Origin of the sequence: Rahnella sp. RcJ3 (genome assembly GCF_009498575.1) — a bacterium.
GTDB lineage: Bacteria > Pseudomonadota > Gammaproteobacteria > Enterobacterales > Enterobacteriaceae > Rahnella > Rahnella aceris.
Genome location: NZ_QSNX01000001.1, coordinates 115,092 through 172,762, shown reverse-complemented (window position 1 = coordinate 172,762; position 57,671 = coordinate 115,092). Strand labels below are relative to the sequence as shown.

52 protein-coding genes, 1 other RNA gene and 1 other annotated feature (2 of these 54 cut by a window edge) are annotated in these 57,671 nt (G+C 52.3%); of the genes, 27 read left to right on the top strand and 26 right to left on the bottom strand.

The window, feature by feature from the left end; genetic code table 11:
• Both ybbP and ybbA read right to left on the bottom strand, forming a co-directional pair.
• Positions 1-2,128: the 5' portion of a putative ABC transporter permease subunit YbbP gene (ybbP, locus tag DXU84_RS00790; protein WP_015690298.1), read on the bottom strand. 305 nt of this gene lie to the left of the window's left edge; only the first 2,128 of its 2,433 coding nucleotides appear in the window; its start codon is at positions 2,126-2,128; its stop codon lies off the left edge, out of view.
• Positions 2,125-2,811 (bottom strand): putative ABC transporter ATP-binding protein YbbA, encoded by a 687-nt coding sequence (gene ybbA, locus DXU84_RS00785; protein WP_015690299.1) that lies wholly within the window; start codon positions 2,809-2,811, stop codon positions 2,125-2,127. Before ybbA ends, ybbP begins: the two co-directional genes overlap by 4 nt.
• Here ybbA and tesA point away from each other — a divergent pair.
• The 5 genes from tesA (at position 2,782) to DXU84_RS00760 (ending at position 6,867) form a co-directional block, all read left to right on the top strand.
• On the top strand, positions 2,782-3,411 hold the full coding sequence (gene tesA / locus DXU84_RS00780; RefSeq protein WP_015690300.1) for a multifunctional acyl-CoA thioesterase I/protease I/lysophospholipase L1: 630 nt from the start codon (positions 2,782-2,784) through the stop codon (positions 3,409-3,411). The genes ybbA and tesA overlap by 30 nt on opposite strands.
• 122 nt (positions 3,412-3,533) lie before the next feature.
• Entirely contained in the window at positions 3,534-4,310 is a 777-nt protein-coding gene (locus DXU84_RS00775) for an SDR family oxidoreductase (protein ID WP_153374585.1), read from the top strand.
• A gap of 87 nt (positions 4,311-4,397) precedes the next feature.
• Entirely contained in the window at positions 4,398-5,255 is an 858-nt protein-coding gene (locus DXU84_RS00770; RefSeq protein ID WP_131638164.1) for a co-chaperone YbbN, read from the top strand.
• A gap of 236 nt (positions 5,256-5,491) precedes the next feature.
• Positions 5,492-6,412 carry an SPFH domain-containing protein gene (locus DXU84_RS00765; protein WP_037036893.1) on the top strand — a complete coding sequence of 307 codons (921 nt, stop codon included), beginning with the start codon at positions 5,492-5,494 and terminating at the stop codon, positions 6,410-6,412.
• Positions 6,412-6,867: an NfeD family protein gene (locus DXU84_RS00760; protein ID WP_013576587.1), complete on the top strand. Its 456-nt coding sequence runs from the start codon at positions 6,412-6,414 to the stop codon at positions 6,865-6,867. Before DXU84_RS00765 ends, DXU84_RS00760 begins: the two co-directional genes overlap by 1 nt.
• Here the strand turns inward: DXU84_RS00760 and cueR are convergent.
• Positions 6,864-7,268, bottom strand: a complete 405-nt coding sequence (gene cueR / locus DXU84_RS00755; protein ID WP_013576588.1) for a Cu(I)-responsive transcriptional regulator — start codon at positions 7,266-7,268, stop codon at positions 6,864-6,866. The two genes, DXU84_RS00760 and cueR, sit on opposite strands and share 4 nt — an antisense overlap.
• 91 nt (positions 7,269-7,359) lie before the next feature.
• Here cueR and copA point away from each other — a divergent pair, with 91 nt between their 5' ends.
• From copA to ybaL, 5 genes are all read left to right on the top strand, one after another.
• Positions 7,360-9,903: a copper-exporting P-type ATPase CopA gene (gene copA, locus DXU84_RS00750; protein WP_013576589.1), complete on the top strand. Its 2,544-nt coding sequence runs from the start codon at positions 7,360-7,362 to the stop codon at positions 9,901-9,903.
• 49 nt (positions 9,904-9,952) lie between these two features.
• Entirely contained in the window at positions 9,953-10,759 is an 807-nt protein-coding gene (locus DXU84_RS00745; RefSeq protein WP_013576590.1) for a TraB/GumN family protein, read from the top strand.
• 276 nt (positions 10,760-11,035) lie between these two features.
• Positions 11,036-11,515, top strand: a complete 480-nt coding sequence (ybaK, locus tag DXU84_RS00740) for a Cys-tRNA(Pro)/Cys-tRNA(Cys) deacylase YbaK (RefSeq protein WP_013576591.1) — start codon at positions 11,036-11,038, stop codon at positions 11,513-11,515.
• A 45-nt stretch (positions 11,516-11,560) separates the two neighbouring features.
• Positions 11,561-12,772 carry an MFS transporter gene (locus DXU84_RS00735; RefSeq protein WP_013576592.1) on the top strand — a complete coding sequence of 404 codons (1,212 nt, stop codon included), beginning with the start codon at positions 11,561-11,563 and terminating at the stop codon, positions 12,770-12,772.
• 237 nt (positions 12,773-13,009) lie between these two features.
• On the top strand, positions 13,010-14,701 hold the full coding sequence (ybaL, locus tag DXU84_RS00730; protein ID WP_013576593.1) for a YbaL family putative K(+) efflux transporter: 1,692 nt from the start codon (positions 13,010-13,012) through the stop codon (positions 14,699-14,701).
• 130 nt (positions 14,702-14,831) lie between these two features.
• On the opposite strand, the gene DXU84_RS00725 is transcribed toward ybaL, so the two are convergent.
• The 7 genes from DXU84_RS00725 to dnaX form a co-directional block, all read right to left on the bottom strand.
• Positions 14,832-16,151 carry an inosine/guanosine kinase gene (locus tag DXU84_RS00725; protein WP_037036883.1) on the bottom strand — a complete coding sequence of 440 codons (1,320 nt, stop codon included), beginning with the start codon at positions 16,149-16,151 and terminating at the stop codon, positions 14,832-14,834.
• A gap of 38 nt (positions 16,152-16,189) precedes the next feature.
• Positions 16,190-17,152 (bottom strand): ferrochelatase, encoded by a 963-nt coding sequence (gene hemH / locus DXU84_RS00720; protein ID WP_013576595.1) that lies wholly within the window; start codon positions 17,150-17,152, stop codon positions 16,190-16,192.
• A gap of 271 nt (positions 17,153-17,423) precedes the next feature.
• The gene (adk, locus tag DXU84_RS00715) at positions 17,424-18,068 is read right to left on the bottom strand and encodes an adenylate kinase (protein WP_013576596.1); all 645 of its coding nucleotides are present in this window, start codon (positions 18,066-18,068) and stop codon (positions 17,424-17,426) included.
• Positions 18,069-18,355: 287 nt separating this feature from the next.
• A complete protein-coding gene (htpG, locus tag DXU84_RS00710) occupies positions 18,356-20,221 on the bottom strand; it encodes a molecular chaperone HtpG (protein ID WP_165497402.1) in 1,866 nt (621 codons plus the stop codon).
• 167 nt (positions 20,222-20,388) lie between these two features.
• Positions 20,389-20,994: a recombination mediator RecR gene (gene recR / locus DXU84_RS00705; protein WP_112197396.1), complete on the bottom strand. Its 606-nt coding sequence runs from the start codon at positions 20,992-20,994 to the stop codon at positions 20,389-20,391.
• Positions 20,994-21,323 carry a YbaB/EbfC family nucleoid-associated protein gene (locus tag DXU84_RS00700; RefSeq protein ID WP_013576599.1) on the bottom strand — a complete coding sequence of 110 codons (330 nt, stop codon included), beginning with the start codon at positions 21,321-21,323 and terminating at the stop codon, positions 20,994-20,996. Before DXU84_RS00700 ends, recR begins: the two co-directional genes overlap by 1 nt.
• 41 nt (positions 21,324-21,364) lie before the next feature.
• Positions 21,365-23,314, bottom strand: coding sequence for a DNA polymerase III subunit gamma/tau (gene dnaX / locus DXU84_RS00695; protein WP_013576600.1), 1,950 nt, complete (start codon positions 23,312-23,314; stop codon positions 21,365-21,367).
• Positions 21,965-22,029 (bottom strand) — a sequence feature (DnaX frameshifting element). (Overlaps the previous gene by 65 nt.)
• 322 nt (positions 23,315-23,636) lie before the next feature.
• Between dnaX and DXU84_RS00690 the strand changes: the two genes are divergently transcribed.
• Positions 23,637-25,700 carry an alpha-amylase gene (locus DXU84_RS00690; protein ID WP_126125076.1) on the top strand — a complete coding sequence of 688 codons (2,064 nt, stop codon included), beginning with the start codon at positions 23,637-23,639 and terminating at the stop codon, positions 25,698-25,700.
• 62 nt (positions 25,701-25,762) lie between these two features.
• On the opposite strand, the gene apt is transcribed toward DXU84_RS00690, so the two are convergent.
• Together apt and DXU84_RS00680 are read right to left on the bottom strand one after the other, a co-directional pair.
• On the bottom strand, positions 25,763-26,314 hold the full coding sequence (gene apt, locus DXU84_RS00685) for an adenine phosphoribosyltransferase (RefSeq protein ID WP_013576602.1): 552 nt from the start codon (positions 26,312-26,314) through the stop codon (positions 25,763-25,765).
• Positions 26,315-26,497: 183 nt separating this feature from the next.
• Positions 26,498-26,866 (bottom strand): DUF454 family protein, encoded by a 369-nt coding sequence (locus DXU84_RS00680; protein WP_013576603.1) that lies wholly within the window; start codon positions 26,864-26,866, stop codon positions 26,498-26,500.
• Positions 26,867-26,980: 114 nt separating this feature from the next.
• Here DXU84_RS00680 and priC point away from each other — a divergent pair, with 114 nt between their 5' ends.
• Complete coding sequence (gene priC / locus DXU84_RS00675; protein WP_013576604.1) at positions 26,981-27,517, top strand: primosomal replication protein PriC; 537 nt, start codon at positions 26,981-26,983, stop codon at positions 27,515-27,517.
• 95 nt (positions 27,518-27,612) lie between these two features.
• On the top strand, positions 27,613-27,786 hold the full coding sequence (rsmS, locus tag DXU84_RS00670) for a pleiotropic regulatory protein RsmS (RefSeq protein ID WP_015690305.1): 174 nt from the start codon (positions 27,613-27,615) through the stop codon (positions 27,784-27,786).
• A 60-nt stretch (positions 27,787-27,846) separates the two neighbouring features.
• Here the strand turns inward: rsmS and mscK are convergent, their stop codons facing one another.
• Complete coding sequence (gene mscK / locus DXU84_RS00665; RefSeq protein WP_153374583.1) at positions 27,847-31,242, bottom strand: mechanosensitive channel MscK; 3,396 nt, start codon at positions 31,240-31,242, stop codon at positions 27,847-27,849.
• 169 nt (positions 31,243-31,411) lie between these two features.
• Positions 31,412-32,050 carry a multidrug efflux transporter transcriptional repressor AcrR gene (gene acrR / locus DXU84_RS00660; protein WP_013576607.1) on the bottom strand — a complete coding sequence of 213 codons (639 nt, stop codon included), beginning with the start codon at positions 32,048-32,050 and terminating at the stop codon, positions 31,412-31,414.
• Positions 32,051-32,191: 141 nt separating this feature from the next.
• Between acrR and DXU84_RS00655 the strand changes: the two genes are divergently transcribed.
• From DXU84_RS00655 to ykgO, 4 genes are all read left to right on the top strand, one after another.
• The gene (locus DXU84_RS00655) at positions 32,192-33,367 is read left to right on the top strand and encodes an efflux RND transporter periplasmic adaptor subunit (RefSeq protein ID WP_013576608.1); all 1,176 of its coding nucleotides are present in this window, start codon (positions 32,192-32,194) and stop codon (positions 33,365-33,367) included.
• Between the two features lie 16 nt (positions 33,368-33,383).
• Positions 33,384-36,536, top strand: a complete 3,153-nt coding sequence (gene acrB, locus DXU84_RS00650) for a multidrug efflux RND transporter permease subunit AcrB (protein WP_013576609.1) — start codon at positions 33,384-33,386, stop codon at positions 36,534-36,536.
• 121 nt (positions 36,537-36,657) lie between these two features.
• Entirely contained in the window at positions 36,658-36,912 is a 255-nt protein-coding gene (locus DXU84_RS00645; RefSeq protein ID WP_013576610.1) for a type B 50S ribosomal protein L31, read from the top strand.
• A gap of 20 nt (positions 36,913-36,932) precedes the next feature.
• Complete coding sequence (gene ykgO, locus DXU84_RS00640; protein WP_013576611.1) at positions 36,933-37,073, top strand: type B 50S ribosomal protein L36; 141 nt, start codon at positions 36,933-36,935, stop codon at positions 37,071-37,073.
• A gap of 124 nt (positions 37,074-37,197) precedes the next feature.
• On the opposite strand, the gene DXU84_RS00635 is transcribed toward ykgO, so the two are convergent.
• From DXU84_RS00635 to DXU84_RS00625, 3 genes are read right to left on the bottom strand one after another with little or no spacing between them, the layout of a single operon-like run.
• Positions 37,198-38,076: a metal ABC transporter substrate-binding protein gene (locus DXU84_RS00635; protein WP_013576612.1), complete on the bottom strand. Its 879-nt coding sequence runs from the start codon at positions 38,074-38,076 to the stop codon at positions 37,198-37,200.
• Positions 38,077-38,119: 43 nt separating this feature from the next.
• Positions 38,120-38,977, bottom strand: coding sequence for a metal ABC transporter permease (locus tag DXU84_RS00630; protein WP_013576613.1), 858 nt, complete (start codon positions 38,975-38,977; stop codon positions 38,120-38,122).
• A complete protein-coding gene (locus DXU84_RS00625) occupies positions 38,974-39,702 on the bottom strand; it encodes a metal ABC transporter ATP-binding protein (protein WP_173362112.1) in 729 nt (242 codons plus the stop codon). Before DXU84_RS00625 ends, DXU84_RS00630 begins: the two co-directional genes overlap by 4 nt.
• Positions 39,703-40,078: 376 nt before the next feature.
• Here DXU84_RS00625 and DXU84_RS00620 point away from each other — a divergent pair, with 376 nt between their 5' ends.
• The 3 genes from DXU84_RS00620 to DXU84_RS00610 all read left to right on the top strand — a co-directional run bounded on the left by DXU84_RS00620 (position 40,079) and on the right by DXU84_RS00610 (position 41,285).
• Positions 40,079-40,438 carry a hypothetical protein gene (locus DXU84_RS00620; RefSeq protein WP_015690306.1) on the top strand — a complete coding sequence of 120 codons (360 nt, stop codon included), beginning with the start codon at positions 40,079-40,081 and terminating at the stop codon, positions 40,436-40,438.
• 229 nt (positions 40,439-40,667) lie between these two features.
• Positions 40,668-41,036: an Hha toxicity modulator TomB gene (gene tomB / locus DXU84_RS00615; RefSeq protein WP_013576616.1), complete on the top strand. Its 369-nt coding sequence runs from the start codon at positions 40,668-40,670 to the stop codon at positions 41,034-41,036.
• Positions 41,037-41,081: 45 nt separating this feature from the next.
• The gene (locus tag DXU84_RS00610; RefSeq protein ID WP_013576617.1) at positions 41,082-41,285 is read left to right on the top strand and encodes an HHA domain-containing protein; all 204 of its coding nucleotides are present in this window, start codon (positions 41,082-41,084) and stop codon (positions 41,283-41,285) included.
• 75 nt (positions 41,286-41,360) lie between these two features.
• On the opposite strand, the gene DXU84_RS00605 is transcribed toward DXU84_RS00610, so the two are convergent.
• The gene (locus DXU84_RS00605) at positions 41,361-42,317 is read right to left on the bottom strand and encodes a LysR family transcriptional regulator (RefSeq protein WP_013576618.1); all 957 of its coding nucleotides are present in this window, start codon (positions 42,315-42,317) and stop codon (positions 41,361-41,363) included.
• A gap of 139 nt (positions 42,318-42,456) precedes the next feature.
• On the opposite strand from DXU84_RS00605, the gene DXU84_RS00600 reads away from it, so the two are divergent.
• Positions 42,457-44,244: an adenine deaminase gene (locus DXU84_RS00600; RefSeq protein ID WP_153374581.1), complete on the top strand. Its 1,788-nt coding sequence runs from the start codon at positions 42,457-42,459 to the stop codon at positions 44,242-44,244.
• Between the two features lie 76 nt (positions 44,245-44,320).
• On the top strand, positions 44,321-45,670 hold the full coding sequence (locus DXU84_RS00595; RefSeq protein WP_131638180.1) for an NCS2 family permease: 1,350 nt from the start codon (positions 44,321-44,323) through the stop codon (positions 45,668-45,670).
• Positions 45,671-45,796: 126 nt separating this feature from the next.
• On the opposite strand, the gene ffs is transcribed toward DXU84_RS00595, so the two are convergent.
• An RNA gene (ffs, locus tag DXU84_RS00590) (signal recognition particle sRNA small type) lies at positions 45,797-45,893 on the bottom strand.
• Positions 45,894-46,085: 192 nt separating this feature from the next.
• Here ffs and DXU84_RS00585 point away from each other — a divergent pair.
• Positions 46,086-46,394 carry an MGMT family protein gene (locus tag DXU84_RS00585; protein WP_037036827.1) on the top strand — a complete coding sequence of 103 codons (309 nt, stop codon included), beginning with the start codon at positions 46,086-46,088 and terminating at the stop codon, positions 46,392-46,394.
• 68 nt (positions 46,395-46,462) lie between these two features.
• Here the strand turns inward: DXU84_RS00585 and DXU84_RS00580 are convergent, their stop codons facing one another.
• A complete protein-coding gene (locus tag DXU84_RS00580) occupies positions 46,463-47,044 on the bottom strand; it encodes a YbaY family lipoprotein (protein ID WP_037036825.1) in 582 nt (193 codons plus the stop codon).
• Positions 47,045-47,315: 271 nt separating this feature from the next.
• Between DXU84_RS00580 and tesB the strand changes: the two genes are divergently transcribed.
• Complete coding sequence (tesB, locus tag DXU84_RS00575; protein ID WP_013576623.1) at positions 47,316-48,182, top strand: acyl-CoA thioesterase II; 867 nt, start codon at positions 47,316-47,318, stop codon at positions 48,180-48,182.
• A 141-nt stretch (positions 48,183-48,323) separates the two neighbouring features.
• Here tesB and amtB read toward each other — a convergent pair whose 3' ends face one another.
• Together amtB and glnK are read right to left on the bottom strand one after the other, a co-directional pair.
• Positions 48,324-49,613 (bottom strand): ammonium transporter AmtB, encoded by a 1,290-nt coding sequence (gene amtB, locus DXU84_RS00570; protein WP_013576624.1) that lies wholly within the window; start codon positions 49,611-49,613, stop codon positions 48,324-48,326.
• A gap of 85 nt (positions 49,614-49,698) precedes the next feature.
• The gene (gene glnK, locus DXU84_RS00565) at positions 49,699-50,037 is read right to left on the bottom strand and encodes a P-II family nitrogen regulator (protein ID WP_009639071.1); all 339 of its coding nucleotides are present in this window, start codon (positions 50,035-50,037) and stop codon (positions 49,699-49,701) included.
• A gap of 55 nt (positions 50,038-50,092) precedes the next feature.
• Here glnK and DXU84_RS25050 point away from each other — a divergent pair, with 55 nt between their 5' ends.
• Entirely contained in the window at positions 50,093-50,404 is a 312-nt protein-coding gene (locus tag DXU84_RS25050) for a hypothetical protein (RefSeq protein ID WP_126124264.1), read from the top strand.
• Here DXU84_RS25050 and DXU84_RS00560 read toward each other — a convergent pair.
• From DXU84_RS00560 to DXU84_RS00550, 3 genes are all read right to left on the bottom strand, one after another.
• Entirely contained in the window at positions 50,379-52,211 is a 1,833-nt protein-coding gene (locus DXU84_RS00560; protein WP_370461702.1) for a SmdB family multidrug efflux ABC transporter permease/ATP-binding protein, read from the bottom strand. The two genes, DXU84_RS25050 and DXU84_RS00560, sit on opposite strands and share 26 nt — an antisense overlap.
• The gene (locus tag DXU84_RS00555; RefSeq protein ID WP_013576628.1) at positions 52,171-53,943 is read right to left on the bottom strand and encodes a SmdA family multidrug ABC transporter permease/ATP-binding protein; all 1,773 of its coding nucleotides are present in this window, start codon (positions 53,941-53,943) and stop codon (positions 52,171-52,173) included. The genes DXU84_RS00560 and DXU84_RS00555 overlap by 41 nt, the downstream gene beginning before the upstream one ends.
• Before the next feature lie 136 nt (positions 53,944-54,079).
• Entirely contained in the window at positions 54,080-54,535 is a 456-nt protein-coding gene (locus DXU84_RS00550) for an Lrp/AsnC family transcriptional regulator (RefSeq protein ID WP_013576629.1), read from the bottom strand.
• Positions 54,536-54,655: 120 nt separating this feature from the next.
• Here DXU84_RS00550 and DXU84_RS00545 point away from each other — a divergent pair, with 120 nt between their 5' ends.
• The gene (locus DXU84_RS00545; RefSeq protein WP_013576630.1) at positions 54,656-55,699 is read left to right on the top strand and encodes a PLP-dependent cysteine synthase family protein; all 1,044 of its coding nucleotides are present in this window, start codon (positions 54,656-54,658) and stop codon (positions 55,697-55,699) included.
• 171 nt (positions 55,700-55,870) lie between these two features.
• On the opposite strand, the gene cof is transcribed toward DXU84_RS00545, so the two are convergent.
• A complete protein-coding gene (gene cof / locus DXU84_RS00540) occupies positions 55,871-56,692 on the bottom strand; it encodes an HMP-PP phosphatase (protein WP_013576631.1) in 822 nt (273 codons plus the stop codon).
• Between the two features lie 192 nt (positions 56,693-56,884).
• Here cof and DXU84_RS00535 point away from each other — a divergent pair, with 192 nt between their 5' ends.
• Positions 56,885-57,671, top strand: partial view of an SgrR family transcriptional regulator gene (locus DXU84_RS00535; RefSeq protein WP_013576632.1) — the beginning only. The gene runs 926 nt beyond the window's last position; the window shows 787 of its 1,713 coding nt (coding positions 1-787); the start codon lies at positions 56,885-56,887; its stop codon lies off the right edge, out of view.

Below are 57,671 nucleotides of genomic sequence, written 5' to 3'. Positions count from 1 at the left end.
TGCCGACCTGAATTTGCGCCAGCAGCAGCAATCCGCCGCACAGCATCACCAGGATCACCATCACTTCCAGCGCCCGACTCACCTGCTGTAATACCTGGCCGACCTGACGCAGGATAGAGCCGATATCCAGCAAACTCAGCGTCGGGAACTGACGGTTAAGCTGCGTGATGGTGCTGACATCACCGTGATAACGGAAGCTGGTCAGCCAGCTTTGCGGTTGTGCATCCAGCGCACCCGGCGGGAAGATGAAGTAGAAATTCGGCTTCAGGCTGTCCCAGTCCACTTTACGCAGGCTGGTGATTTTGGCGCTGAATTCCTGCGTATCACCGCTGAACGTGACGGTATCGCCCAGCTTCAGTCCCAGACGCCCCGCCAGCCCTTCATCTACCGACACTTCACCGGCTTTCGGCGGTCCGTTGCCTGCAACCAGCGGATTGTGATCCGGCAGTCCCTGCATCCAGGTCAGATTCAGTTCACGGTTGACCGCCTCTCCCCCTGCGTCATCCGGTTTGATGATATCAGTGGCAACTTTGTCGTTAATCTTCGTCAGACGTACCCGCACAATCGGGTAGAAGGTTTCCGGTTGCGCGTTATGCTGATGCAGGAAATCCGTCACCTGCGGGATTTGGTCTTTGGTGATATTAAGCAGAAAGTAATTCGGGCTGTCCGGCGGCAGTTGTTGCTCCCAGCGATCCAGTAAATCCCCGCGCATCACCAGCAGCAACGCCAGCAACATAAATGACATCGAGAATGCCGCCAGTTGGCTGAGCGTCACCCACGGCTGACGCAGCAGACGGTTGACCGCCAGACGCAGCGGTAACTGACGGAATGTCAGCTTGCGTAACAGCAGCAGCGCCCCCCAGCCAATCAGACCAAGCAGCAGCGAAAGTACCAGTACGCCCGCCAGCAATGACCAGAGCAGCGCACTGCCGCCCATCAGCGCTGCCAGCAAACCCACCACTACCACAACCATCACCGGCAGGAAATAACGCAGCGGCCAGACATTTGCCACCACATCATGGCGCAGCACCCGCAGTGGCTGGGTCGCAAGCAACTGGCGATACGGACGAATGCCGATCAACAGCGAGATCACCACCATCGCGCCCATCGACCACACCCACGGCCAGCCACCGGCAGGCGGTAATTCTGCAGGCAAAACCGGCGCCAGCACTTTCATCAGGATGGCTTCAAATGCCAGACCAACCACGCTGCCGCACAACCCCGCCAGCGCCAGCACCGCCAGCCACTGACCGATAATCAGCTTTTGCAGCGCCTTTTTCCCGGCACCCAGCGTTTTCAGGACCGCAACCAGATCATAACGGCTCCGGCAGTAATGCCCCATCGACACGGCAATCGCGGCGATTGACAGCATCAGGGTCAGCAGTGCCGACAGCGTGAGGAATTGCTGAGAGCGCTGTAATGATTTGCCCAGCGCCCCGTCGGAATCTTCCATCCCGCTCCAGCGCTGATCAGGCTTAAGCAGCCCTTTTATCGCTTCGCCGTAACTTTGAATCGCTTGCGGCGAACCGGCAAACATATAGCGATAGGTCAGACGACTGCCCGGCTGAACAGCCCCGGTTTTCGGCACGTCTTCCAGATTCATGATCACACGGGGCGCAGTCTGGAACGGGTTAAAGCCCGAATCCGGCTCCTGAACAATCACACCGGCGATTTTCAGCGTGGTATCTCCGACATCCAGATTGTCGCCGACTTTTACGTTCAGCAGTGCCAGCAGGCGCGGCGCGACCAGCACCGTTCCCGGTTCAGGTTTCAGTCCTGCCGGTTCGGTTTGTAACGCGCCATACAGCGGATATGCCAGATCGGTGGCTTTCACCGCCGCCAGTTGCGGCGTTTCGCCGGCAAACGTCATGGTCATAAAAGAGAGCTGACGGCTGACTTTCAGCCCCTGCGACTGTGCATCCTGCAACCAGGCTTCCGTAATCGGATGCGCGGAACGCAGGACGCGATCCCCGGCGATAAACTCACGGCTTTGCTGACTCAGCCCTTTGTCCATGCGGTCGCTGATACTGCCAAGCGCCAGCACACAGGCCACTGCCAGGGTCAGCGCCAGCCAGACGATCAGCAGCGAAGGCGAACGCCATTCCCGCCAGAACCAGCGCCAGATCATGCTTCCTCCCATAATTTCCCGTCACGCAGACGCAACCGCCGCTGACAGCGCGCCGCCAGCTGTTCGTCATGGGTGACCAGAATCAGCGTCGTTGCCGCATCGCGGTTCAGTGAAAACAGCAAATCGACAATACGCTCGCCGGTCACGCGATCCAGATTGCCGGTCGGCTCATCGGCAAACAATAATTTCGGCTTGCCGATGAATGCCCGCGCCAGCGCCACACGCTGTTGTTCGCCGCCGGAAAGCTGCGCCGGAAGATGATGCAGACGCCCGCCCAGCCCGAGACTTTCCAGTAACTGCACGGCCTGCTGACGACTGCTGCTGTCGCTTTCACCGCGCAACAACGCAGGAAGCTGGACGTTTTCCAGTGCGTTGAGTGTCGGCACCAGCATGAAAGACTGGAACACGAAACCGACATTTTTTGCCCGTAGCGCCGCGCGCCCTTCCTCATTGAGTTCGCTGAGGGATTTGCCCAGTAATTTCACATCACCCCGGGTGCCATCATCCAGCCCGGCAAGAATGCCCAGCAAGGTGGATTTACCGGAACCGGATTCGCCAATCAGGGCAATTGTCTGGGCAGGTTTGACAACCAGCTCCACACCGGACAGGATGGTGAGCTGACCTTCACCCTGACCGACGTGCTTACTTAGATGATGAACTTCAAGAACATTTTCCGCTGGCATCTCCCCTTCCTTATGTTGTTAGGATTATTGAGTTTTCGCGCCGTTGCTGCTGATAACTTGCTGATTATTGGCGACAGTTTGAGTGCAGTCTATCGCCTTCCGGTAGCCGAATCCTGGCCGACATTACTGAATAACACATGGCAAAAAGAAGGTGGTAAGCCCACCATAATTAACGCCAGTATCAGCGGCGATACCGCTGAACAAGGGCTGGCACGCCTGCCATCCTTGCTGCAACAACATCACCCCCGCTGGGTGCTGATTGAACTAGGCGCCAACGACGGATTGCGGGGTTTCCCGCCACAAACCCTTTCCCGGACGCTGCAACAGGTGATTGAACAGGTAAAACAGAGCAATGCCCAACCGTTGCTGATGCAAATCCGTCTGCCACCCAATTATGGCCGCCGCTACGGCGACGCGTTCTACGCCATTTATCCGGCGCTGGCAAAGCAGGAAAACATCCCGCTGGTGCCGTTCTTTATGGAGCAGGTCGCCGTGAAACCTGAATGGATGCAGGACGACGGTTTACATCCTGCGCTGGCAGCACAATCGTTTATTGCCGGATGGATGTCAGAAAAACTCACGCCGCTGCTGACGCATTAGGGTTAAAATACGACGAATAAAAATAATACCGGGACGTGAGCAAAACCAAGACGTTACCTTTTTCACCCGACTCCCTAGTAAATCACAGTCATAAAAAATAGGGACACCTCACAGGTAAAGTTATGCAAAAAGCAGTATTAATCACCGGTTGTTCCAGCGGTATCGGGCTGGTTGCCGCACAGGATTTGCGCGCACGCGGTTATCGGGTACTGGCGGCATGTCGGAAAACGCAGGATATCGACACGCTGCAGCAGATGGGGTTTGAAACTATTCAGTGTGATCTTGATGATAAACAGAGCGTCGAACTTGCGGCCGCCGAGGTCATTGCGCTGACAGGCAACCGTCTGTATGGCTTGTTTAATAATGCGGGTTACGGCGTTTATGGCCCGCTCAGCAGCATCAGCCGTGAGCAGTTCGAACAACAATTTTCCACCAATTTATTTGGTACACATCAGCTGACGCAGCTTCTGTTACCCGCCATGTTGCCACACGGCGAAGGCCGTATTATCCAGACCAGCTCGGTGATGGGGCTGATCACTACGCCGCGCCGGGGCGTGTATGCTGCCAGTAAATTTGCACTGGAGGCCTGGTCCGACACACTGCGCATGGAGCTGCACGGCACCGGTATTCAGGTCAGCCTGATTGAACCCGGCCCGCTGAGCAGTAATTTCACCGCCAATGTGAGTCAGTCGCAGACCGACCAGCCGGTCGAAAATCCGGGTATTGCCCGTCGTTTTACACTCAAGCCGGAGGCGGTTTTACCCAAACTGCACCATGCTTTAGAACATCCGCGCGCGCGCCTGCGTTATCCGGTCACACTGGTCGCCCATGCACTGACGGTGGTGAAACGCCTGTTGCCCGCGCGCGTGCTGGACAAAATATTACGCGGAAACAGCTAAGTAAAAGCGATACGGGGTTGAAGCAGCTCGCGTCGCCCCCATTTCTTTAGTAATGCTTTAAACGCCTTAGTCAGAGAGAACGAATTCATGCTTGCACAACCTACAGTAATCGATATCAACGAAACCAACCTGCACCAGACGCTGGAACAATCCATGTCTGTGCCGGTGATGTTCTATTTCTGGTCTGAACGCAGCCAGCATTGCCTGCAACTGGGTCCGGTTCTCGACAAACTGGCCGTCGAATACGCCGGTCAGCTAATCCTGGCAAAAGTGGACTGCGATGCCGAGCAGATGATCGCCCAGCAGTTTGGTCTGCGCTCGATCCCTGCCGTTTATCTGTTCAAAGACGGTCAGCCGGTCGATGGTTTCCAGGGTCCGCAGCCGGAAGAAGTGATCCGCGAACTGCTGCAGAAAGTGTTGCCGAAAGAAGAAGAGCTGAAACTGGCTCAGGCGCAGGAAATGTTGCAAGCGGGCGATGTGAATGGTGCCCTGCCGTTGCTGAAAGAAGCATGGCAGTTGAGCAATCAGCGCAGTGACATCGGTTTGTTGCTGGCGGAAACACAAATTAATCTGCACCGTACTGACGATGCCGAAGCCGTGCTGGCGACCATTCCGTTACAGGATAAAGATTCCCGTTATCAGGGGCTGATTGCGCAGATCGAGTTGCTGAAACAGGCCGCCGATACGCCGGAAATTCAGCAACTTCAGCAGGCGTTGTCGCAGGATCCTGAGAATGCCGAGCTGGTGGTCAAACTCAGCCTGCAACTTCATCAGGTCGGGCGTAATGAAGAAGCGCTGGAACTGCTGATGGCTCCGCTGAAGAAAGACTTAGGGGCGGCGAACGGTGCAGCACGTAAAACGCTGATGGATATTATGGCAGCACTCGGCACCGGCGATGCGCTGGCCGCCAAATACCGCCGCCAGTTATATTCCCTGCTCTATTGATTCATCCGGTTTCACCGTAAACGCCCTGCGCACGTCACTTCTCCGGACGTGCGTTTTTTTTAGCATTTCCCCCGTCTTTTATCCTCTGAACTATCCTTTTATTAATACGATGACTTAACGATTTGTGCGACAATTGAACACGCGCCTGACCGGTCGGTGAGTGCGCCAGGGACATGTTTTTATTCGATTATTCCCCCGTGAATAGTCAGAACACAGTTTTACAGGAGTTTCATACTATGTTTGACCTTATTCCCATCCCTATCCTTATTCTGATCGTACTGGCGCTGCTGATGGTGTACGCCGGGATCAAGATCGTGCCCCAGGGCTACCAGTGGACCGTCGAACGTTTTGGCCGCTATACCAAAACCCTGATGCCGGGGCTGAACCTGGTGGTGCCGTTTGTCGACCGCATCGGTCGCAAAATCAATATGATGGAACAGGTACTGGATATTCCTTCTCAGGAAGTGATTTCCCGCGATAACGCCAATGTTGCCATCGATGCGGTGTGTTTCATTCAGGTGATTGACCCGGCGCGCGCCGCCTATGAAGTCAGCAATCTGGAGCAGGCGATCGTTAACCTGACGATGACCAACTTCCGTACCGTTCTCGGCTCGATGGAACTGGACGAAATGTTGTCACAACGCGACAACATCAACGCACGTTTGCTGCATATCGTCGATGAAGCCACCAATCCGTGGGGCGTGAAAATCACCCGTATCGAGATCCGTGATGTGCGCCCACCGGCTGAACTGATCTCTGCGATGAACGCACAGATGAAAGCCGAACGTACAAAACGTGCCGACATTCTGGAAGCCGAAGGTGTACGTCAGTCCGCCATTTTACGTGCTGAAGGTGAAAAACAGTCGCAAATTCTGAAAGCCGAAGGTGAGCGTCAGTCAGCATTCCTGCAGGCAGAAGCGCGTGAACGTGCGGCGGAAGCGGAAGCCCAGGCCACCAAAATGGTGTCCGAGGCGATTGCGGCCGGTGATGTGCGGGCGATTAACTACTTCGTGGCACAAAAATATACCGATGCCCTGACGAAAATCGGTTCTGCCAATAACAGCAAAATCATCATGATGCCGCTGGATGCCACCAGTCTGATGGGCTCCATTGGCGGAATTGCTGAGTTGCTGAAAGAAACCAAAGGCGGCAAATAATGCTGCATGATTTCATGGCAAATCCGCACGTATTCTGGCTGTCTCTGGGTGGCCTGTTACTGGCAGCTGAGCTGGTGGGTGCGAGTGGTTACTTGCTGTGGAGCGGCGTGGCGGCGGCCCTGGTGGGTGCTGTCACGTGGATCCTGCCGCTGCCGTGGGCATGGCAGGGCACGGCATTTGCCCTGCTGACCATTCTGGCGGCGTGGCTGTGGTGGAAGTGGCTGAACCAGCGGGTGGATAAATCTTCCGGCAATGCCGCACTCAATCAGCGAGGCCAGCAATTAGTGGGCACTTACGCTACGGTGCTGGAACCGGTAACTAACCAGTTCACACGGGTACAAATCGGTGACAGCAGCTGGCGCGCGATCTGCAGCTCCCCTCTGAACGTCGGGGACAAAGTCGTTATCACCGGCGTGGAAGGGGCGACGCTGCGCGTAGAACCCGATGCGCGTTAATGTTTGTTATGACAGCAGCCGCTGAGATTATCGATGATCGGGCAATCCGCACCCTCGTCGCCGGGGCAGGATTCCGCCAGCGTCAGTAAGCGCTCACGCATCACTTTCAGTTCTTCAATGTGCCGCGCAATTTCGGCGGCCTTTTCTAATGTCCGCGCTTTTACGTCAGCACTGTGCCTGTCAGGATTGTGGAATAATGCCACCAGCTCCTGACACTCTTCCAGCGTAAAACCAACCTGCCGCGCCTGGCGCAACAACGTCAGTTCTTCGATATGTTTTTGTGCATAGCTGCGGTAGCCGTTTTCACTGCGAGCCGGTGCGGTGACCAGCCCTTTCTCTTCATAAAAACGAATAGCTTTGCTGGTCAGCCCGGTTTTTTTCGCCACATCACTGATGTTCATTTTGCCTCCTTGACCTTACCCTTGCTGGAAGGTTTATGCTCTATAACTAGTGAAATTTGACAATCAGGTCAAGGCAAAAAGGAAATTCATCATGACGACTACCGTATTATCCCTGCAAGGCTTGTCCTGCGGGCACTGTGTCGCTTCAACGCGGAAAGCGCTGGAAGCGGTTGAAGGCACCACCTCTGTAGAAGTCTCTCTGGATAAAGCCATCGTCAAAGGCGATGCCAGCAGCCAGAGCCTGATCGACGCCGTAGTGAACGCCGGTTACGACGCGCAGGTTGCAGGAGATACATCCCCAAAATCTGAGCCGCTGACCGATAAGGCGAGTGTTTTGCCGGAACCCCTGTCAGCGGCTGCGTCACCTGTTCCGGCTGAGACTCACGCCCCGCAAGCCGCTGATGACAGCGTGCAATTATTGCTCAGCGGCATGAGCTGCGCCAGTTGTGTCAGTAAAGTGCAACGGGCGCTGGAAGGCGTGAATGGTGTCGAGCAGGCACGGGTCAATCTGGCGGAACGCAGTGCGCTGGTCAGCGGCAAAGCTGATCAAAACGCACTGATTGCCGCCGTTGAACGTGCCGGTTATGGCGCTGAAATTATTATCGACGAAACCGAACGCCGTGAGCGCCAGCAACAAACCTCACGCAAAAGCATGATCCGCTTTAGCTGGCAGGCAGCGCTCGGCCTGGCTGCCGGTATCCCGATGATGTTATGGGGATTGCTCGGCGGCGAAATGATGGTCACCGCCGGTAATCAGACCGGCTGGCTGATTATCGGCCTGCTGACATTGCTGATTATGATTGTCGCTGGCGGGCATTTTTACCGCAGTGCATGGAAAAACCTGATGCACGGCAGCGCGAATATGGACACGCTGGTGTCACTCGGTACCGGCGCAGCGTGGATTTTCTCCTTCGCTGTCAGCCTGTGGCCGGACGCGTTCCCGATGCAGGCGCGCCATCTTTACTATGAAGCCAGCGTGATGATTATTGGCCTGATTAATCTGGGTCACGCGCTGGAACAACGCGGACGTCAGCGTTCATCAAAAGCACTCGAACGCTTGCTGGACCTGACCCCACCGACCGCACGCGTTGTCACCGCAGAAGGCGAAAAAACCCTGCCGCTGGCTGAAATACAGCAAGGCATGACGCTGCGGCTCACCACCGGTGATCGTGTGCCGGTTGACGGTGAAATTCAAAGCGGCGAAGCCTGGATGGATGAAGCTATGCTGACCGGCGAACCCATCCCACAGCAGAAATCCCAGGGTGAAAAAGTGCATGCGGGGACGCTGGTCAAAGACGGCAGCGTGCTGTTCCGCGCTGACGCTATCGGCAGCCAGACGACCCTTTCGCGGATCATCAAACTGGTGCGCGAAGCCCAGAGCAGCAAGCCTGAAATCGGTAAGCTGGCAGATAAAATATCTTCTGTCTTCGTGCCCGCCGTAGTGCTGATTGCTTTGTTCAGTGGCGCAATCTGGTACTTCTTTGGTCCGCAGCCACAACTGATGTATACGCTGGTGATCGTCACTACCGTGCTGATTATCGCCTGTCCTTGTGCGCTGGGATTAGCGACGCCGATGTCGGTTACCGCGGGCGTCGGCCGTGCGGCGGAATTCGGCGTACTGGTGCGTGATGCCGATGCGCTGCAAAAAGCCAGTACCCTCACCACGCTGGTATTTGATAAAACCGGGACGCTGACGGAAGGCCAGCCGAAAGTGACGGATACATACACCTTTGGCGGTATCCGTGAACAGCAGGCGCTGCGCTTTGCCGCCGCGCTGGAAAAAGGCTCGCACCACCCGCTGGCGCAGGCGATTGTTGAAAAAGCTGGCGGGCTGGACATTCCTGACGTGCTGAATTTCCGTACCCTTGGCGGTCTGGGTTTACGCGGCGATGTTGACGGTACGGCGTTATTACTGGGTAATCAGGCGCTGATGCAGGAAAATGGCGTGGATACCGTGGATGCCAACACTCTGCTGGAAAGCATGGCAGGCGAAGGCGCGACGCCGGTATTGCTGGCGGCAAACGGACAACTGGCGGCGCTGTTCGCACTGCGTGACCCATTACGTGAAGACAGCGTCAGCGCCTTACAACGTCTGCATCAGCTTGGGTATCAGCTGGTGATGCTGACCGGCGACAATCCGCGTACCGCTCAGGCAATTGCCGCACAAGCAGGAATCGATAAAGTGATTGCCGGTGTGCGTCCCGAAGGCAAAGCCGATGCCATTAAAGCGTTGCAGGACAAAGGCCAGCAGGTCGCCATGATCGGCGACGGCATTAATGATGCCCCGGCACTGGCGCAGGCCGATGTCGGGATTGCGATGGGCGGAGGCAGCGATGTGGCGATCGAAACAGCGGCCATTACCCTGATGCGTCCGAGTCTGCACGGTGTCGCCGATGCGCTGGCGATGTCTCAGGCGACGCTGCGTAACATGAAGCAGAACCTGCTGGGCGCTTTTATCTATAACGTGATTGGCATTCCCGTTGCGGCTGGTGTGCTTTATCCGCTGACCGGTACCTTGCTCAGCCCGGTCGTGGCAGGTGCAGCGATGGCACTGTCATCCATTACCGTCGTCGCTAACGCAAATCGCCTGTTGCACTTTAAGCCGAAAAAACAAGACGTTTCCCCTGTTCGCTAAAACGATGACGCGTTAGCATGGTCTCTCATTTTTCGGGAGACCATGCACTATGGCGCATTTTTTCAACCGGGTATTAAGCGGGTTCCGCAAGTTGTTTCCCGTCGAGTATTCTTATCCCGCCATTGATATTCAGCTTCCCGGCAACCGCTCCCTGCATCTGGTCGGCAGCATTCATATGGGCACGCAGGACATGCACCCCCTGCCCGCCCCCCTGTTGCGCCGCCTGCAAAAAGCCGATGCACTGATTGTCGAAGCCGATATCAGCGGCACGGAATCTCCCTTCAGCATGACCGGCGAATTTCCGCCACTGGCCGAACGTCTGCCCGAATCCCAGTATCTGCACGTCGAACGTTTATGCGAAGAACTGGGCGTATCCATGTGGACGCTCAATCCGCTGCCCTCGTGGCAGGTGGCACTGATGTTGCAGGCCACGCAGGCGCAGCGCCTCGGGTTGCGCGGAAATTACGGCATTGATTATCAGCTGTTGCAGACCGCCAAAAAGCAGGGGACGAAAATCATCGAGCTGGAAGGTCCGCAGGAACAGTTCGAATTATTGCAGCAGTTGCCAGATGGCGGACTCACGCTGCTGGAAGATACCCTGACGCACTGGCACACCAATGCCCGCTTGCTGCAAACCATGATCAGCTGGTGGCTGGATACCAAACCGGGGCTGGCGACAGAGCAACTGCCTAACACTTTCAGCAGCGATTTGTACGATATCCTGATGAATCAGCGAAACATTCGCTGGAAACAACTGTTGCTGGATCTCCCGGCGGGAAACTATGTGGTCGCAGTAGGTGCGCTGCATTTGTATGGCGAAGGGAATCTGCCGGAATTACTCGCAAAGAAGAGATAGCCTGAAGGATGACGGAGATTAAAAAAATGGCCGATATTTCTATCGGCCAGTCAAAGAGGAATTTCATTTTATTAGTTATAGCTTCAGTGTCAGCCTTTACAGGCGCAACACCGGCTGGCACAGGGTAGCAATCTGTGTTGGGTCTTGGCAATAACCATTCATTGCTCTACTATTTCTCCTTCGCTTATTAAGTGCACTTTATTGTTTAATTTCATCAGATTGAACAGGTGATGAAATTTCGAACAACAACATAAAATAAAACAGAGGAGACAGGCTATGACCCCTGCCGTATTACTCCTGGAAAAGAATAAAGTCAGCTTCACCCTTCATCCGTATGAACACAGCAGCGATGAAACCAATTTTGGCGATGAAGCCGTAAAAAAACTCGGTCTGGACGCCCGTCAGGTTTATAAAACCCTGCTGGTTTCGTTGAATGGTGATGCTAAAAATCTGGCCGTGGCGGTCACGCCGGTGGCATCCCAGCTGGACTTAAAAAAAGTCGCGAAAGCGCTGGGGGCGAAAAAAGCCGATATGGCGGATCCTATGATTGCACAACGCGTTACCGGTTATCTGGTCGGTGGCATCAGTCCGCTCGGACAGAAAAAGCTGCTGCCCACGGTGATCGACAGCCCGGCGCAGACGTTCAATACCATTTATGTTTCAGGCGGTAAACGCGGCCTTGATATTGAACTGGCGGCAGGCGATCTTTGTCGCTTACTGAAAGGTCAGTTTGCTGAGATCGCGAAAATCAGCTGACAGGCCGGTACTCTGCACCTCTACAATAAGAAGGCCTCCTCTGCTATGACAGACACGACGTCAACGCCAGCCAGCCCGCAGAAAGACGCAGTCAAAAAGACTGCGTTTTCTATTCTGGCGGCGATCAGCGTTTCTCACCTGCTTAATGACATGATCCAGTCGCTGATACTGGCGATTTATCCGTTGCTGCAAAACGAGTTTTCCCTGAGCTTCACACAGATCGGGCTGATCACGCTGACGTATCAGATCACCGCATCACTGTTGCAGCCGCTGATCGGCTATTACACCGACAAACATCCGCAACCCTATTCTTTGCCGGTCGGCATGGGCTTTACGCTCTCCGGGCTGCTGCTGCTGGCTGTGGCGCAGAGTTTCCCTGTCGTGCTGCTGGCGGCGGCGCTGGTCGGGACGGGTTCTTCGGTTTTCCACCCTGAGTCTTCGCGCGTGGCACGCATGGCTTCCGGCGGTCGTCACGGGCTGGCGCAATCGCTGTTCCAGGTGGGCGGTAATTTCGGCGCTTCCCTCGGCCCGCTGCTGGCTGCACTGATTATTGCGCCTTACGGTAAAGGCAATGTAGCGTGGTTCTCACTGGCGGCGCTGCTCGGCATTGTGGTGTTACTGCAAATCAGTAAATGGTATCGCCAGCAAAACCTGATCGCCAAAACGCACGGGCCGGTGAAAAGTCATGTGACCCTGTTGCCACGTAAAACAGTGGCGATGTCACTGGGTATTTTGCTGATCCTGATATTTTCCAAGTACTTCTACCTGACCAGCCTGAGCAGCTATTACACCTTTTACCTGATCCATAAATTTGGTGTATCGGTGCAAAGCGCACAAATCCATCTGTTTGTTTTTCTGTTTGCAGTGGCTGCGGGCACCATTATCGGCGGGCCGGTGGGTGATAAGATTGGGCGCAAATACGTCATTTGGGCTTCAATTCTCGGCGTCGCGCCATTTACGCTACTTTTGCCGCACGCCAGTCTGATGTGGACCAGCGTGCTTAGCGTGATTATCGGCGTGATCCTCGCCTCGGCATTCTCAGCCATTCTGGTGTTCGCGCAGGAGCTGATGCCGGGCAAAGTCGGCATGGTTTCCGGCCTGTTCTTCGGTCTGGCCTTTGGCATGGGCGGGCTGGGGGCTGCGGTGCTCGGCTATGTGGCCGATAAAACCAGTATCGAACTGGTGTATCAGATTTGTGCCTTCCTGCCGTTGCTCGGGATCCTGACAGCATTCCTGCCAAATATAGAACGCAAATAGCCCTTAACCTTTCCTTCCCGGCTGCCGATAGTTAAATATCGGCAGCGTCTGAACCCTTATTCCCTTGATATCTGCCTGATAAAACCCATTTAAATCCCGCGTTGGAATTTTTTTTATCGTCTGCTGATGATTTTAAATAAAAAAGGCCAAAATTCCCCAACGTGAAAACGATTTTTACCATAAACTTAGAAACAATCAGCAACATATTTGCTTTATGCATAACCAGAAGGAGTCTGAATGCATCATTCTACGCCTCTCATCACTACCATCGTTGGCGGTCTGGTCTTAGCGTTCCTGTTAGGAATGCTCGCCAACCGCCTGCGAATTTCTCCTCTGGTTGGCTATCTCGCTGCTGGCGTGCTGGCCGGTCCGTTTACACCGGGCTTCGTTGCAGACACTTCACTGGCACCGGAGCTGGCAGAAATCGGCGTCATCCTGCTGATGTTTGGCGTAGGTTTGCATTTTTCTCTGAAAGATTTACTCGCCGTAAAGTCGATAGCCATTCCCGGCGCTGTAGCGCAAATCGCGGTTGCAACACTGCTTGGAATGGGATTATCAAGCCTGATGGGCTGGGATCTGGCCACCGGACTGGTGTTCGGGCTGTGTCTGTCCACCGCCAGTACCGTGGTGTTGCTGCGGGCGCTGGAAGAACGGCAACTGATTGAAAGCCAGCGCGGCCAAATCGCCATCGGCTGGCTGATTGTTGAAGACCTGGTGATGGTGCTGACGCTGGTTCTGCTGCCTGCGTTCAGCGGCATGCTGGAAAGCCATCACTCCAGCCCGGTAGAACTGCTCACCGGGCTTGCCGTGACGATTGGTAAAGTGATCGCGTTTATGGTGCTGATGATGGTGGTGGGCCGCCGTGTAGTGCCGTGGATCCTCGCCAAAACCGCCAGCACCGGTTCACGTGAACTGTTTACGCTGTCAGTTCTGGCACTGGCGCTGGGCATCGCTTACGGCGCCGTGGAATTCTTTGATGTGTCGTTCGCGCTGGGCGCGTTCTTCGCCGGTATGGTGCTCAATGAATCCGAACTCAGCCAGCGTGCGGCGCACGACACGTTACCGCTGCGCGATGCCTTCGCGGTGCTGTTCTTCGTCTCGGTTGGCATGTTATTCGACCCGATGATTCTGGTGCGTGAACCGCTGACCGTGATCGCCACGCTGGCGATTATCGTGTTCGGTAAATCCATTGCCGCGTTCCTGCTGGTGAAGATGTTCGGGCATTCCAAACGCACCGCGCTGACGATTTCCGTCAGTCTGGCGCAGATCGGCGAATTCGCCTTTATTCTCGCCGGTCTGGGGATTTCGCTGGGACTGCTGTCTGAACATGGCCGTAATCTGGTGCTGGCGGGGGCAATTCTGTCGATTATGTTTAACCCGCTGCTGTTCACGCTGCTGGAAAAATATCTGGCAAAAACGGAAACCATCGAAGACCAGAGCGTTGAAGAAGCGGTTGAAGACGAGAAGCAAATCCCGTTCGATTTGTGCAATCACGCACTGCTGGTGGGTTACGGACGCGTCGGCAGCCTGCTCGGCGAGAAACTTCAGGCTGCGGGGATCCCGCTGGTGGTGATTGAAAATTCGCGTCCGCGTGTCGAGGCGCTGCGTGACCAGGGCATTAGTACGGTGCTGGGCAATGCCGCCAATCAGGAAGTGATGGATCTGGCGCGTCTCGACTGCGCCCGCTGGCTGCTGGTGACCATTCCCAACGGTTATGAAGCCGGTGAAATCGTCGCATCAGCCCGCGTCAAGCGGCCAAATATCGAAATTATCGCCCGTGCGCATTATGACGATGAAGTCACCTATATCCTGGAGCGCGGTGCGGATCGCGTGGTGATGGGCGAGCGGGAAATCGCCAACAGCATGCTGAGTATGCTGCAAATCGATATTATGACCGAAGACGAAAAGCGGCCGTTTTGCCCGATCTGATCATCTGTTAGTGATTAAAAAAATAAGGGCGCAGTTCATCACTGCGCCCGCTTAAGTGGCTTTATAAAAAATGGCTTCTATCTCAACGCCCTTCTGATTTTCATCAAAATGTTGACAGCCGCCTGACTCCCTAGCGCTCCCAGTAACTCTCTTCCAGGCTGTCTTCACGTTCCGGCAGGCCACGCGTCAGACGCGGAGAATGCTGGTTCAGCACCTGATAGCTGACGCGGTTGGCGTATTTACACACCTGCGCCAGCGAGGAATAGGTCAGATACTCGCGGGAATGTTTGCTGGAATTCGGCACAGAAGTCCGGTGGAAACCGTTGGCGGCGATATCATGCAGCAGCGCCGATAATGCACCGTCACCTGCTCCGTTGGTGTTCATGATTTTCTCCGGCCCGCCCATATACGGCGCGATGTGGGAATAAATCTTCAACGGTTGCTGACAACAGTCACGACGCATCGCGCGGCTGAATTCGTACTGATTGAATTCGGCAATCGTCCCCGGCAGCAGCGGATGCTGGGTGGTGCGTTTGAATTCGTCTTCGGTATAACTCGCCATAAACAGGCCGTTCGGCCCGGCGGTACACAACACCAGATCGACCCAGTCCAGCGCCTTATCCGCCGCCATCAGCGGATCTTTCAGGCCAGTCAGCGCAAAACCTTCATCTTCGTTCATCGCCAGAATCGACACGTTATCACGGATGAAATCACGCCATGCCTGCGGATCTTCGGCGATAACGTATTGTGTGCCCAATGTTAAGACCACCGGCACATGGTACTTCTTCGCGTACTCAATCGCCTGCATGGTGGCTTCCGGCATCGGTTCGCCCGGCTTGCTGCGCAGCAAATACGAGGTCAGTAACAGCGCGGAGGCTCCTGCTATCACATCTTCCGGCACATTTTCCGCACGCAGACCGTTCATTTTGCCCGGACTGATGGCAAAGGTGCGCTCGCCGGTATCGCTGATCAGCGTAAAGCAACGACCTATCGCGCCATCCACGCCCTGCAGGAAGTTAAGATCTACGCGACTGGAGGTGTTGCAAAGATAACGGTAAGCATAATCGCCAATTTTAACGTTATTACACATCACGCCGAGCAGCACAGAACGGTCATCGGCCAGCACGGAATAGTTGTGCAGTGTGTTACCGACAGTACCGCCCGCAAACTGGTGCGTGATCAGGGCGTTGCTCATCAGTTCCTGATACAGCGTTTCCGACATCTCATCATCCAGAATATTGGATTCACCGGGCGTCAGCCCGTAGCGGGCAACAAAATTCTCATCAACACGCGCTTCGATATCGACCATCGTCTGGTCAATGCCGGCGATGTACGAGGCACCGGCTTCTGACTCCGGCTGCATTGCCTGCAACATAGAATCACGCAATAAAGGATCGCGTGCGCTGACCGGAAAATAGTGTTTGGACTTACGTTTACCAGGAAATTTCATGCATTATTCTCGGGAGATTCAAAAAACTCAGGCTTCAGTCAGAAGTGCTGAGTGACCAGCTGTTGCAGCAAATCAATATGTTCCGGCTGGTCGTTTAAGGCGTCAATATATTCGAAGCGCTCGCCGCCTGCATGAATAAAAATCTCGCGGTTCTCGCCTTTGATTTCCTCCAGTGTCTCCAGACAGTCTGCCGCAAAGCCCGGGCAGAGGATCTGAATATGCTTAACTCCCTGATCCGGAAGGCCTTTCAGCGTTTCATCGGTGTAAGGCGTCAGCCATGGTTCGCGACCAAAGCGAGACTGGAAGGTCAGCATAATTTTGCCCGCAGGTAGTTGCAGCGCATCGGTCAGCGCCTGCACTGTATCGCGGCAACGCTGTTCGTAGTCATCACCCTGCGCGACAAAACGCTTTGGAATGCCGTGGAAGGACAACACCAGACGGTCCGGTTCGCCATGCTGAGCGAACGAACGTTCGATGCTGGCTTTCAGCGCGGAAATATAAGCCGGATGCGTGGCGTAATCACGGATAAAGCTCATTGAAGGCAGGCGACGCTGCGATTTCAGCACACGCGCCACGCCGTCAAATACCGCGGCGCTGGTTGAGCAAGAGTATTGCGGATACAGCGGCAGCACCACCATTTTGGTCACGCCCTGCGCCAGCAGTTTTTCAATCGGTTCTTTCATGCCCGGCTTGCCGTAACTCATCGCCAGTTCAACCGGCGTACCCGGCAGGCGTTCTGCCAGCGCTTTCTGCTGACGACGGCTGTAAACCATCAGCGGTGAGCCCTCTTCCATCCACACGGCTTTATACAGTTTGGACACGCGCGGGGAACGCAGCGGCAGGATCACCAAATTCAGGATCGGCCACCACAGCCAGCGGGGGGTATCAACCACACGGATATCACTCAAAAATTCAGCCAGATATTTTCTAACGGCCTGCGGGGTCGGAGCTTCCGGCGTCCCGAGGTTGACCAGGAGAACACCGAATTTGGTCTGCGTCATGCTGAATTTCCTAAATTGAAGGCACTGAAGCCAGTGCGAAAAGTTATGGGCGCCACCGTTTATTTGTGCTGCGGCAAAGAGGCGCAGGTCATTGTAACGAAAACAAAGACGATGGGAACAACGGCAGAAACTATCAATGCGAATTGTTATTATTAATCCCCGTCACGCTCGCTTGCCGCCGCTCGAATTATTTTGGGTATTGGAAATGGAGTCCCTAAAAAAACAAACGGGGCGACCGTAGTCACCCCGTGATAGTGCGCAGAACAGACGATCAGCTCAGAATAGCAGCCAGTTCGTCACGCACTGCAGAGACCTGTTGTGTACCGTCAATTTTGACGTACCTGGTATTGCCCGCTTCAGCTTCTTTGCTGTAGTAGGACACCAGCGGCTCAGTCAGCTCATGGTATTCCACCAGACGTTTACGCACGGTTTCTTCCTGATCATCTTTACGGGTGATCAGTTCTTCGCCGGTGACATCGTCTTTACCTTCCACTTTAGGTGGATTGTAATGGATGTGGTACACGCGGCCAGAGCCAGGGTGTACGCGACGACCTACGATGCGATCGACGATCAGTTCGTCAGGCACGTCGAATTCCAGCACGTAATCCACTTTGATGCCCGCGTCTTTCATGGCATCAGCCTGCGGAATGGTACGAGGGAAACCGTCTAACAGGAAACCGTTGCGGCAATCTTCCTGCTGAATACGTTCTTTCACCAGTGCGATAACCAGTTCGTCGGTTACCAGTTTACCGGCATCCATAATCTCTTTTGCTTTCTTGCCGAGTTCACTTCCGGCCTTCACAGCGGCGCGCAACATATCACCGGTAGAAATTTGCGGAATACCAAATTTCTCCATGATGAATTGAGCCTGAGTACCCTTACCTGCGCCCGGAGCGCCCAGCAGAATGATACGCATTGCGTAAATCCCCTTGCATGTAATTTTTATGAATCTCGAAAAACGGTCAACCATACCATTCTGAGCACTTTTGCTCAAGGAACAAGCCCTGCTGAAATTGGGGTTAAGCCTGCGCCATCCGTCGTTCCACCCGCCAGTTTGCGGGACCACGACCAGCGAGAACATCACGCTACCGGCATGATTGCTGAACTTTACTCACAGGCTTTCAGGGAATGGAAACGGGAAGAAGCAAAGCAATAAAAAAGGGTGTCGCTTTCACGACACCCTTTTCGTTTTACGCCAGCTGATTACGCCTGTAACAGCGTATTCATGCGACGGATGAACAGGTTTGGATCTTCCAGCGTGCCGCGTTCTGCGAACAGCGCCTGATCCAGCAGCAGCTCAATCCACTCGCTGAACTGATCTTCATCAGCCACATCAGAAGCACGTTTCACCAGCGCGTGTTCCGGGTTCAGCTCAAAGATGTATTTCACTTCCGGCGCATCCTGACCGGCAGCGGCAAACAGTTTTGCCATCTGCGTGGTCATTTCGTCGGCACCGGTGGTAACGATGGCTGGCGTATCGGTCAGACGGTGCGTCAGACGCACTTCTTTCACACGATCGCCCAGCAGCGTTTTCACGCGCTCAACGAACGGCTCCAGCGCTTTTTCGGCTTCTTTCTGCTCTTCGCTTTCGTCAGCCAGTTTGTCCAGTGTGTCGTCGGCCTTGCTGACGGACTGGAAGACTTTGCCATCAAAATCAGTCAGATAGCTCATCATCCATTCGTCGATGCGATCAGACAGCAACAGGACTTCAATGCCTTTTTTGCGGAACAATTCCAGATGCGGGCTGCTCTTCGCGGCCGCATAGCTGTCGGCAGTGATGTAATAAATTTTGTCCTGGCCTTCAACCATCGACGCTACATACTCTTCCAGCGACAACGTCTGCTCGCTGCTGTCGTTGCGGGTGCTGGCGAAACGCAGCAGTTTGGCGATCGCTTCTTTGTTCGCACCGTCTTCTGCCGGACCTTCTTTCAATACCAGACCAAACTGTTTCCAGAATTGCAGGTATTTTTCGTTGTCGTCTTTCGCCAGTTTTTCCAGCATTTGCAGAACACGTTTGGTCAGCGCACTGCGCAGGTTCTGGGTGATGCGGCTGTCCTGCAGAATTTCACGGGACACGTTCAGCGGCAGATCGTTGGAATCTATCAGACCACGAACAAAACGCAGGTAGTTCGGCATGAACTGCTCGGCTTCGTCCATGATAAACACGCGCTGAACATACAGTTTCAGGCCGTGTTTATGGTCGCGGTTCCACATATCCCACGGTGCCTGTGAAGGGATGTACAGCAGGCTGGTGTATTCCTGCTTACCTTCAACGCGGTTGTGGCTCCAGCTCAGCGGATCGCTGAAATCATGGGAAATGTGTTTGTAGAATTCTTTATATTCGTCGTCGGTGACTTCCGCTTTACCGCGGGTCCACAGGGCCTGTGCCTTGTTGATTTGTTCCCAGGTTACGGTGTCGTCTTCTTCGTTACGGGTTTCGACTTCAACCGGCAACGCAATGTGGTCGGAATATTTACTGATGATGGAGCGCACGCGCCAGTCATCCAGGAATTCGTCCTGATCTTCGCGCAAATGCAGGGTAATTTCAGTCCCGCGATCGGCTTTCTCGATATCCGCCAGGGTGTACTCACCTTCACCGGCAGATTCCCAGAATACGCCTTCGTCAGCGCTGGCACCGGCTGCGCGGGTGCGCACGGTGACTTTGTCTGCCACGATAAAGGCAGAGTAGAAGCCCACACCAAACTGACCAATCAACTGGCTGTCTTTCGCCTGCTCAGAACCGACAGATTGCAGGAACGCTTTGGTGCCGGATTTGGCGATGGTACCGAGGTTATCGATAACTTCGTCACGGCTCATGCCGATACCGTTATCACTCAGCGTCAGGGTGCGTTTTTCTTTATCAAATGCCAGACGGACATGCAGCTCGCCATCACCTTCATAAAGTTCAGGCGCAGACAGTGCGCGGAAACGCAGTTTATCAGCGGCATCTGAGGCGTTGGAAATCAGCTCGCGCAGGAAAATTTCTTTGTTTGAATACAGGGAATGGATCATCAGATGAAGCAGTTGTTTTACTTCAGACTGGAATCCGCGTGTCTCTTGTCCTTTCATACTCATCAAATTACCTCAATCCAGATACTGTTATTGACCAAATCAGACGTTGAGGAATAAGTGGGGTTACGTGTCAGGCTTTTCAAGCACAGGGAGAAAATTTTAAGAAGAAATGCAGAGGGATAGCTGAATAAAACGGGGCGCAGAGAACCGCGCCCGCATAACAGTCAGAACCGAAAGGGATGACGTCCGGCAAGGGAATGCGACAGCGTGGTGCCGTCGACCATATCCAGTTCGCCTCCGACTGGCACACCGTGCGCAATGCGGCTCGCCAGTACGCCATACTGGCCGCACATTTCAGCGATGTAGTTGGCGGTCGCTTCACCTTCAACCGTCGGGTTAGTCGCCAGGATCACTTCCTGAATATTTTCACTTTCAAGACGCTCTTCCAGACGGCCTAAACCGATGTCGTCCGGCCCGATGCCATCGAGTGGTGACAGGTGCCCCATCAGCACAAAATAGCGACCAGAGAACTGACCGGTTTGTTCTATCGCATGAATGTCCGCCGGGCTTTCCACCACACAAACCTGACCGTTTTCTTTACGCCGTGGATTGGCGCAAATCGTACAGACTTCCTGCTCGGTGAAGGTACGGCAATCGGCACAATGGCCGATCTCAGACATGGCACGCGTTAAAGACTGCGCCAGCCGCATTCCGCCGCTGCGATCACGTTGCAGCAACTGGAATGCCATACGTTGCGCGGACTTCGGGCCGACGCCCGGCAGGCAACGCAACGCCTCCATTAAAGATTCAAGGAGAGGGCTGGTTTGCATCAGAATGGCATCTTGAAGCCTGGTGGCAATTGCATGCCGCCAGATACGGCTGCCATTTTTTCTTTCTGAGTTTCATCGATACGACGTGCAGCATCGTTGAACGCCGCAGCGATCAGATCTTCCAGCATGTCTTTATCGTCTTCCAGCAGGCTTGGATCGATTTCAACGCGACGCACGTTGTGCGCACCGTTGATGGTGATTTTCACCAGGCCAGCGCCTGACTCACCGGTCACTTCCAGCTGAGCGATTTCCGCCTGAGCCTGTTGCATTTTTTCCTGCATTTGCTGGGCCTGTTTCATCAGGTTACCAATGCCGCCTTTTCCAAACATAGTCTTCTCTCTCAGCAATGGCCGCGTCACAATCGCGGCGTTTAAATTGGGCGGATACTTTCCTCATCCAGCTCAGCGTCGAAGAAACGGCGCAAAGTCTGAATGTTGTTATCCGCAATAATAGACTGACGCGCCTGCGCCAGTTTTTCTTCATAAATGGCCTGTCGCCATTCCAGCGGCGTCTTCACCGCCAGATTATCATCTTCCAGCACGGTCAGTTCAACCGGCGTCTGATGCAATGCCGATAAAGCATCCGTCAGCACTTTCTGCGCGGACGGCGAATTCAGGTGCTTTTGCGAGGAACGCAGGTGCAGGCAGATTTTGCCTGGTTCCGGCTGCTCACGATACGCATTCAGCGCCAGTTGCTGCACCAGTTTCGGAATGGTCATCCGGCTGATCTCAGCCGCCCATTCATCACGTTCAATCGCTTCTTCCGCCAGGCGGGAAGCCAGTTCCGGCGATTTTTCATGTTCCAGCGCGGTGCGCAGCGCTTTCGGTGTCGCCACCGGTTCCGGTGCGACTTCCGGTTCCATCATCGCTTTCCAGCGATACGCTTCTTCTTTTATCGGCGCGGCAGGTTCTTTCTTCACAGCCAATGTCTGCGCACGCTCAGTCACCGAAGCGAGACGCTCCAGTGCTGAGGTTGCCGGCCGCGCTTTTCCTGGCGCTGCCGGCTCAGCTTTTTTTGGGGTGGTACTCCCCTGCCTGAGCAATTGTGTTCGTGCCTGTAAAAGTTGCGCGGTGGAATCCGGCATTGACGCCGGTTCTGCATTTCCCTGCGGCGCAGGCGCATTATCGTTTTGTTGCGGCGGTGCGTTACGCGGTGCCGCCGGTTGTGATGGAGCCTGCGGCGCCACATAAGCTGGGGCTGCGACTGGCTGGGGAGCCGGTTCAGCAATAATCACTTTCGGATGGAAGGCCAGCGCGCGCAGCAGCGTCATTTCAACACCCATACGTTTGTCCGGCGCATAGGCCAGCTCTTTGCGGCCAATCAGTAAGGTCTGATAATAAAGCTGTACGTCTGCAGGCGGAATGACACGCGCCAGTTCGCGCAGGCGTTGTTCAATCGCCGCGTAATGATTATCGAGAACCGACGGTAACAACTGAACCATTGCAATGCGGTGCAGCAACGCCAGCGTTTCCACCAGCAAATTTTCCCAGTCCACGCCACGGGACGCGGCCTGTTCGACCTGCGCCATCATCTGTCCGCCATCGGCGCTGACCAGCGCTTCCAGCATTGCCAGCGGTTGTTCGTCATCCAGTGTACCGAGCATTTGTGCCACGGTTTCGGTCGTCACCGCGCCCTGCCCCATCGCGATCGCCTGATCGGTCAGGCTCAGCGCATCACGCATACTGCCGTCGGCAGCGCGCGAAAGCAGCTGTAAAGCGCGCGGTTCCGTGGTAATGGTTTCCTGGGTTAATACATGTTCGAGCTGTTTACGGATCTGTTCAGCGTCCAGCGCTTTCAGATGGAACTGCAAACAACGCGATAAAATGGTGACCGGCAGTTTTTGCGGATCCGTCGTTGCCAGCAGGAATTTGACGTGTGCGGGCGGCTCTTCCAGCGTTTTCAACAGCGCATTAAAACTGTGACGCGAGAGCATGTGCACTTCGTCAATCAGGTAAACTTTGAAGCGGCCCCGCGCCGGTGCATATTGCACGTTATCCAGCAGCTCGCGGGTGTCTTCGACTTTGGTACGGGAAGCGGCATCGATTTCAATCAGATCGACAAAACGGCCCTGCTCGATCTCGCGGCAGTTATCACACACGCCACAAGGGGTGGAGGTAATGCCAGTTTCGCAGTTAAGGCCTTTCGCCAGCAGACGGGCGATGGTGGTTTTCCCTACGCCACGGGTACCGGAAAACAGGTAGGCGTGATGGATGCGCCCGAGCGACAAGCCATTGGCCAGCGCGGTCAGCACATGTTCCTGTCCGACGACGTCGGCAAAAGTTTGGGGGCGCCACTTACGGGCAAGAACCTGATAGCTCATTAACACTTCATCGTTGATTTATAATGAATAATTTGACGATACACGAAAAAACATCGTTTAACCCGTCTTTCTGCGCTGGTCTGCGAAACGGAGACTGAAGACTCAGCATAATGATGCCGGAGCCAGACTGCCACTTCTTAGTGTACCAGCAGGGTCGCCATCATTCCTATTACTTTACTTTTTGCGCAGCGCGCCGCAGTTTCTCCACCTTCCTCCTCCTCCTGACAATTCGCCTCACGGGATGAGGGCAAATTTTGCCCACTCATTACACTTAAATTCACCTCTGTTCTGATAATGCTTCCTGCCTTTCGTAAGGAGAGCCATGAAACACCTGACACTGCCTTTATTATTGCTCATTTCTCCCGCCGCACAGGCCGACTGGACGCTGCAAGGCTTCCCCGGTTTCGCCGAACCGGTCAGCGGAATATTCACCAGCCACGCCACATTACCTAAGGGACAACGCACACTGGAATTACATCAGGATAATCAGTGCTGGCAACCCACGGGTGCGGTAAAGCTTAACGAAATGCTGTCGCTGCAACCTTGTGAAAGCCAGGTGCCGGTTAACTGGAAACTGTTCCGCGCGGGGGATTATCAGGTTCGAATTGATACCCGCAGCGGCACACCCACGCTTCAGCTCAGTTTGAAAACGGTGGAGGAAACCGTCGCCCCGGTGGCGAAAACCTGTCCGCGTGGAGATGGAAAACCGCTGACCGTCGATGTCTCCGGCACTTTTGCTGAGGGTGAAACTGTTCGCGATTTTTATTCTGGTCAGAGCACACAGGTCAGCGGCGGCCACATCACCATGATGCCGGATCCGGCCAGCGGCGGCCTGTTGTTACTGGAAACAGCAGAGCGCAAAGCGCCCGCGGCGTTTAGCTGGAAAAACGCCACGGTGTATTTCGTACTGACCGATCGCTTTGAAAACGGCAATCCGGATAACGATCACAGCTATGGCCGTCACAGTGACGGAATGCAGGAAATCGGCACTTTCCACGGCGGTGATCTGGCCGGGCTGACCAGCAAACTCGACTATCTGCAACAGCTCGGCGTTAACGCACTTTGGATCAGTTCGCCGCTCGAGCAGATCCACGGTTGGGTCGGCGGCGGCACCAAAGGCGACTTCCCGCATTATGCCTATCACGGCTATTACACGCTCGACTGGACAAAACTCGATGCCAATATGGGCACCGGCGAAGATTTACAGAAACTGGTCAGCGAAGCGCACAAACGTGGGATCCGCATTTTATTTGACGTTGTCGTCAATCACACCGGCTATGCCACGCTGGCAGACATGCAAACCTTCCAGTTCGGCTCGTTATATCTGAAAGGTGATGACATCGGAAAAACACTCGGCAAAAACTGGACTGACTGGAAGCCCGGTCCAGGCCAGAACTGGCACAGTTTTAATGATTATATTAATTTCGGCGACAAAGACGGCTGGAGCACCTGGTGGGGGAAAAAATGGATCCGCACCGACATTGGTGACTATGACTCGCCCGGTTATGACGATCTGACGATGTCATTGGCCTTCCTGCCGGATATTAAAACGGAATCGACGCAAGCCAGCGGCCTGCCCGTTTTCTATCGCAACAAACCCGATACGGCCGCACGTGAAATTCCCGGTGCAACACCGCGTGATTATCTGGTCACCTGGCTCAGTCAGTGGGTACGGGATTACGGCATAGATGGATTCCGTGTGGATACCGCCAAACACGTCGAAAAAGCGACACTGGCATTACTCAAAGACCGTTCAGCCGAAGCCCTGAAGCAATGGAAAACGGCCAATCCTGCAAAGGCGCTGGATGACGCACCATTCTGGATGACCGGCGAGGCATGGGGCCACGGTGTGATGAAAAGCGATTATTACGCCAATGGTTTTGACGCAATGATTAATTTTGATTTTCAGGATCAGGCCGCGGCGGCGCTGAGTTGTTTTGCCAGCATCGATGCAACTTATCAGCAGATGGCGGAGAAAATGCAGGATTTCAATGTCCTCAGTTATTTGTCATCGCATGATACCCGGCTGTTTTTCGCTGCCGATGCCAAAGGTTCTCTACCGTTACAGCAGCGCGCCGCAGATTTCTTGCTACTGGCACCCGGCGCGGTGCAGATTTATTACGGCGATGAAAGTGGTCGCCAGTTTGGCGCGACGGGTTCAGATCCTTTACAGGGAACGCGTTCTGACATGAACTGGAGTGAGCTGACCGGCCCGAAACAGGCTTTACTGAAGCATTGGCAAAAACTGGGAACTTTCAGGGAACAACATCCGGCGGTTGGCGCAGGCGTGCAGAAATCGCAGCTGACGGCGCAATATTATGCCTTCAGCCGTCAGCAAGGTGACGATAAAATAATGGTGGTCTGGGCAGAAGAAAGAGGGAAATAACGGCGCAGAAAGCAAAAGGCCTCGCGTTAACGGCGAGGCCAGTTCACATCAACGCGCATGAATCAGTGGCCGTCGAAACAGACCAGGCTGTAGCAGTTGATATTTGAATCGTTCAGGCGTTTTTCACCGCCCAGTTCCGGCAGGTTAATGATGAATGCAGCATCAGTCACTTCTCCCCCCAGACGACGGATCAGTTTCGCGGTGGCTTCAATCGTGCCGCCTGTTGCCAGCAAATCGTCGATCACCAGAATTTTTTCGCCAGGTTGAATCGCATCAACGTGGATTTCAAGACTGTCAGTGCCGTATTCAAGATCGTAGGTTTCGCTGATGGTTTCACGCGGTAATTTGCCCGGTTTACGCACGGGAACAAAGCCCACGCCCAGAACCAGCGCAACCGGTGCGCCAAACAGGAAACCTCGTGCTTCAGTGCCCACCACTTTGGTGACGCCAGCATCGCGGTAACGATCGGCCAGTAACTGAATGCTTGCAGCGTAAGCTTTTGGGTCTTCCAGCAAGCTGGTGACGTCACGGAACAGTATGCCTGGCTTAGGATAGTCAGGGATGGTTTTGATACTGTCTTTAATAAACTGTAGCTGCTGTGCGGTAGCGGTCATAATGTAATTGCCTGATAAAGCTGCTGTTCATACTTAAACGCGGGCGGTCAAATGTCCCCCGCCATGCCTGTATAAAGCATGTCGTTCAAGGAAGGAAATTGGGAGCGCACCGACGTACGAGATGCCCAAATCTATGCAAAGCTGCTTTAAAAAGCAACCCGCAGCCGGACATGATCGCCTGTTTTATTGCTCAAGGTCAACCACTGGTAATCGCCACATCATGATCAGCAACGCAAACATCATGCAAACCAATAAAATACGCACCCACAATAACGGCACAAAATATATCGAAATCGCGAAAGTCACCACAATCAGCGCAACCGCTTTCGGTTTTACACCTTTCGGTAACGCGCGATGTGTCTGCCAGTGGCGCAGATAGCTGCCAAACCATGAGCGGTACAATAACCACTGATGGAAACGGGGTGAGGACCGGGCAAAGCACCAGGCCGCCAGCAGTAAAAAGGGGGTTGTCGGCAACAACGGTAACACCACGCCGAGCGTCGCCAGCACCACACACAACCAGCCAACGGTAATCAGTAGTACACGTTTCATGCATTTCCTTCAGCTTAAAACAGGCTGCATAGACGATTTACGGTTTCTCAGTGTAAACAAGTGCGCAGAGGCTGTCATACCGGTAAGCTACGCCAGAGTTTAAGGGAGATTATCGTGAGCACAGAACGAATTTTACATGTCCTCGATCAGCAGATCGAAACACTGGCTCGGGAAATTGAACCGATCGGCCATGTTTCCGCCTCACAGGCACGGTTTGATGTCGCACTTTTCTCAACCAAAGGCACCCGGTTGCGCGATTATCTGGCAGAAATTAAAACCAATTTGCGGCAACTGAATCAGGAAGTACTCGAAAAACGCTCTGCGCAGGTGGCGTTTATCGCCGAACGGCTGGTGGCACAAATTACCGCCATGCAGCGCGAGCTGGCGACCCAGTCTCTGCGCAAAACGCACCAGACACCGGAACGCAAAAGCCATGATAATTACACCAAACTGGCGGAAACTCAGCAGTTCGAGCGACGTCTGATTGCGATGATTGAAGATCGGGAAACCACGCTGGGTCAGCTGGCGACATTCAGCGATCAGCAGCGGGTGCAGAAGGAACTGGCGGCGCTCGAAGGACGTTTAATGCGTTGTCGTCAGGCGCTGGCCAAAATAGAGAGACAAATCGAGCGGCAGGAAAAAGGTTTTTGAATCTTTATCACATTTTTTTAATCCGGCATTCAGGCCGGACCTTTTCTTATCTATAATAGTAAGTCCAAAACCTGCTAATCATAATGTTGGCCTATATGTCCGTAGAAAATGCGCCCCCCGAACTTCAGCTTGCTGTCGATTTGATTTACCTGCTTGAGTGCAATGAAATTGCCCCTGAAACCGCGCTTGCGGCGCTGGAAATCGTACAACGCGATTATCAGGAAAAGTTGAAAAACAGTAAGAGTACGCTTTCGATCAGTTACCTTTAAGCTGACCGGCTGCCTGCTTCAGGGGAACCCGTCAATTTCCCCTGAATGGCACCGAATTTCTCAGCTCTGTGGCAATGCATCCGGTTCATCGCCCGGTTGTCGCATTACACGTTTCACTTCCTGCACTTCACTGCCGTCCTGATTATGCAGATACACCTCCAGCTGATTGAACGCGATATTAATGCCGTTTTCGCGGCAAAGCTTATCAATGCTGCGGTTAAGTTCATCCACGGTATAACTGCGATCCCCCAGCTCACGCACATACACTCGCAGTTCGTGATCGAGCGTGCTGGCTCCGAAATTCAGGAAGAACACCAATGGCGCGGGGTCACTCATCACACGGGCATTTTCATGCGCCGCCTGCAATAAGATCTCTTTCACTTTGTCGAGATCGGAACCATACGCCACACCGAGTTTGATCAACACGCGGGTGACGGTGTCGCTCAACGACCAGTTGATCAGCCGCTCGGTCACAAACGCTTTATTCGGGATGATTACTTCTTTGCGGTCGAAATCGATAATCGTAGTCGCACGGATACGAATGCGGCTGACGGTGCCTGAGAATGTCCCGATGGTCACGGTATCGCCAATACGCACCGGGCGTTCGAAGAGAATGATCAGCCCTGAAACAAAGTTCGCGAAGATCTCCTGCAAACCAAAGCCCAGCCCCACCGACAGCGCGGCCACCAGCCATTGCAATTTATCCCACGAGACGCCGAGCGATCCGAGCGCTGTCACTGCGCCAATCACCGTAATCGAATAGGTCAGAATGGTCGTAATGGCGTAGGACGTCCCCTGCCGCAATTGCAGCCGCGACAACACGACAACCTCAAGCAATCCCGGCAAATTTCGCGTTAATACATACGCCACAATCACCGCGAGGAAACCGAGCAGGAAATTCCCCAGCGTCACCGTTTGCTGAATGACCGCGCCCGCCACCGTGCTGGAGTAATGCCACAAGGTAATGCTGTCCAGATACGAAATCACCGTCAGCAAATCCGACCAAATCCAGTAAAACACTGTCGCGAAGATAAAGAACAGGCCCATCGTGGTCAGGCGTAATGACTGCTGGTTGATCTGATCCAACCCGATCTGCGGCTCTTCGACCGGCTCGTTGCCCTCCGCGCCATCTTTCGCTGCGATGGTCTGGCGACGCGCCAGCGCTCGGCGATAAGCCAGGCGCCGCGCGGCAACACTGAGTCCGCGCAATGCCGCAAGATAGGCAATGTTCCAGAAAATCAGCAGATACAGGCTGTCAATCCAGCGACCTGCCAGTCGCAACGTGGTGTAAAAATACCCGCTGACCACCAATCCGACGAAGAAAATCGGTGCCAGGGCAATCGCCGTCACCACCACCAGCCGAATACTGTGCGAATCTTTTTCACGCCAGCCATCGCGCGCAATCGGGAAAACCAGAACAGTCAGGGCTAGCATCGTCAGGAAAATCACGACCTGACCGATGATGTCATCCACCAGCCCGAGCGGCGCTTTCTCACCGCGTACCGACCAGAAAATCAGCGGTAACATCACCAGACTCAGACGAATGACAGAACGACGATAGTGAGCACAAGTGGCCGCCGGCGTATTGAAGTGCCGTTCATTTATGCCGCCCGGTTTGAGAATTCGATAACAAAAGCCCATCACCAGCTGGAAAACCGCCAACCGTTGCGCCAGTGTCCAGAAGAAATCACTCGGCTCGATATCACACACTGAAAGCCAGTAGCCGATGCCGAGCATCAGCAGGACGCCGGGCAAAACATTCAGCGCCATTAATGCCAGCGCCTGCGGCGTATGCAATTGGCTGTCCCGCTTGAGCTGTCCGACATCATTGCTCAACATTTCAATCCGCTGGTTAATATATTTCCTGCGCCACAGCAGCAACAAAATTACGGTTAACAGCGGAATGGTCACCGGCAGGGAATGCAGTGCACCCAGCATCAGCTCACCCGGCGGAATACTGACATGCAGGCTGCTCAGCTGATTTTTCACTTCATCTGGCAATGACTTGATGAACTCCCAGTTCATCGGTTTATTGCTGCTCACCCAAAAAATTTGCTGGGTCAGCGTTTCGGTCAGCGACTGGTTGATGCTCAGCAATTGTTGCTGGTTAATCTGCAAACTGATGGCCAGCGACAGCTGATTACCGAGCTGTTTATTCAGTTGATCAAGTAGCTCACGTCGCATGTCGACAATCTGATCCAGTGCATCACTGATATCGCCGTTAATCGTCTCTTTGCTGTTGGCCACTACGCCCTGAATGTAGCTGTCGCCCTGGAATAAGGCATCACGCTGCTGATTGATCTTGAACTGTTCGAGACGCAGATCGGCAATGTGCGTGCTCATGTCCGTTATCAGGCCGGAAGGCGGGATGGTATTTTGTTGTTGCTGATATAAAATGCGCGACAGCAATAAACTGCCCTTCAGTACAGTGATTTGCTCTTTGAGGTCATGCTCAGCCTGCGCCGAACGGTCGAGCCAGTTTTTCACCGTGATGTTTTTCTGCACCAGTTGGTTGCCCTCTTCCGTGGCGGCAATCAGGCGTTCACTGAGCTGGCGGTTAATCCCCAGTTCCTGCGCAACAAGCGGATCATTTTGGATGTCCGAGGTGTCGTCCGGGGTCTGTGCTTCTTTTGCCGTGCGTTCAGACAAAATCAGCCGTTTTCCGTTGACCACTTCCTGCAACAGCTGCGCGGTATGTTCCAGCTGGCTGATGTGCGCATTGGTGTAATCGCGTTGTTTTTGCAGTAAATCCTGTAACGTAGTGTTGGCCTCGAGGCTCTTACGTTGCAGATCAATCTGCGCAGTCAGCAAAGCCTGCTGCGTCACGAGCATATTTTGCTGAGTAGTTCGTAAATCTTGCTGACCAGGCGACATGCCATTGAGCTGATTGCGGATTTTCTGGATAGCCAGCGAATAGGTGTACATCGCGTTCTGCACGCGTTCCGGCTGGGTTTGCAGGGAAATCAGCTGGGTATTGAATGTGGATAAATCTTCCTGAGAAGACTGAAGATCATCGAGGGTATCGTTAAGACGATTTTCCAGCTGACGCAGCGATAAAGCGCCAAGTTGCGCTTTGTTGACGTCATCTTTGGGGTTGTTTTTGATTTGCTCGAGGCCATCCATCGCCACCCGTAATTTCTGCGGTGCTTCTGCGACCTGTTTTTGCAGCTGATTAACTTCCTGTTTCACCCGATCGAGCGCATCAAGGTATTCCAGCGTGTGGATCAAATCCTGTTGCGATAGCTTATCGACCGGCGTCAGGTTTTTTTGGCGATTTAACGCATCAAGCTGGTTTTGAACTTCATTACGGCCCAGAATATCATTACTGGCAGCATGACCGGGGAAGGAGAAAAGAAACAATGCAACGCATATCACAAACGTAAAAAAACCTGCCATTCCCTTTTTTTTCAGGAGAGAAATTACGTCAGAAGCGGCGGCCAGAAACCAGATAAACATACGTCGGTGTCAACTCATACCAAATGAATAATAGGTGATGACAATAGCAGCGTTCACGATGAAAGGAAGGAGAAAAGCGTATCTGAATACAACATCAGTGTGTTTATTTTGTCGCCAAAATGGAGAACAGATTTGCAGGCTTATTAATACAGCGGAAAGCAGTAAGACGTTATTTTATCATGGTAAGAAAGGATGAGTGGCGGAGCATATCTATATACGTATCCACAAACCTTCCGGCATTGCCTTCTAAATCAAAGCTTTCAGGAATAAATAACCAGTTTTCCATTAAACCGGAGAGATAGGCGCGTAAAATAACGGCGGCCTGGCGGGTATCGAGATTGGCCGGGAGTTGCTTTTCTTCAATGCAGCGTACGAGAATACGCTCAATTTTACCGTATCCTTCCATATAGAGCGCTTTGCGCGCTTCATGAACCGATGTCATCTCCCCAACAAATTCACATTTATGGAATATAATCTCCATCAATGCTTTACGCTGGCTATCTGTGACGGTGGCGACCAGTATGTAAATAAGGATTTCGCGCAAAATACGCAGTGGATTATTCGGAAACTTTGTCTGATACTCTACTTCGAGCACTTTTATCCGGGATTCATAAGCTTCCCAGATCGCGTTAAACAGTTCCACTTTGTTCCTGAAATGCCAATAAATTGCGCCCCGCGTCACACCGGCTGCATTTGCAATATCAGTCAGTGATGTCGACGATACTCCACGGGCAGAAAATTCACGCACAGCAGCATCCAGAATCTGTTGTCTGGTTTCCAGTGCCTGTGATTTGGTTTTTCGTGCCATAGGTTTATCTTTATGGGGAGTTTGATTTACATACATTCTTGAATGTATGTAACATAGCACGCACATACTAAAAGCGCAGCAATGGATTTGGGATGTTGTGATCCATTGGACAATTTGAAATCGGACACTTGAGGTTTATTTATGAACAAAAACAGAGGGTTAACGCCTCTGGCGGTAGTTCTGATGCTATCCGGAAGCTTAGCACTTACAGGATGTAACGATAAAGAAGCTCAGCAAGGTGCGCCACAGGCTCCGCAGGTTGGCGTCGTTACCCTGAAAACTGAACCGCTTAATGTGACTACCGAACTTCCTGGTCGTACTGCTGCTTTTCGCATTGCTGAAGTGCGCCCGCAGGTTAACGGTATCATTCTCAAACGTAACTTCGTTGAAGGTAGCGACATCAAAGCCGGTACCTCCTTATATCAAATTGATCCTGCCACTTATCAGGCCGCGTATGACAGCGCTAAAGGCGATCTGGTAAAAGCTCAGGCGAATGCACAAATTTCCCGTCTTACCGTGACACGTTACAAGCCTCTGCTCGGTACCAGTTACATCAGCAAGCAAGATTACGATACGGCTGTCGCAACTGCGGCACAGGCTGATGCTGCAGTAGTCAGTGCGAAAGCAGCCGTTGAGTCTGCACGCATCAATCTCGCTTACACCAAAGTGACCTCCCCGATCAGCGGACGTATCGGTAAATCGTCTGTGACAGAAGGTGCACTGGTGTCTAACGGCCAGGCCACTGCGCTGGCAACCGTGCAACAGCTCGACCCTATCTACGTTGACGTAACACAGTCCAGCAATGATTTCCTGCGTCTGAAACAGGAACTGGCTGACGGTTCACTGAAACAGGCTGACGGTAAAGCGCAAGTCAAACTGCTGATGGATAACGGTAAAGAATATTCACAGCCGGGTACATTAGAATTCTCTGATGTGACTGTTGATGAAACCACCGGTTCCATTACTTTACGAGCCATCTTCCCGAATCCAAATGATTCCCTGCTGCCGGGTATGTTTGTGCGCGCACGTCTTGATGAAGGTGTTAACAACAACGCACTGCTGGTTCCGCAGCAAGGTATCACCCGTAACCCACGTGGTGATGCAACAGCGATGGTTATCGGCGCTGACAATAAAGTTGAACTTCGTACTGTGACCACAACACAAGCTATTGGCGACAAATGGGTTGTTACCGACGGTTTAAAAAGTGGCGATAAAGTTATCGTGACAGGACTGCAAAAAATTAAGCCAGGCGTACAGGTTACTGCACAGGAAGTCGATCAAAACGCAGCAGCGCCCGCTACAGCGACGAAGTCTTAATAGGAGCCGGTAATTCATGGCTAAGTTTTTTATAGATCGTCCCATCTTTGCATGGGTGATCGCCATCATAATCATGTTGGCGGGGGGATTGGCAATTCTTAAATTGCCAATTGCGCAGTATCCAACCGTTGCGCCACCGGCTATCCAGCTGACCGCAACCTATCCGGGCGCGGATGCGCAAACGGTACAGGATACCGTTACTCAGGTTATTGAACAGAACATGAACGGTATCGACAACATGATGTACATGTCGTCGACCAGTGATTCATCCGGTACTGTTCAGATTACCCTGACCTTTGCTTCAGGTACTGACGCGGATATCGCACAGGTACAGGTTCAGAACAAACTGCAGCTCGCAACGCCGTTGCTGCCGCAGGAAGTTCAGCAACAGGGTATCTCCGTTGAGAAATCGAGCAGCAGCTTCCTGATGGTGGCCGGTTTTATTTCCAACAATGGTTCAATGACTCAGGATGACATCGCCGACTACGTCGGTTCCAACGTCAAGGATCCTATCAGCCGTACCGCCGGTGTGGGTGACGTTCAGCTGTTTGGTGCTCAGTACGCGATGCGTATCTGGATGGATCCGAACAAACTGAACAACTTCCAGCTGACGCCGGTGGACGTGATTAACGCCATCAAAGTTCAGAACAACCAGATTGCAGCCGGTCAGTTGGGTGGTACGCCACCGGTTCCGGGCCAGCAGTTGAACTCCTCTATCGTGGCCCAGACCCGTCTGAAGTCACCGGATGAATTCGGCAAAATCATTCTGAAAGTGAATCAGGATGGTTCTCAGGTTCGCCTGAAAGATGTGGCTAAAATCGAACTCGGTGGTGAAAACTACGACGTTATTGCCCGTTTTAACGGACAACCTGCGTCAGGTTTGGGTATCAAACTGGCAACGGGTGCGAACGCCCTGAACACCGCAGCGTCAGTAAAAGCCACGCTGGCTAAACTTGAACCGTTCTTCCCGGCTGGCTTAGAAGTTGTTTACCCATACGACACTACGCCGTTCGTAAAAATCTCGATTAAAGAAGTCGGTAAAACGCTGTTCGAGGCCATCGTCCTGGTATTCCTGGTGATGTTCCTGTTCCTGCAAAACTTCCGCGCAACCCTGATCCCAACGATCGCGGTTCCTGTGGTCTTGCTGGGCACCTTTGCAATCCTGGCGGCATTCGGTTATTCGATAAACACCCTGACGATGTTCGGGATGGTGCTCGCGATAGGCTTGCTCGTCGATGACGCCATCGTCGTCGTCGAGAACGTCGAACGCGTCATGGTCGAAGAGGGGCTGCCGCCTAAAGAAGCCACCAAAAAATCCATGGAGCAAATCCAGGGTGCATTGGTCGGTATCGCGATGGTGCTGTCCGCAGTATTCATTCCGATGGCCTTCTTCGGCGGTTCAACCGGTGTTATCTACCGTCAGTTCTCCATCACCATCGTTTCTGCCATGGTGCTGTCGGTTCTGGTGGCGATGATCCTGACGCCTGCGCTTTGTGCGACCATGCTTAAGCCGGTTGCCAAAGGCGAGCATCACGAGAAGAAAGGTTTCTTCGGCTGGTTTAACAAGAAATTCGAGCAAAGTACGCACCACTACACCGACAGCGTAGGCAACATTCTGCGCAGCACCGGTCGTTATCTGGTGATTTATCTGTTGATCGTTGTCGGCATGGCATTCCTGTTTATCCGCCTGCCAACCTCCTTCCTGCCGGAAGAAGACCAGGGTGTATTCCTGACCATGGCGCAATTGCCAGCAGGTGCAACCCAGGAACGTACGCAGAAAGTGCTCGATGAAGTTACCGATTACTATCTGAACAAAGAAAAAGCTAACGTGAACTCGGTGTTTACGGTTAACGGCTTTGGCTTCGCAGGTCGTGGTCAGAATACCGGTATCGCGTTCGTCAGTCTGAAAGACTGGTCTGAGCGTAGCGGCGCTGAAAACAAGGTTCCTGCGATTGCAGGCCGTGCAATGGGTGCGTTCAGTACCATTAAAGATGCACTGGTGTTCCCGTTCAACTTACCCGCGATTGTTGAGTTGGGTACGGCGACAGGCTTCGACTTCCAGCTGATTGACCAGGCTAACCTTGGGCATGACAAACTGACACAAGCACGTAACCAGTTGCTGGGCATGGTGGCTCAACATCCTGACTTGCTGACTCAGGTTCGTCCGAACGGTCTGGAAGATACACCACAGTACAAAATCGAGATTGATCAGGAAAAAGCAACGGCACTTGGCGTTTCAATTTCCGACATCAACACCACATTGGGTGCCTCGGTTGGTGGTAGCTACGTCAACGACTTCATCGATCGTGGTCGTGTGAAGAAAGTGTACGTTCAGGCTGAAAATAAATACCGTATGTTGCCATCAGACATCAACAATCTGTATGTCCGTGGCAGCGCAGGCCAGATGGTGCCGTTCTCCGCGTTCTCAAGTGCGAAATGGGAATACGGCTCACCGCGTCTGGAACGTTATAACGGCCTGCCATCAATGGAAATTCTGGGTCAGCCAGCTCCGGGTAAAAGTTCGGGTGCTGCCATGGCGATGATGGAGTCTCTGGCTTCTAAACTGCCAAACGGTATCGGCTATGACTGGACTGGCCTGTCTTATCAGGAACGTTTGTCAGGTAACCAGGCCCCGGCCTTGTACGCTATCTCCCTGATCGTCGTCTTCCTGTGTCTGGCAGCGTTGTACGAAAGCTGGTCAATACCGTTCTCGGTTATGCTGGTGGTTCCGCTCGGTGTTGTCGGTGCACTTATTGCAGCTACGATGCGCGGTTTGAGCAACGACGTATACTTCCAGGTGGGTCTGCTGACCACTATCGGGCTGTCTGCGAAGAACGCCATATTGATTGTTGAATTCGCCAAAGACCTGATGGATAAAGAAGGCAAAGGTCTTATCGAATCAACGCTTGAAGCGGTTCGTATGCGTCTGCGCCCGATCCTGATGACATCGCTGGCGTTCATCCTTGGTGTTATGCCGCTGGTTATCAGTTCCGGTGCAGGTTCCGGCTCACAGAACGCTGTAGGTACCGGCGTAATGGGCGGGATGATCACGGCGACCCTGCTGGCGATCTTCTTTGTTCCGGTCTTCTTCGTGGTGGTTCGTCGCCGCTTTGGTAAGAAGAACGAGGATATCGAACATACGCACAAAGTAGAGCATCCGACGCTGTAACCGGATCTCCCATCTAAACGAAAGGCCGCTTATGCGGCCTTTTTTTTCGCCTGAGACTTGAACCGGAAAAAGGATGAGTGCATAATTAATGTTATAGTATAACATAACACTTAGAGGCATTATGAAACCCACTATCCATCCTGCGTACCGCACCGTGGTTTTTCACGACACCAGTGCTGACGAATACTTCAAAGTTGGCTCGACTATCTCGACGGACCGCACCATTGAACTGGAAGGGGCTACCTACCCGTATATCAGCATTGAAGTGTCTTCAGCCTCTCACCCTTACTACACCGGTAAGCAGAAAGAGTATTCCAAAGAAGGCAGTACCGCGCGCTTTAACCAACGCTTCGGCAGCTTCCTCGGTAAGAAATAAATGACATCAGGGAAATCGTTATGCAGGTTCTGAGTTCATTACGTTCAGCGAAAAATCGTCATCCGGATTGCCGCGTAGTCCGCCGCAAAGGCAGGGTTTATGTGATTTGCAAAAGCAATCCACGTTTTAAAGCCGTACAAGGTAAGAAGAAAAAGCGTTAACACCTCGTCTTCTCATTCCTTCTGTACTAAAAACAAAAGCCCCGTCGCTTGCCCGACAGGGCTTTTTCTTATGCTAAGACATGATGTAAAGCTCCCCACAGCATAGCCGTGAGGAGCGAAGATCTTATTTCATGCTGGCGACAATCGTCTCAACGTTATGCTTAAACGCTTTCACGTAAGTTGTCGCTGGTCCTTTCGGGCCGGACAATGCTTCAGGGTACAACTCCCCCCCTGGCTCAGCACCGCTGGCTGCTGCTATCTGTTTAACCAGACGCGGGTCGGTCTGATTTTCGATGAAGTAAGTTTTCACCTTCTCTGCTTTAATCTGCTTAATCAGAGAAGCCACACCACTGGCACTTGCTTCAGCTTCCGTAGAAAAACCAACGGGCGCCATAAAGCTGACGTGATATTCCTGACCAAAATAGCCGAAGGCATCATGGCTGGTCAGCACTTTACGTTTCGACTGTGGGATACCGGTAAATTCAGTTTTTGCCCACGCATCCAGCTTTTGCAATTGTTCAATATAAGCAGTGCCGCGCTGACGGAAATAATCCGCATCTTCTGGATCCACTTTGATCAGCGCATTCATCACGTTAGTGGCATAAATCACGCCATTCGCCATACTGTTCCATGCGTGAGGATCGGTGATTTGCTTACCGTCTTCTTCCATTTTGCGGGAATTTACGCCTTCCGATGCTGTTACCAGATGACCTTTATAACCCGATGCAGTCACCAGGCGATCGATCCACCCTTCCAGGCCCAGACCGCTGACAAAGACAACATCAGACGCATTGATGGCTTTGCTGTCTTTAGGTGAAGGTTCGAAGCTATGCGGGTCACCGTCCGGTCCGACTAACGTCGTGACTTTCACATGCTCCCCCCCCACTTCCTGAACGATATCTCCAAGAATTGAAAAGCTGGCTACCGCATTGACGGTTTTAGCCATCGCCAGCGGACTCGACAGCAGGGCAGCTACTGCGAGTGATACAGGTAATAATTTCATCATGTCCCCTTAATTGTGGTACTGCTTATTAACGTATTGCTGCTTAACTTCGCGAGGCGGTTAACATGCCGCCCCGCTTTCCGAATAAAACCGAAATGAAGAAGATCACTGTCGCACTCAGCACTATCGCGGGCCCGGCGGGCAACGAAGCATAATAAGACCAGATGAGTCCTACAACGCTGGCAATCACACCAATAATCATCGCGCTCAGTAAGGTATGAGGCAGGTCGCGAGCCCAGAAACGGGCACTGGCGGCAGGCAACATCATCAGCCCGACAGACATCAGAGTGCCGAGGATCTGGAAACCCGCCACCAGATTGATCACTACCAGCGCCAGAAACATTCCATGGATAGCTGCCAGCCATTTTCCGGCGCTGACGCGCAGAAATAGCGAATCAAATGACTCAATGACCAGTGCACGGTAAATGCATGCCAAGACCAGTAAAGAAAGACTGGCGATAATACCGACCATAATCATGGCAGATGAATCGATGGCAAGAATTGAGCCAAACAGCACATGTAAAAGATCCACGCTCGAACCGCGCAGGGAAACCAGCGTGACCCCAAGTGCCAGAGAGCCAAGATAGAAACCGGCAAAACTGGCGTCTTCTTTCAATTGTGTACGACGACTCACCAGCCCGGACAGCATCGCAACAGCCAGGCCTGCGATAAAACCACCAATCCCCATGGCGACCAGCGACATCCCCGAGATCAGATAGCCAATCGCTGCGCCGGGTAAAACAGCATGCGAAAGTGCATCACCCACCAGACTCATCCGGCGTAATAACAGGAAAACGCCCAATGGCGTGGCGCTGATTGATAATGCGATGCAGGCAATCAAAGCGCGCCGCATGAAACCGAATTCAATGAAAGGATCGGCAAGCAGATGAAAAAGCATCATGAATTTGCGACTCCCGTCGTCAGGGAGAAAGGTTCTGTCGAAATGCAGGCATGCGCCTGATGAGGAAAATGCCCGAGGACATCCTGTGCGCTTCCCCATAAATTCTGCTGTCCACTGAGGTAAAGCACGTGCGGAAAGTGTCGTGCAACCATCGAAATATCATGCAAAACCGCGATGACAGTTTTTCCTTCCTGATGCCATTGCGCGATGACTTTTAACAGTAAATCGATGGTTTGAGTGTCGATACCTGTGAACGGTTCATCAAGCATAATGAGGGGTGCCTGTTGCACCAGTAAGCGGGCAAACAGCGTACGTTGCAATTGCCCGCCAGAAAGCGATCCTACGGGCAGATGCGACATTTCCGTCATCCCCACCGTCTCCAGCGCCTTATCGACGGCTATCGCAGACTGTTGGTTTATGCCACCGAATAACCCGCTTTGCGGCCAGCATCCCATCGCGACCAGATCAAACACGCTGATAGGGAAACTGCGATCCAGCTCAGCCTGCTGTGGCAAATACGCCAGTCGGGGGCGTTTCCCGCCCGTGAAAGTTATATTCCCTGCCACAGCCTGCTGCAAACCGGCTAATGTTTTGAGAAAGGTGGATTTCCCGGCACCGTTGGCACCAATGACAGCTGTCAGGGAACCCGGACAAAACTGTCCGTTAAGGGGCATGGCCACCGCCTGACGGTCATACCCCACTTCGAGGTCATTAACAAAAATCATGGTAGTGAAATTGCCCAGTAAATAGCTGCCCATAACAAAGCGAGCACAGCCAGTACAGCGACGCAGCGTACCGGCGAAGAAAGTGTAAAGAGTGTTTTTGTCATACCCCCTCCAAAAAGTTATAATATAACATCACAATAGGGTATGAGTATCAATACATGAACTGTTTCAGTTTTTTACGGCAGAAGGGATAGCAGGCCGTTTTTGAGAGAACACGGATCTTAACTGTTAAAAAAGAGTAAAAATTGATGAATGAGTTGTAATTTGCACTACAATCAAAAAGTTATGGAATTTTGGTTTGGAAATTTTTTTCTCTGCCCAAAACACATCCTGATGAAAATATGCGATAATGAAGGGATATGTGCTTAAGAGGTAAATGCCTTTGAAGAAATTGATCCATTGTGATATTAATGGGAATATTCTTACGGTTGATGAGTTACAACAGATTATTGAACCTGCTTTGTCTGAAATTGAAGAGTCCTTAATTGGAGATTTAACTTATTTTTCAGAAAATGCACGTTATGAAACAAATTCTTTGCAGATCGTGTCAATAACACAAATTGGCAAAAACTATTATTCAATGACTTACCAGTTCAAATGGACGATTTTCAATGGTTGTCTGGACATTAATGCTGATGAGTTAACGAAGCAAAGCGTCAGATTCTGGGTTAAACCTGACGGATTGGAGTTTGATATTATTGAGTCCTTCAAAGGCTCAACGGCTGAAGAATTGTAAGTTTGAGTAATACGTTTGCACAGCTTTCTAAAAATGAATTATATTTAAAATACCGGCTGTATATTAAATCCTTTAAACCTCATCCCGAACACTGTTCATTGTGATTGTCTTTGATGTTTAAGCCAGTTCATAGCGTTTTAGTGAGAGCCGTTTCCTGTAAGCCATTAAGTTTTGTTGTTTACTCACAGAGTGTTATCAACACCGAATAAACCATTACGGAGGGGATGATATGGATGAGTACTCGCCTAAGCGGCACGATATCGCTCAGTTACGCTACCTGAATGAAATGCTGTATGATGAAGGGATTGCGACACTGGGTGACAGTCATCATGGTTGGGTTAACGATCCGACTTCGGCTGTTAACTTGCAGCTCAATGAACTGATTGAGCACATTGCATCCTTTGTGATGAGTTTTAAAATTAAGTATCCAGACGATAACCATTTAAGTGATCTGGTTGAAGAGTATCTGGATGATACCTACACGCTGTTCAGTAATTATGGAATTAACGATTCTGATTTACGCCAATGGCAAAAGACCAAGAAGCGGTTATTCAGAATGTTCTCAGGGGACTACATCTGTACCCTAATGAAGACTTGAGTAATAATTTATATGCAGTCATCAGATAAAAATCAAAAGGCTAAGATGAACAAAATCGACTATTTGATGCGTTTACGAAAATGCACCACTATCGATACACTTGAACGTGTTATTGAAAAAAATAAGTACGAACTTTCCGACGACGAGCTGGAATTGTTTTACTCGGCAGCTGACCATCGTTTAGCGGAGCTAACGATGAACAAGTTGTACGATAAAATCCCGGTATCAGTGTGGAAATTTGTACGCTGATCTATAAAGCCAGGCCGGAATATCCCCCGGTCTGGCTGGTTAATATTTAACCATATTATCGTTAATATTATTTAACTATATCTTTGAGTTAAGTTTTTCTACTTTCTCTTTGATCTGCCGATGAAATGTTTGCAACAGAAACTGAAAACATTGTTCCGTTTTAGGTGAACGCAATGGTGCGGGTTTGCGCATCATCGCCACTGTTCTGCTTAATGTGGGCTGCTGCAAGTGAATCACTGTTAATTCATTATCGTTAAGTGTTGCAGTATATAACTCTGGTAATATTGCTAATGCCAGACGCGAACGCACCAGTCCATATAACGTCTCCTGAAAATCTACGCGATAACTCACCCGTAAATTCAAACGATGACTCTCACTCAGTGATGTCACCAGCCTGCTAACATTCCCCTTTGAGAACAAGGCAATATCTCTTTTCAGCAGTTGTCGCCAGGGAATATTGTGATCCTGAGAAAGCGGATCGTCGCGTCTGATAACCGCCACAAAAGGATCTTCCAGCAGTGGATAAACAGCTATGGATTCCGGCACTGTACTGTCTGTTGCACCGATACCAAAATCCACTGATCCGTTCTCCAGTTCCAGTAATAATGCATCGTTTGTCAGGTCATGAAATTCCACACGCATATCAGGGAAATATTCCGCCAGTAATTGTGGAACGACCGGAAATAACAATGTACTCACCGAAGGTACTAATCCAATGCGTAATGTGCCATCCCCGCCCTGACGCATAATTTGCTGCATATCATCGAAAACACTAAGCGCGGTATTCAATAAACGTTCTGCATATGGCAGAACAGCCTCACCCTGTTCAGTCAGACTCACACCTTGTGCCGTCCGGTTGAGTAGTTTGCCCCCTAATACCGATTCAATTTGCCGAAGCGCACTGCTCAGCGCGGGCTGACTGATCGCCAGACGATTCGCCGTATCGGTGAAACTGCGCAGTTGTGCCAGCGTCACAAAGTATTGAATTTGCTTGAGGGAAAGGGCAGGTAACCGGCGCCAGGGTTCAGACATATGAGCAGCTATTCCGCGAAAAATAGAAAACGTTTGCTCAGCATAACCGTATCTTATAAACGGATAAAATAATTCATCTGTGCAAAGCCCCCCCTGCTCCCTACATTAGCCTCACCATTGTTTAAATCCGGACACTGATATGACCGACGGCATCACCTCCCAGCCCCTGCGCCAGCGGGCCATAAACGCAGCACTGGGGAATATCCCTTTCGACCGTCTGCTGATTAATGCCCGTGTTATCGACATGGTCACAGGGGAAATTCGCGAAGCCGATGTCGGCATCACCGGCAATATGATTGCCAGCGTTCATTCACGCGGCAAATTCACGCAGACTGAAAACGTTGATGATTTATCAGGAAATTACCTCTCTCCCGGCCTTATCGACACGCACGTTCACATCGAAAGCTCTCATTTGCCACCCGAAAAATACGCCGAAATCGTCGTCGCTCAGGGCACAACAACGGTGTTTTGGGATCCGCATGAACTGGCGAATGTGCTGGGCGTTGCCGGGGTGCAGTACGCCATCCAGTCCAGCCGTAATCTGCCATTACGCGTGATATGCGCTGCGCCTTCCAGCGTGCCGTCAACACCGGGCTTAGAGATGTCCGGTGCGGATTTCACAGGCCAGGAAATGCAGACAATGCTTAGCTGGCCGGAAATTGCAGGTGTCGCCGAAGTGATGGATATGCATGGCGTGCTCAATGGCAGCGGGCGAATGCTGGAAATCCTCGAAGCCGGACTAAACAGCGGAAAGCTGATTGAAGGCCACGCACGCGGCCTCAAAGATGAACAATTGCAGGCGTATCTTGCCGCAGGTGTGACGTCAGATCACGAACTGACCTCGGCTGATGATGCCCTGGAAAAGCTGCGTGCCGGTCTGACGCTGCAAATTCGCGGCTCACATCCTTATCTTCTGCCCGATATCGCAGCCGCTTTGCTCGCACTTCCCCATCTTTCATCACAAATAACATTGTGTACTGACGACGTACCGCCCGATCATCTGCTGGAAAAAGGCGGGCTGATCGCCTTAATCAAGCTCCTGATTTCCTACGGATTACGTGCAGAAGATGTACTACGCATGGCGACGTTGAATGCCGCTATTCGCATGCAACGTTCTGATTTAGGGCTGATTGCCGCAGGCCGCACGGCTGATCTTATCGCGTTTGACTCGCTGGAAAATCTTCTTCCGCTTGCAGTATATGTCGGCGGAACCTGTGTAGCTCAGCAAGGCAAGCTGCTGTTTACCCCTGCCGCCGCGCGCGGAGTGGTTCCACCACGAGACACCATGCGCTTAACGCCGCTGAACGCCGCTGATTTCAGGCTAAAAATTCCGGGGCTGAACAACGGCAAAGCGCGTCTGCGCAATATTAAAGGCGCACGCTTTACACAATGGAGTGAAGTAACCGTGAATGTGCGGGATGGTGCCGTACAGATACCCGACGGCTTCAGCCTGATTTGGGTTCAGCACCGCCATGGCCGCCACGACGCCACACCGAAAATGGCATTACTTGAAGGCTGGGGAGCATTGCGCGGTGCCATCGCGACCTCTTACTCTCACGACGCCCATAATCTGGTGATTATCGGCCGGGATCCTGTCGACATGATGATAGCGGCCAATCAGCTGATCGCCAGCGGCGGCGGTATGGCGTTGAGCCAGCATGGCAAGTTGCTGGCCAATATCGATATGCCGATTGCCGGAATGCTGTCTGATTTACCGGCCACGGAACTGGCGAAGCAGTTTAAAAACCTGCGCGACCTCAGTGCACAGGTCGCAGACTGGGAACCGCCTTATCGCGTTTTCAAAGCTATCGAAGGAACGTGCTTAGCCTGTAATGCAGGCCCACATCTGACTGATTTAGGGCTGACAGATGGCGGTTCACGGGAAATCGTCAACCCGGTTCTGGAAATCTGGCCAGAAGAAATCTGAAGCATTCTCAAAACCACCAGACGTAAAAAGATAGCAAACACAACATTATAAAAATTATTTTCAGGGGAATTTAAGCATGTCCGAAAGTTCTGTGAAAAATGTTACCGTCTCAGCAGACGAAAGCTGGTTACAACGCCGCTTCCATCTGCACCAGCGCCAGACCAAGATTAAAACGGAATGTCTGGCTGGCATCACCGGGTTTCTGGCGGCAGCGTATTTACTGGTGGTGATCCCGGGTTTACTGGCCGTCAGTGGTATAGATAAAGGCGCAGCCACCACCGGCGTGATCCTGGTGTTTGTACTGGGCTCTCTGCTGATGGCTTTTTACGCCAACCTGCCCTTTATGGTCGGGCCTGGCATTGGCGGCTCGGTACTGGTCGGTATTACGCTGGCGGGCGACGGAGTTACCTGGCCCGTCGCGCTGGGGATTGCATGCTGGTCGGGGATTTTATTTTTCGTGATGACAGTGTTTGGCTTACGCGAAGTAGTCACCCGTTCTGTTCCGCAGTCGATCAAGCTTGGGCTGACCGCTTCTATTGGCATTTTTGTCGCCCTGCTCGGCTTCCGCAATGCCGGGCTGGTAATGGCAAATACCAAAACACATGCGCTGGCTCTGGGAGATTTTACTGCGCCGGGTGCGTTAATTGCGCTTCTTGGTCTGCTGGTCGCCGTGGGGTTACAGGCTCGTAAAGTACCGGGTGCCATTTTATGGGCCATTTTGCTGGCGACGGTGGCGGGTATACCGTTTGGCGTAACGCATTTACCTGAGCAATGGATCTCGCTGCCTCACTCGGTTGCTCCGTTATTGGGCAAAGTCGATCTTATCGGTGCTATCAACATCGCCTTTCTGCCATTCCTGTTTATCTTCTTCGCCTCGGAGTTCTTCTCTACGATGGGCACCACACTGGCTGTCGGTGGTGAGGCTGGATTGCTCGATGAACACGGCAATATGAAAAATATCAACCGGCCTTTCATGGTGGATTCCATTGCAGCAGCGCTGGGCCCGATCGTCGGTATTCCTGCAGCTACAGCATTGATCGAATCCTCTGCCGCCGCTGAAGCAGGCGGGAAAACTGGCCTGACGGCACTTACCGCTGCAGTCATGTTTCTGCTGATGCTGTTATTTACTCCGATTGCGCTGATGATCCCGAAAGAGGCGACCGCACCGGCACTGATTCTGATTGGCCTGAACATGTTCAGTAATTTGCGAAAAGTGGACTTAGCGAATTTTACCGACGCGCTGCCGGTACTGATGATGGTAATGATTACGCTGATTTCCAACAGCTTCGGCACCGGTATCGCCGGCGGCCTGCTGTTTTACGTCATCATTAAAGTGGTCGCAGGAAAAGCACGTGAAGTGCCTGTAGGCCTTTATATTCTGGCAATCCCGCTGGTGTATTATTTTGCGACGCTGGTTCATCACTGAAACTTGCGGGTTAACAGAGGGCGCGTGAAAACGTGCCCTTTTTTATGGGCGCAGCCTGGCTTTGAAGATATTTTTAGGAGGAAATCAAAGAGAAGAGATAATTCCGGAGGCCTGAAATGGTGGAGACCCTGCCAGCTACATCCCGGCACACACGACACCTGCCATGGCTGCTTCCTTCCGGACCTGACCAAGTTGACAAGTTAGCGTTGCGGGAGAACCAACAGGGCCCCCATTGACGTTGTCAGCTTCATTTCTCTGCTAAGAGAATCGAAGCGGTGGGCATTATCTGTGATGGCCGAAACAAAAGCAAGTTAACTGCCGACAACCGTTGTTTTCTTAAACAATACGCCTGAATCAGAGCCTACAAAACCTTAATTTTTGCGTCATACTGGCGCAAATCACTGTGGAGGATGTCATGTCGGAACCCGATAACTTTCGCCAGCGCGTATTTCAGATTATCGCCGCCATCCCGGTCGGGCAGGTCACAACTTACGGGAACGTCGCGCAACTGGCCGGTTCACCCCGCGCGGCACGTCAGGTCGGGGGGGTACTCAAGAAATTGCCGGAAGGCAGCACTCTTCCCTGGCACCGGGTGATAAACCGGCACGGTGAAATCTCTTTGCAGGGCGAAGACTTTAAACGTCAGCGTCAGGCACTGCTGGCCGAGGGCATCACGTTTAAGAAAGGCAAAATCGATTTAGAGAAATACGGCTGGAAATGGTGAATGCCTGCCTTCAAAACGCCCATAAAAAAGCACCGCGAGAGCGGTGCTTAGCCATCATAAGTGATGAATTAATAGGTCGTTGGTTGTGCAGGTACCATACTAACCGGTGCAGGCGAAGTGCCCAGTCCTGGATTTGACGGGTTAGTCATTGGTCCCAGGGCACTGGGTTTGGTCGCTACAGGGACGGCGACAACCGGGACAAGTTGCAGATCGGCACGTGTACCCTGACCGTGATTAATCACTTCTTTAATGGAGTCAGTGATGAAGGTCATCTGACCATTGATGGTTACCGCCGCACTCAGCAGAATACGCGCGTTAGGGGCAATTTCCTGCGGGTTATACGGCAGGATGAAGGTAAACGGTGCCTGTTTACCCTGAGTTCTCGCCACCTTTTGCGAAATCACGCGGGATGGCGCATCCGCCACCGAAGCATCAGACAATGTCACCGTCAGGACAGCATCCGGTGGCAAGGCTACACGCTGATTGATAAACACGCTACCCGATACATTCGGGCCGGTGATCGCAGGTCCGGTGTCCGGGCTAGCCGCCGTATTCACAGGAGGTTGCTGCGCTGGTGCCTCATGATGCTGTGCGCACCCGGCAAGAGTCAGAGACAGCGCGGTTCCACCTACTATCTGCCAAAGTTTCATTGATCGTACTCCCTTTTTTATTAGTCGCTTGTCGACAAGCTGTAATAAACGCCGACGATGAATTTAGTGACTTTAACCAGCTTACCTACTAATCATGGCACAAAAGTCTGAGGTTTTCCTGTCAGCGGCCAAACAGATCTTCAGACAAAACGTAAGATCCACTATGATTAACAGGTTAGACCTGTCGGTTAAGGCGTATTTCAGAAAATTCCTGCCTGCATTACCCCGAACAACTTAGGTCGATTTCTCCGGTAACTTTCATGAGGCCACTATGAGTCAGGCATTAAAAAATCTGCTGGATCTGCTTGATCTGGAAAAAATTGAAGAAGGGCTGTTTCGTGGTCAAAGTGAAGACCTGGGTTTACGTCAGGTCTTTGGCGGTCAGGTCGTAGGCCAGGCATTATATGCCGCCAAACAGACCGTCCCGGCAGAACGTGGTATCCATTCTTTCCACAGCTACTTTTTGCGCCCGGGTGACAGCAGCAAGCCGATTATCTATGACGTGGAAATCCTGCGCGATGGCAACAGTTTCAGCGCCCGCCGCGTAAAAGCGGTGCAGCATGGCAAGCCGATTTTCTATATGACGGCGTCGTTCCAAAGCCAGGAAAGTGGTTTTGAGCATCAGAACACCATGCCGGATGTGCCGCCGCCGGAAACACTGGTATCAGAATCAGATATTGCTAAAAATCTGGCGCATCTGATACCGGAAAAATTCCGCGAAAAATTTATTGGTCATAAGCCTATTGAAATGCGTCCGGTGAAGTTTCATAACCCGATGAAAGGGAGTGTCGAAGAGCCTAACCGTGCAGTGTGGTTCAGGGCCAACGGTGAAATGCCAGATGATTTGCGAATTCATCAGTATTTACTGGGCTATGCGTCTGACTTCAATTTCCTGCCTACGGCGCTGCAACCCCATGGCATTGGCTTCCTTGAACCGGGAATGCAGGTCGCGACCATCGACCATTCGATGTGGTTCCACCGCCCGTTCCGCATGGATGACTGGTTGCTGTATGCCGTCGAAAGTACCTCTGCATCCGGTGCGCGTGGTTTTGTGCGTGGACAGTTTTATACCCGCGATGGCGTGCTGGTCGCCTCCACGGTACAGGAAGGGGTTATTCGTCAGCGAAAGCCTGAATAATCATCATTAAAGAGCGCCCTGTAAAAATGGCGCATTAAAAAGGGGCGATAACATTATCGCCCCTTTTGCATATCATCATTATTTTATTATTTTTAACTCATTGAATGAGAGAGTTAGCGCACTACTTTCTCTGAAATCTCATTATTGGTTGTAAGCGTTTTCGCCGTGGCTATTAACATCCAGCCCTTCGCGTTCTTGTTCTTCAGGAACACGCAGACCTACGATCATGTCCGCCACTTTGTAACCGATGAAAGCAACAACACCAGACCAGACCAATGTCACGCACACGCTGAAGAACTGAACCCAAACCTGATGGCCCATGGTCACACCTTCTGCATAACCTACGCCGCCGAGTGAGCTGGAAGTGAATACGCCAGTCAGCAGACAACCTACGATACCGCACACACCATGAACACCGAACACGTCACAGGTGTCATCAACACGCAGCCATTTTTTCAGGGTAACCACACCCCACAGGCCAGTGATACCGCCTACGAGACCGATGATGAGAGCACCACCCACGCCGACCGTACCACATGCAGGTGTGATAGCGACCAGACCTGCGATAGCACCGGAGCTTGCGCCAAGCAGTGAAGGTTTACCACGCACCATCCATTCAACCAGTGTCCAGGACAGGATTGCACCAGCCGTTGCAATCACCGTGTTCAGGAAAGCCAACGCGGCAACAGGGCTTGCTGCACTTGCAGAACCTGCGTTGAAGCCGAACCAACCCACATACAGGATTGATGCACCAGTGAAGACCATTGGCAGGTTGTGTGGTTTGAAAGCTTCTTTACCGAAACCGGCACGTTTACCCAGCAGATAAGCCCCCACCAGACCTGCGATAGCGGCGTTGATGTGAACAACGGTACCACCGGCAAAGTCCAGCGCACCATCAGCAGCCAGGAAACCGCCTGCCCACACCATGTGAGCCATCGGGATGTAAGAGAAAGTCAGCCAGATCACAGTGAAAATCAGAACCGCTGAGAAACGTACACGTTCAGCGATACCGCCCACGATCAGCGCCACAGTGATACAGGCAAATGAGCACTGGAAAGCAACGTGGATCATCTGGGAGAAGGTGCCTGTCACGGAGTCCAGGCCGATGCCTTTCATCATGACGTTACTGAAACCACCGAAGAACGCGTTACCTTCGCTGAAGGCCAGACTGTAGCCGTAGAGGATCCACAACACGCAGACCAGAGCAAAGGTGACAATAACCTGAGTCAGCATGGACAAAACGTTTTTAGAACGCAGTAAGCCACCGTAGAACAACGCCACGCCCGGTACGGTCATGAACAATACCAGCGCGGTACAAATCATCATAAAGGCGTTATCAGCACCGTTTGCCGCTGCTGGCGCTGCTGCCATGGCAAGCGAAGGCAGCAAAGCCACGGCACCAAGCCCCATCATGGATAAAAGTTTTTTCATTATTAACCCACCCCTGTTTCTCAAAACTGTTTTTTCTAATCTGATTTATCTCAAACCGATTGGTATGAGAGATAAAAGCCTGAAATTACAGTGCTGCTTCGTCGGTTTCACCAGTACGAATACGGATAACACGTTGCAATTCAGCAACGAAAATTTTGCCATCACCGATCTTGCCGGTATAGGCCGCTTTGCTGATCACATCGATCACTTCATCAAGCTGATCGTCTGCAATAGCAATGTCGATTTTTACTTTTGGCAGAAAGTTCACGCTGTATTCCGCGCCACGGTAAAGTTCGGCATGACCTTTCTGACGGCCAAAACCTTTAACTTCCGTTACGGTCAGCCCCTGAATTCCAACAGCAGACAGCGCTTCACGCACGTCTTCCAGCTTAAAAGGTTTGATCACCACAGTAACCAGCTTCATTGTGCCACTCCTCGAATTAAGGGCTTGCCGCGAGAGGATTCGCGCCCGATACGGATTGGATAAAGCAAAGGATGTGCCAGAGTTGAAATCGGGCGCAGATTCATGCAATTCCCGCGTAATACGGCATTTTCAGAATAATCGTGACCAGGCGCACAGTTGTCATGCCATATGCAGCACAGCAGCACACGCACCATTTAAGTGCTCACCGCTGCTTTTTAGTGCACCCGAATTGAAAAAGGGTTCTGCCTGCATGAATACAGTGCGGGGAAAAGAAAAACAGGAAATGAAAAACGGAGAAAGAAGAAAGCCGGTGCCGCAGGGATACGGCACCGATGCAAAGATTATGCGTTTTCTGTTGCAGGCATAATCTGTCCGGCAGAAGCCAATTGCTGTCCGGCAAGTTGCAACTGATACATCTGATAATACCGGCCTTTTTCTGCCAGCAGTTGCAAGTGATTACCCTGCTCAACAGCCTGGCCACGGTGCAATACCAAAATATTATCGGCATCCACAATCGTCGAAAGCCGATGTGCGATAACCACAAGCGTAGTCTGCTGCCGGATAGCCCGTAATGCACGCTGAATAGCCTGCTCGGTGCCGGAATCAATATTGGCCGTTGCCTCGTCAAGGATCAGAATTTCCGGTGCCTGCACCAAAACGCGCGCCATCGCCAGTAATTGTTTCTGCCCGACAGAAAGATTATTGCCCTGCTCTCCCAGACGCGTATTCAAACCTTCGGGCATTTCGCGTACCAGCGGTGAGAGCTGCACAATGTCCAGCGCGTGCCACACCTGCGCTTCATCAATATCACGGCCTAACGTGACATTAGCGAACACGGATTCTGCCAGAACCACCGGATCCTGCTGAACCATTGCAATACCTTTGCGCAGGCTGGTGTGCGATAAGTCGCCGAGGTTACGTCCGTCAACCCTGACCTCACCTTTGTTTAACGGGTAATAACCCATCAGCAGATTTGCCAGCGTACTTTTACCACTGCCGGTATGTCCAACCAACGCCACAAAACCGCGCGAAGGCACGTGCAGGGAAATGTTTTCCAGCACCCATTTATCCGGGAGGTAAGCAAAGCTGACGTCTTTGATGTCAATCTCGCCGCTGGTGAGCAACTTTTCGTCTGGCCCGTATTGCTGTTGCGTCCTGTCCATCAAATCAAAGATACGTTCACCGGCAACGACTGCCTGCTGCATAATCGATTGTTGTGAGGTCAGTTCAATCAGAGGCTCGTTGAGCCGTCCGAGATAATTGATGAAGGCGTACAGAACCCCAACGCCCACAGAACCTTCGGCACTGAATCCAAAGAGAATGAGCAGACCGCATAAAATCAACGACGAGAATAAGCTGAGCAAAGGACGCAACAGAAATCCTTCCAGTCGCAGCGTTTGCATGCGGGCCAGGTAGTGCGACTGGCTGGCGCGGGCAAGCCGTTCGCCAAACCTTTTCTGCTGACGGAATTGCTGAATCACATTCATACCGTTGATCACTTCATTGAAGCCATCATTAATATCCGCCAGATAAGCGCGTACTTTGCGCACCACCGGCGTACTGTAAATCTGGTACAGCCCCATCACGACAAATACGGCCGGGAAGATACAAATTGCCACCGATGCCAGTCGCCAGTCGAGGCTGAACATCGCCACCAGCATCGCACCAATCAGGGCGATGCTGCGTAAGACTGTCGATACCACGGTCACATACAGATCACGGATAACTTCCGTGTCATTAGTCACGCGGGAAATCAGCTGACCTACAGGCTGTGTATCAAATGCGCTCAACGGTTGCCGTAATGCCGCATCCATGACTTCGGTGCGCAGGCATTGGACGACCCCCACCGCAGCACGGTTGAACAACAGTGCCTGAAAATAGTGCAGGCTTGCTGCCAGGAATTGCAGGAAGATAAAACTCAGCGCGAGCAAACTGACTTTCCCCCACGGCATTTCACCTTTAGCCACGTAGTGATCGATAAAGAAGCTGATTAATATAGGGCCGGTCACTTCCGCTGCCGCTGCAATCCACAACATCAGAACCGCATAAGACAACGGCTTGCGGTAAGGTTTCCCGTATTTCAACAGGCGCTTTAGCGTTGGCCAAAGCTTCTGAATTTTAATTTTTTTGGGTTCAGCCACGGTGTTCCGGCTCCTTTTCCTGTGACACATCATCCAGCGCAGCTTCTAATTGCTGATAACGGAACATATCGCGGTACCAGCCGGCTTCGGCAGCAAGCTGGTCATGATTGCCACGCTGCGAAATACTCCCCTGGCTGAAGACCAGAATCTCACTGGCTTCGGTCAGTGCAGAGAGACGATGTGCGCTGATGATCACCGTACGGTCACTTCCCCACTGACGCAGATTGTGCAGAATCTGGTGCTCCGTCCGGCCATCAACGGCGGATAAAGCATCATCCAGGATCAGAATTTCGGCTTTGAGGAGCAATGCGCGCGCAATCGAAATACGCTGCTTCTGACCACCCGATAACATGACGCCGCGCTCGCCGACTTCAGTTTCATATCCCTGAGGCAATCGCAGAATGTCATCATGAACGCTGGCGAGACGCGCGGCTTCTTCAATCTCTTCCTGCGTGGCATCAGGCCTTCCGAGCGCAATGTTCTGCGCGACAGTGTCTGAGAACAAGAAAGGCGTCTGACTGACAACTGCCAGCCGGGCACGCCAGTCATCAAGCTGGATTTCTTTAAGGGATAACCCGTGATAGGACACGTCACCGTCAGTGACATCGAACTGGCGCTGAAGGAGTGAAAGCAGCGTACTTTTGCCGGAACCTGTCGGACCGCATAACCCCAGCATTTGCCCTGGTTGCAGGGAAAAAGTAACGGTCGTTAAAGCAGCGTGGCTATTTTCCGGATAATGGAAATCGTTGATGTGAGCCTCAAGCGTCGCGCGGCCTGCCGGTAACGGTGTTGTGCCATCAACAACAGCCGGGGCTTCCTGTAACAGGCTACGGATACGGCTGTAAGCCGCGCTGCCACGTTCGACAATGTTAAACATCCAGGCGAGCGCGAGCATCGGCCAGATCATCAGGCCAAGGTACATCACAAAGCTGGTGAGCTCACCCAGCGTCAGGTGGCCATTGACTACCATCCAGCTACCGCCGCCGATGGCCAGCAGGTTCGCCATGCCGATAGAGACATAGATGGTCGGATCAAAGCGGGCATCAACACGCGCGACACGCATATTTTTTGCACCGGTATCCGCAGCCACATCAGCAAACTGCGATGACTGATGATTCTCCAGGCCAAAAGCTTTGATCATACGGATACTGGTCAGGCTTTCCTGCGCCTGATCGTTAAGCGAGGAAAACGCCGCCTGTGCGGTTTTGAAACGGGAATGAAGTTGATCGCCATATCGCTTGATGATGATCGCCATTACCGGCATCGGCACCAGCGACAATAACGTCAGTTCCCAGCTGATCTGGGTTGCCATAACGATAAGTACCGCCAGCCCCATGACCAGCGAATCGACCAGCGTCAGCACGCCCTCTCCCGCAGCGAACACCACCCGGTCGACGTCATTAGTCGCTCGGGCAATCAAATCACCGGTGCGATGGCGCAGATAAAAAGCGGGATGCTGACGGCTCAGCTGACGGAAAAAATCCTGTCGTAGTTCAACAGCAAGCTGATAAGACGCGCCGAACAGCAGCACGCGCCAGACATAACGCAGCAGATACACCACAACAGCCGTGCCGAGCATCAGGCCAAGCCACGCAAAAAGCACGCCGTAAGACATTTGTTTTGACGTAACACCATCGATAATTACGCCCACCAGTTTTGGCGGCAGTAATTGCAGAACGGCGATAATGACCAGTAAGGCGACGGCACCCAAATACCGGCGCCATTCACGCCGGAAGTACCAGCCTAATTGTGCAAACAATCTCACGCAGTGTTTTCCATACAAATAATAATAATTTTATTGAGTTAAACCGGCGACAGAAAGACCAATTTTCTCTTCAGGCCGACAAGGATACCAGAGTTAACAGGGGTTTCTGATGAAACTTTTTACTGCAACTTTTGCATTAAATCGGCAATGCTGTGGTCGATTTTATGCGCTCCATCGCAAAACTTGAGGTCACGTCGTTCAGTCCCGGAATGCCATTCACAAGTCGCTTGTAAAAGTTATCGTAGCTTTTCATATCGGAGACCTGAACTTGCAGCAAATAATCGTACTCGCCCGCCATCCGGTAAAAACCCAGCACCTCTGGAAACGCTTCGACTTGCTGAACAAATCGCTGATACCACTCACTGTTGTGATGCTGGGTCTTAATCAGCACAAATGCTGTCAGGCTAAGTCCCAGTTTCTCAGCGTCAAGTAACGCCACTTTTCCGCAAATAATCCCGTCATCTTCAAGGCGCTTTATTCTTTTCCAGCAGGGGGTGGTGGTGAGGTTGACGGCCTCAGCCAGCTCGTTCAGAGAAAGGGTGCAATCCCGCTGTAGCAGCGATAAAAGCCTGAGGTCAATTTTATCTACCATACCGCACTCCAGGAGAAAGTATTTCTCCAAATAAGATGATCCATGGGTCAAAGAGTAACTTATTTCTCTGGTGATTACGTTATTCTTTATCTCATCAAAACACTTAAATGAGCCTGCAACATGCGCAATTCCTGGGTCACTCACGCCATTAAAGAAATCGACGCCGATTATCAACGTTCAGCCGACACACATTTAATTCGTCTCACGCTGAACGACTTTCCTGGAATTTCGTTGTATCTCAAAGATGAAAGCACGCATCCTTCCGGCAGCCTGAAACATCGTCTGGCACGCTCATTGTTTTTATATGGCCTGTGCAATGGCTGGATCCGCGAAAATACGCCGATTATTGAAGCGTCTTCGGGCAGTACCGCTGTCTCCGAAGCCTATTTCGCGCGTCTGCTGGGCCTGCCCTTTATTGCCGTAATGCCTGCCTGTACAGCCCCGCGCAAAATTCAGCAAATTGAGTTTTATGGTGGTCGCTGCCACTTTGTCGAAAACTCAGGTCAGATTTATGCTGCCTCAGAGCAGCTCGCTAAAGAGCTGAACGGCCATTATATGGATCAGTTCACCTACGCAGAACGGGCCACCGACTGGCGCGGAAACAACAACATTGCAGACAGCATTTTCCGTCAGATGTCCCGCGAACCGTATCCGGTGCCGCGTTATCTGGTGATGAGTGCGGGTACCGGCGGAACGTCCGCAACGCTTGGCCGCTACATCCGCTATCAGGGGCACGATACCGAACTGGTCGTGGTGGATCCGGAAAACTCTGTCTTTTATGATTACTTTCAGCAACGTGATGCCAGCGTTACCGCTCAATGCAGCAGCCGCATTGAAGGCATTGGCCGCCCGCGCGCCGAACCCTCATTTATCCCCGACGTCATTGACAGCATGATGCAAGTACCTGATGCTGCAAGCATTGCTACCGTTCGCTGGCTTGAACAGGTACTGGGGAGAAAAGTCGGCGGCTCGACGGGAACCAATATGTGGGGTGCATTGCAACTGGCAAAACAAATGCGCGAGAAAGGTGAAACCGGCTCGATCGTTACCCTGCTTTGCGACAGCGGTGAACGTTATCTGAATACCTACTTTGATGACAACTGGGTAGCGAAGAATATCGGGGATATTTCCGTTTACGCTGCACAACTGGAAGGTCTCAACTGAATATCCTCGAAATCATTCGAACTACAACAAGGCAGCAAATGAATGAATCCCGATGAGCTTACAAGAGTAAGTGATTCGGGTGAAAGAATGCAGCTAACGCAGTTGCAGTTCGAAGGATGAAGGGGGAAAAAAGCCGGGACAGTTAAAGTGAACCCGGCTTGCTGCAATACCTTAATATTCGGGGGAATAGGTGAGGTGTGGAGTGTGCAGCCAGTGTTGCAAAAAGTGAGACACAGCCTGATTACGGCAATGTCCGATGATTTGTAAATGAGAGGCCTGTTCTTTCAGCACCGGCAAAGCGTTGCCCATAATCAGCCCCATCCCGACACTTTCCAGCATTTCCTTGTCGTTCATGGCATCGCCGAATGCCATGCATTCAGACATATCGATACCCAGACCTGCAGTGAGAAGCGCCAGAGCACTGCCTTTATTACTGCCTGCGGGCTGCACATCCAGACAATCGGCCGCTGAAAAACACAGGTCAAGACGCGGGCCGAAATGCGCTTCCAGTTGGGGTACCAGCGCCAGCAAGGTTTCATGCGGTGCGCAGAAACACACTTTGCTGTTACCAGAATCAGGCAATAAACGCAGATCCTGTAACTGATAGCGGAAGCCGCTGAACTGATGCGGGATCAGCAAATCCGGATCGTCCAGAGACGTAAACCAGCCATCATCACGGAATACATGCTGGCTGGCAGGTGTATCCCATTGCGTGTGCAAAAGCTCGTGTGCACAATCTTCGGACAAGTCACTGGCATGCAACCGGTGCCCGGACAAGTCATGAATTCGCGTGCCGTTTCCGGTGATCAGAAAACCGTCCAGTCCGATGTTCGCCAGAATATCTTTCATTTCGAGATAATGACGGCCGGTGGCAAACGTCAGTTTTACCGGCTTTTCAGCCAGCTGACGCAATGTTGCCAGTGTTTTTTCGCCCAGCGTGTGATCGGGTAAAAGCAGAGTGCCATCCATATCAAATGCAGCTAAACGGAACATATTTTCTCTCAGAAAAGGAATGATTTTCACCCTCAAAGTATGGACTGCGATTTGCGGAACTAATAGTGAACAGTTTGTGAATACTGTTCCGGTTTTAGCTCACACTCTGGCTCTTCGCTGCAAGCCAGCGCGCCATACGCACGATATGATGAACAGGATAATTCACAGCAAAAATAAGGTTCCGTATTTACCGTGCGCCTGCAAAACCGGCTTAATCAATTTCAGCGTTTATACCTGAAGACCGGACAAGTTCCGGTTCAGTTTACCGTGGCCGAACTGGCTGAGATTTTCTGTTGCAGTGAACGTCATACCCGAACGTTGCTGAAACACTTTCAGGATGCGGGCTGGATTGACTGGCAATCCCAAGCAGGTCGCGGGAAGCGTGCGTCACTTTGCTGCCTGAAAACCCCCGAAGAATTGCGGGGAGCCTGTTTGCAGGAGTTGCTGAAAAATGGCGAACATTCGGCCGCGTTGCAGCTAAGCCAGCTGGATCCGAGCCATCTCAATGCACTGCTGGCGCCGCATTTGGGCGGGCAATGGCAGGAAGATGCGCCCACGCTGCGTATACCCTATTATCGCCCTCTCCAGCCTTTAGATCCGCTGACGTTGACCGGCCGTGCCGAGCAACATCTTGCCCATACTATTCATGCAGGACTGACGCGTTTTATTCCGGGAAATTCAGCCCCCCGGCCCGATCTGGCCCATCACTGGCAAATCAGTAATAACGGCAAAACCTGGCAATTTTTCCTGCGTAGTCAGTTGTTCTGGCATAACGGAGAACCACTGAAGACCGCGCAATTAATGGCGCGCTTTGAACAACTGCAAAACTCACCGCGCAGTAAACATAATCTGGCTTGCGTGAGCAAATTGTCTCAGCCGCACGCACTTTGTCTGCAGTTTGATCTCGATAAACCCGATTACTGGCTGGCGCACCGGTTTGCCGACCTTAACTGCCTGTTATCCCATCCCGATAATCCAC

What these genes read in the sequence shown, in the direction of transcription:
- tomB (WP_013576616.1), top strand. Translation starts at nt 40,668, where the DNA reads ATGGATGAGTACTCGCCTAAGCGGCACGATATCGCTCAGTTACGCTAC.
- cof (WP_013576631.1), bottom strand. Translation starts at nt 56,692, where the DNA reads ATGTTCCGTTTAGCTGCATTTGATATGGATGGCACTCTGCTTTTACCC.
- tesA (WP_015690300.1), top strand. Translation starts at nt 2,782, where the DNA reads ATGAACTTCAAGAACATTTTCCGCTGGCATCTCCCCTTCCTTATGTTG.
- DXU84_RS00600 (WP_153374581.1), top strand. Translation starts at nt 42,457, where the DNA reads ATGACCGACGGCATCACCTCCCAGCCCCTGCGCCAGCGGGCCATAAAC.
- apt (WP_013576602.1), bottom strand. Translation starts at nt 26,314, where the DNA reads ATGACCGCTACCGCACAGCAGCTACAGTTTATTAAAGACAGTATCAAA.
- DXU84_RS00605 (WP_013576618.1), bottom strand. Translation starts at nt 42,317, where the DNA reads ATGTCTGAACCCTGGCGCCGGTTACCTGCCCTTTCCCTCAAGCAAATT.
- adk (WP_013576596.1), bottom strand. Translation starts at nt 18,068, where the DNA reads ATGCGTATCATTCTGCTGGGCGCTCCGGGCGCAGGTAAGGGTACTCAG.
- DXU84_RS00760 (WP_013576587.1), top strand. Translation starts at nt 6,412, where the DNA reads ATGCTGCATGATTTCATGGCAAATCCGCACGTATTCTGGCTGTCTCTG.
- acrB (WP_013576609.1), top strand. Translation starts at nt 33,384, where the DNA reads ATGGCTAAGTTTTTTATAGATCGTCCCATCTTTGCATGGGTGATCGCC.
- DXU84_RS00620 (WP_015690306.1), top strand. Translation starts at nt 40,079, where the DNA reads ATGCCTTTGAAGAAATTGATCCATTGTGATATTAATGGGAATATTCTT.
- DXU84_RS00635 (WP_013576612.1), bottom strand. Translation starts at nt 38,076, where the DNA reads ATGAAATTATTACCTGTATCACTCGCAGTAGCTGCCCTGCTGTCGAGT.
- DXU84_RS00690 (WP_126125076.1), top strand. Translation starts at nt 23,637, where the DNA reads ATGAAACACCTGACACTGCCTTTATTATTGCTCATTTCTCCCGCCGCA.
- DXU84_RS00630 (WP_013576613.1), bottom strand. Translation starts at nt 38,977, where the DNA reads ATGATGCTTTTTCATCTGCTTGCCGATCCTTTCATTGAATTCGGTTTC.
- DXU84_RS00580 (WP_037036825.1), bottom strand. Translation starts at nt 47,044, where the DNA reads ATGAAACTTTGGCAGATAGTAGGTGGAACCGCGCTGTCTCTGACTCTT.
- DXU84_RS00775 (WP_153374585.1), top strand. Translation starts at nt 3,534, where the DNA reads ATGCAAAAAGCAGTATTAATCACCGGTTGTTCCAGCGGTATCGGGCTG.
- ybbA (WP_015690299.1), bottom strand. Translation starts at nt 2,811, where the DNA reads ATGCCAGCGGAAAATGTTCTTGAAGTTCATCATCTAAGTAAGCACGTC.
- mscK (WP_153374583.1), bottom strand. Translation starts at nt 31,242, where the DNA reads ATGTTTATCTGGTTTCTGGCCGCCGCTTCTGACGTAATTTCTCTCCTG.
- DXU84_RS00700 (WP_013576599.1), bottom strand. Translation starts at nt 21,323, where the DNA reads ATGTTTGGAAAAGGCGGCATTGGTAACCTGATGAAACAGGCCCAGCAA.
- DXU84_RS00770 (WP_131638164.1), top strand. Translation starts at nt 4,398, where the DNA reads ATGCTTGCACAACCTACAGTAATCGATATCAACGAAACCAACCTGCAC.
- DXU84_RS00735 (WP_013576592.1), top strand. Translation starts at nt 11,561, where the DNA reads ATGACAGACACGACGTCAACGCCAGCCAGCCCGCAGAAAGACGCAGTC.
- DXU84_RS00645 (WP_013576610.1), top strand. Translation starts at nt 36,658, where the DNA reads ATGAAACCCACTATCCATCCTGCGTACCGCACCGTGGTTTTTCACGAC.
- tesB (WP_013576623.1), top strand. Translation starts at nt 47,316, where the DNA reads ATGAGTCAGGCATTAAAAAATCTGCTGGATCTGCTTGATCTGGAAAAA.
- copA (WP_013576589.1), top strand. Translation starts at nt 7,360, where the DNA reads ATGACGACTACCGTATTATCCCTGCAAGGCTTGTCCTGCGGGCACTGT.
- DXU84_RS00680 (WP_013576603.1), bottom strand. Translation starts at nt 26,866, where the DNA reads ATGAAACGTGTACTACTGATTACCGTTGGCTGGTTGTGTGTGGTGCTG.
- DXU84_RS00545 (WP_013576630.1), top strand. Translation starts at nt 54,656, where the DNA reads ATGCGCAATTCCTGGGTCACTCACGCCATTAAAGAAATCGACGCCGAT.
- hemH (WP_013576595.1), bottom strand. Translation starts at nt 17,152, where the DNA reads ATGACGCAGACCAAATTCGGTGTTCTCCTGGTCAACCTCGGGACGCCG.
- ykgO (WP_013576611.1), top strand. Translation starts at nt 36,933, where the DNA reads ATGCAGGTTCTGAGTTCATTACGTTCAGCGAAAAATCGTCATCCGGAT.
- ybaL (WP_013576593.1), top strand. Translation starts at nt 13,010, where the DNA reads ATGCATCATTCTACGCCTCTCATCACTACCATCGTTGGCGGTCTGGTC.
- DXU84_RS00610 (WP_013576617.1), top strand. Translation starts at nt 41,082, where the DNA reads ATGAACAAAATCGACTATTTGATGCGTTTACGAAAATGCACCACTATC.
- rsmS (WP_015690305.1), top strand. Translation starts at nt 27,613, where the DNA reads ATGTCCGTAGAAAATGCGCCCCCCGAACTTCAGCTTGCTGTCGATTTG.
- dnaX (WP_013576600.1), bottom strand. Translation starts at nt 23,314, where the DNA reads ATGAGCTATCAGGTTCTTGCCCGTAAGTGGCGCCCCCAAACTTTTGCC.
- DXU84_RS00765 (WP_037036893.1), top strand. Translation starts at nt 5,492, where the DNA reads ATGTTTGACCTTATTCCCATCCCTATCCTTATTCTGATCGTACTGGCG.
- acrR (WP_013576607.1), bottom strand. Translation starts at nt 32,050, where the DNA reads ATGGCACGAAAAACCAAATCACAGGCACTGGAAACCAGACAACAGATT.
- htpG (WP_165497402.1), bottom strand. Translation starts at nt 20,221, where the DNA reads ATGAAAGGACAAGAGACACGCGGATTCCAGTCTGAAGTAAAACAACTG.
- ybaK (WP_013576591.1), top strand. Translation starts at nt 11,036, where the DNA reads ATGACCCCTGCCGTATTACTCCTGGAAAAGAATAAAGTCAGCTTCACC.
- DXU84_RS00655 (WP_013576608.1), top strand. Translation starts at nt 32,192, where the DNA reads ATGAACAAAAACAGAGGGTTAACGCCTCTGGCGGTAGTTCTGATGCTA.
- DXU84_RS00595 (WP_131638180.1), top strand. Translation starts at nt 44,321, where the DNA reads ATGTCCGAAAGTTCTGTGAAAAATGTTACCGTCTCAGCAGACGAAAGC.
- DXU84_RS00550 (WP_013576629.1), bottom strand. Translation starts at nt 54,535, where the DNA reads ATGGTAGATAAAATTGACCTCAGGCTTTTATCGCTGCTACAGCGGGAT.
- amtB (WP_013576624.1), bottom strand. Translation starts at nt 49,613, where the DNA reads ATGAAAAAACTTTTATCCATGATGGGGCTTGGTGCCGTGGCTTTGCTG.
- DXU84_RS00725 (WP_037036883.1), bottom strand. Translation starts at nt 16,151, where the DNA reads ATGAAATTTCCTGGTAAACGTAAGTCCAAACACTATTTTCCGGTCAGC.
- recR (WP_112197396.1), bottom strand. Translation starts at nt 20,994, where the DNA reads ATGCAAACCAGCCCTCTCCTTGAATCTTTAATGGAGGCGTTGCGTTGC.
- cueR (WP_013576588.1), bottom strand. Translation starts at nt 7,268, where the DNA reads ATGAACATCAGTGATGTGGCGAAAAAAACCGGGCTGACCAGCAAAGCT.
- DXU84_RS00585 (WP_037036827.1), top strand. Translation starts at nt 46,086, where the DNA reads ATGTCGGAACCCGATAACTTTCGCCAGCGCGTATTTCAGATTATCGCC.
- DXU84_RS00560 (WP_370461702.1), bottom strand. Translation starts at nt 52,211, where the DNA reads ATGATGTGTCACAGGAAAAGGAGCCGGAACACCGTGGCTGAACCCAAA.
- DXU84_RS00745 (WP_013576590.1), top strand. Translation starts at nt 9,953, where the DNA reads ATGGCGCATTTTTTCAACCGGGTATTAAGCGGGTTCCGCAAGTTGTTT.
- DXU84_RS00625 (WP_173362112.1), bottom strand. Translation starts at nt 39,702, where the DNA reads ATGATTTTTGTTAATGACCTCGAAGTGGGGTATGACCGTCAGGCGGTG.
- glnK (WP_009639071.1), bottom strand. Translation starts at nt 50,037, where the DNA reads ATGAAGCTGGTTACTGTGGTGATCAAACCTTTTAAGCTGGAAGACGTG.